Genomic DNA, 57,671 nt, shown 5'->3' with positions numbered 1-57,671 from the left:
GGTGAATTTTTGTGTTAATACGCTTCTTTCATGAATAGAATGTACAGGCAGTGAAGGCTGTCCGAATCATTCATTCGTAAGGAGGCGTTTAGAAGGTGAGTGTCTTTTTTAGTTATATCATTTTAGGGTTATCGCTTGCAGCTCCAATAGGACCTGTAAATGCAGCTCAAATAGATCGGGGTATAAAAAATGGTTTTTTGAATTCATGGCTTGTCGGCTTAGGTGCAACAGTAGCGGATGCTATTTATATGTGTTTCGTCTATTTTGGTGTCGTACAATTTATTGAAATACCGTATGTCCAATTGTTCTTATGGGTATTTGGATTCTTTCTATTAATCTATCTAGGTATGGAAAGCATTAATAGTGCTGGTCGTATGAAAACAGAGACGAGAACACTATATCGTGAATCCAAACTAAAATCATTTTCTACGGGCTTTTTTATGTCACTATTTAATCCACTATCGATTTTGTTTTGGCTTGGTATATTTGGATCAATAATAGCCAAAACCATAACAATGAATGATACGTATCATGTTATTCTGTATTGCGCAGCGATCTTTTTAGGTATTACTATTTGGGATCTAACAATGGCTGCTTTAGCAAGTTCGATGCGCCACCTTTTAACGAATCGTTTTCTTTTTGTGATAGCTATTATTTCTGGATTTAGTTTAATTGGTTTTGGTGTTTATTTCGGTTATCAAGCTCTTGATATTATAGTTTTTTAAACAAAGATGTGTCATCATCAGAATTTTTATTTTTCCATTTTTGACTCATGATAAAGGTGATGATAGCAATGACTGAAAGAAATAATAAACTAATGTAGAAGCCAGGCCTGCTCGTATGATGAAATAATGTACCGATTACTGCTGCTATAATTAATAGAAAACCTAATATTCGTTTTATTTGGTCGGAGCCTTGCAATGGAAGAATACGGCCGAAGGAAGCAAGGATAAATAACCAGTTGTACAGCAGCATCAAGCCGGCAGCAGTCGTGACAAATTCATAAATATTATCTGGCATGAAAATAGACAAGATAATGGAAACAATGATGCCACTCATCGTTAGTAAGATAGCTGGGAGCTCTACTTTATTTTTGATTTTTTTGGCAAAAAGCTTAGGCGCATCATGGTCTTCTGCCAACGTCACAAGAATTCGGATGACGGCAAAAAGTGAAGCAACCATTGTTGAAAAACCTGCTATAATAAACACGCCATTAAAAATATCCTGTACATACACAATGTTATATTGATTTAACGCTGTGACAAAAGGACTTTCATCCATTTTTATTTCATTCCATTTCACCATAATCATAGCAAAGCTTAAAGACAATAAATAAATAATGATCAATAAAACTAACATGACTTTTCCTGATTTAGGTGCGTCATTCATATCCTTTAAACGAATGGCAAGTAAGCTCATGATCTCAATGCCTCCAAATCCATAGAAGCCAAAAATCAGAGCCGGAAGTAAGCCATTCATTCCATTTGGAAATAAATTAGCTATTGTACGAGGAATCGTAACGGTTTCGTCATTACGACCAAATAATCCAAAAAGGGCTAAAATGGCTAATACAATAAACATGACAATCGCTGCAGCTTTTAATATAGCAAGTAGGTTCTCTACACGATCGAATCCCTTTGGCCCAATTAGAATAACGAATAATGCAAGCGCTGCATAAATACTTGCCAAAACCCATAAAGGTACGTTCGGAAACCAAAATTGAGTAAAAATAGATATAGCCGTTAATTGACTACCTATAATCAGCATTTCAGATGACCAATAAACCCATCCACTACTAAATCCTGCCCAACGGCCATATGCATGTTTGGCATATGAGCGAAAAGCTCCTTTTTGTGGATTGTTAATCATTAATTTAGAAAGTGCTTCGTATACACAGTATGTACCAATCGCTGCGATTATATAGGCAATTAAAACAGAAGGCCCTGCCATATTAATGGCGATACTTGACCCAAGGAAAAAACCTGTACCAATTGTACAAGCGACTCCAAGTAAAGATAATTGCCACCAGGCTAATGGTTTTTCGCTTTTAGTTGCCATCTTTTGTCCTCCTCTGTTTCACAGTTATAGTGTTTGAAGGACATTAAAGGTTTATGTATAGAAGTTAAAAATGATTGTGTAACTAAGACATGAAAACCGGTCTGCTATAGATAAAAGGTCTTAAACTAATAGGTTAAACAAAAAGCACCCCCGATAGTAGAAGCGTTGAAGATGAGGGTGCAATGGCGGATTCATTCCCAGTTTTCATTCATCCATAGTCCCTTTTTCACGACGAATAGGTAACGTACAGCATCTGAAAGAACCACCAGATTTTATGATTTCTGTAATATCAACTTCTATGACCGTATAACCACGGTCTCTAAGCTTTTGGTTCACTTGTTGATTAACAGGTAAGCTAAACAAGGTTTTTCGTCCAATCGATAATACATTTGTACCTAATGTGAATTGCTCTTGTTCTGATACTTCAATTAAGTCATAACGCTGAGAAAGAAAATCATATTCCTTTTTTGAAAAGGCGTCTGGATAACAAAGAGCCTCAGTAGGTGAAATGATATTGAAGACACAATCTAAATGTAAATACTTTTCTGTAAAGGGAACCGTAATGATTTCGTAGTTCTGCATTATTTTTTGAAGGTGATGGATCGCATTTTGATTTGTACGATTACTTATCCCCACATAAATAGTCTTACCATCAATAAGGACATCTCCACCTTCAATCATGTCACCAAGTAAATTATAATAAGAAATCTTTTGGTCATGTAACCATGATTTAAGTAAATCCTCTTCACCTTGTCGAATGTTGTGTGCCATTTCTGCTACGAACACGATATGCCCTACTGTAAATCCAATATCTCTTGTAAATACTTGTTCAGGAAAGAGGTGTACTGGTGGAAGTAATACGACTTCAATATGCTGCTTCTTTAGTTGTTTCACAAACTCTTTATGCTGTCTTAAGGCGAGTTCAATATGAATTCCTTCATCTATAAATTTCTTTTGAGTTTCATTAATGACATCGCGAATAGTCATAAATTTAGGTTCACATAGAACGACCGTATGTAAGGGGGCATACTCCGTTTGACAATACGGTAATGTAGGTCTTTTGTTAAAAATTGACATGATAATCCTCCCATTTTCTGACCTGTTTATAATATAACCGATTTTCTAAAATACATGAGACAAATTATCTGTTCATATATATAGTAAAAATACAGCTGTAAGTAAGGAGGTACTATGCAAATTTATGTGATTGAACAAGGTGATTCCCTTTGGAATATCGCACAAGCTTATGAATCGTCTGTAATGGATATTGTAGAAGCAAATCAAATTCCAGACCCTAACCAACTTGTTCTTGGTCAAGCGATTGTGATTCCGATCGTCGGTCAGTTTTATTGGGTTCAGCCTGGAGATAGCTTGTGGTCAATTAGTAATCAATTCGGACTTGATTATATGTTCTTAGCAGATGTCAATGAGCTATCCTTACAACAACCACTACAAGTTGGGATGAGGCTATATATCCCAGAATTAACGAAACGGGAAATTGAATCGAATGCTTATATTGAGCCAATTGGGGAAACCGTTAGTGAGGAGCTATTGACAAGTGCTAGAAATGTTGGACGTTTTTTAACGTATTTAGCTCCGTTTAGTTACGAAGCACGTAGGGATGGTTCTTTAGATCCACAACCTCTAGCTGGCATTCCAGAAATAGCTGAAGAGACAGGCGCATCACTAATGATGGTTATTACGAATCTCGAAGATGGTCAATTTAGTGGGGATTTAGCCGCAGATATTCTACAAAGTGAAGAAGTGCAAGATCGTTTATTAGATACAATTATAGAAGAAGCATTACGTGTAGGCTATAAAGATATTCATTTTGATTTTGAGTTTTTACCTGGAGATCAACGGGAGGCGTACAATCAATTTCTAAGAAAAGCAGCTGAAAGAGTTCGCGCAAATGACTTATTAATTTCGACTGCATTAGCACCAAAAACGAGAGCAGATCAACCTGGTCAATGGTATGAAGCCCATGATTATCGGGCTCATGGAGAAATTGTCGATTTTGTCGTTTTAATGACCTATGAATGGGGCTATTCGGGAGGACCTCCAATGGCGGTCTCGCCGATCGGTCCAGTCGAAGAGGTTGTACAATATGCATTAACTGAAATGTCATCTGATAAGATTATGCTAGGACAAAATTTATATGGTTATGATTGGACACTTCCTTTCGTACCTGGTGGAGACTATGCAGAAGCAATTAGTCCACAAGAGGCCATTCAAAGAGCACAGCGATACCAAGTAGAGATACAATATGATGAAGATGCACAGGCTCCTTTTTATTTTTATACAGATGAAGTGGGAAATGAGCATGAAGTTTGGTTCGAAGATGCTAGATCCATTCAGTCGAAATTTGATTTAATTAAACGATTACAGCTTAGAGGAATTAGTTATTGGAAGTTAGGTTTATCATTTCCGCAAAATTGGTTATTGCTAGCGGATCGTTTCCATATAGTAAAGCGTTAACGATAAGATGGATCATTTTACTTTAAATCATGGTAAAGTGATCCATCTTTTTATGATAAACTACTGATAATAGAAGGGTGGGATCGTTTGTTATGTATAAGATTAAATCTGTCAATATCGGAACAGTCAAAGTCATTTCGGACAAAAGTAAAAAAGCAATAAATTCTGGAATCATGAAAGAATCAATTGAGAATCAGGAGGTGTTTTTATTTAAGCACAACCTAGTAGGAGACGAGCAAGCAGATCTCATTAATCATGGAGGTGAAGATAAAGCTGTTTGTATATACCCCGTGGATCATTTGCCGTACTGGGAGAATAGATATGACCAATCATTTCATTATGGTGCGTTCGGTGAGAATGTTTCAATACAAGGATTGACAGAAGAGCTCGTCTATATAGGAGATCAATTTTTGTGGGGGGAAGCTGTAGTTGAGGTAAGTCAACCGAGGAGTCCATGTTTTAAAGTAGCTTTAAAGCATGGCATAAAACAATTACCATTGCATATTCAAGAAACAGGGTATTCTGGCTATTATGTCCGTGTCATCAAGGAAGGGATCGTCTCAAAAAAATCCCCATTTCAATTACAAAAAAAGGGCTCAAATTTTACGGTCTCAGAAGTTAATACAATCACTTACCGTAAGGAAATTGATGAAAATAAAGTGAATGAACTACTGAAGTGTCCGATGCTATCAATGGCTTGGAAGAAAACGTTAGTGAATAAATTAAATCGAAAGAAATAATCAGACAAAAGTCTCTACTATATCTTTGTCTAAGGTGGTAATATATACATAATTAATCAAAAATCGATAGTTTTTTATACCCATCGACAAAAGAGGGAATTAGAACTTTAGTTTATAGCTTACTATAATAGTATTATGTAAACTAAATGTTTAATTCAAGTAGGAGGAGGCAAATGACTAAAAAAATGACGCATACGTTTTGGAAAATTGATAATGAAGACCTACTTGATTTGTACGAAAAAGCTAGTAGAGTACAAGAAATTAGTCCACAATTTATTCTACTTATACAGAATGAACTTCAAAGACGTAAATTAGATCAAAAATAAGCTCATTTTATATTGGAAGTCTACAAAGCTAAAGTGTCTTTGTAGACTTCCATTAATGATTATTGGTAAATTTGGTTACCTTTTTCTTTAAACTCTTTTGCTTTTTCCTTCATACCTTTTTCAATAGCTTCTGTTGTCGTTAAATTGTTGTCATCAGCAAATTTTCGAATGTCATGTGAAATTCTCATACTACAGAACTTAGGTCCGCACATGGAACAAAAATGAGCCGTTTTAGCGCCTTCTGCTGGTAACGTTTCATCATGAAATTCAATTGCTCTTTCTGGATCAAGAGAGAGGTGAAATTGATCATGCCACCTAAACTCAAAGCGTGCTTTTGAAAGCGCATCGTCTCTTTTTTGTGCATTTGGATGCCCTTTAGCAAGGTCTGCTGCATGTGCGGCAATTTTGTATGTGATAACACCTTCCCTTACATCATTTTTATTAGGTAATCCAAGGTGTTCCTTTGGTGTGACATAACAGAGCATAGCAGTTCCAAACCAACCAATCATAGCGGCTCCAATTGCCGAAGTGATATGATCATAACCTGGTGCTATATCTGTTGTTAATGGGCCTAATGTATAGAATGGAGCTTCCTGACACGTTTCTAATTGTTTATCCATGTTCTCTTTAATAAGATGCATTGGCACATGCCCTGGCCCTTCAACCATGACTTGTACGTCGTGTTCCCAGGCGATTTTTGTTAATTCTCCTAATGTCTCAAGCTCGGCAAATTGAGCTTCATCATTTGCATCCGCAATCGAACCTGGGCGCAAGCCATCACCTAGTGAAAAAGCAATATCATATGCTTTCATAATTTCACAAATTTCTTCAAAATGTGTATAAAGAAAGTTTTCTTCGTGATGATAGAGGCACCATTGGGCCATAATAGAACCACCTCGTGAAACAATTCCAGTTACTCGATTTACGGTTAGAGGTACATAACGTAAGAGAACCCCCGCATGAATGGTGAAATAGGACACTCCCTGTTCAGCTTGTTCAATAAGTGTGTCACGATACACTTCCCACGTTAGATTTTCTGCAATCCCTTTTACTTTTTCTAACGCTTGGTATAAAGGGACTGTTCCAACAGGGACAGGAGAATTTCTTATTATCCATTCACGAGTAGTATGAATATTTTTCCCGGTTGATAGATCCATAATCGTATCTGCTCCCCAACGAGTAGCCCATGTCATTTTTTCTACTTCTTCTTCTATAGAAGAGGATACAGCGGAATTCCCGATGTTAGCATTAATTTTCACATGGAAATTCCGACCGATTATCATCGGCTCACTTTCAGGGTGATTAATATTTGCTGGGATAATGGCACGTCCTTTTGCTACTTCTTCACGAACATATTCTGGAGATAAGCCTTCCCTTATGGCGATGAATTCCATTTCGGGTGTGGTGATTCCTTTTTTTGCGTAATGAAGTTGTGTAACATTTTCTCCTTTTTTTGCTCTTAATACGCTAGTAGTCTTCTTAGGGAAAGCATTAATAATTTGATCCGTTTCTTTTAATCCGTTATCCTCAGGCTTTATCTTTCTTCCTTCGATATATTCCACATTGTTTCTTTCCAGTATCCATTGTTCTCGTATAGGTGGTAATCCCTTTTCGATATCAATCGTAACATGGTCATCTGTATAAGGTCCACTTGAATCATATACACGAAGGGGTTCATTATGCTCTTCACGATCTTCCTTAACCGTAGGAGTTAAGGAAATCTCACGCATTGGCACTTGGATGTTCTCTCTACTTCCTTGAACGTACACTTTCTTACTTCCTGGTAAATTGGATTTGATAGACATTACTTGCTCGTTTAATCGGGTACTCATCGAATCTCTCCTTTTTAAAAATAGTGTATTAGTAGAGACTGATTGCAACATACAACGAAAGAAAGCAAAAAAGCTGAGCTCATTAATAGTAATGGACCCAGCTAAATACACAAATACAATATATGTACGCATAACTAACTTCCCTACGCTGGCATGATCCAGATCAGGTCCCAAGGGTCAAGGAACTTCAGAGCGTTCCCCTCTCAGCCCAACTCATTGGACTCCCCTAGTTAAATATAAATATTTAATTACTCACATTATAACACACGAGGGTTTTATTGGAAAGTGTTTTAAATCATATAAGTTTACTTAGGTTAGTGTCGAAATGACCAGAAAAAAGTAATTTGATTATGGCATTCAGTCTATTTATTCGGTATGATAAGTAAGGAAGGAACGAGGGGGGCTGTTATGATGCAGACTAAACAAGTAAGATACATCATTTTTATTTCTATTGTTCTAGCTGCTATCCTACTGTTAGTCCTTTTTCTACGAGTGTATGGAGTGTTACAGGATACTCAAGCGAGTACAAATGTAGAACGCACAAAAGTAGTAATTATTACATCAGATGTGCTAGGTGATCAAAGTTGGGGCAGTTTAGCTTATAAAGGTAAGTTAAAGATTGAAGAACATTTTCCTGTTTCTGTGAATTTGTATGAGGATATAAATGTTATGAATGATAGAATAATAACGGAAACAATTGTACAAGCTGCTGATTGGGGCGCTGATCTTATTATTGGTCATGGAAGAGAATTTTCTGATCCGTTTGAAAATATGGCATTATGGTATGAGGATATTCATTTTGTTACGGTTCATGGAGAGGCTCATTTATCAAACCAAACGGCATATTCCTTTCACCAAGGCGAATTTGAATATTTTGCTGCATTGGCAGCATCTCTAAAAACGAAAACAAATAATATTGCTATAATTGATCCATTCGAAGTTGCAAAGCGTAATGTTGAATTTATAAACGCATTAGACTATTATTTACCAGAAGCAAACTTTTATTATGAAGCAGTTAATAGTCGTGACGATGGAGAAAAGGCAGTTGAAATCATGGAAGATTTATTGGAAGAAGGAGTCGACGTCGTTTACTCGAGAGGAAATGCTTATAATCCTGATATTATCCACATGGCAAAAAATTTAGGGTTTTATGTAATTGGCTATTTAGAGGATCAGAGTTATTTAGCACCTAATCATGTCCTAACAAATGTCATGAACGATATTCCACAAGTGTACGTGTCGATTATGAATGATTACTTTAGTGATGAAGGCTTACCAACTGGTAGCGTAATTTTGTCAAATGAGGATGGAGTAACAGGGTTGTCCCCTTTTGGAGCGATGTTTACTGAAGAAGAGCTTGAGTTCATCCATGAGGAAATGGAACGTTATAAAAGAGGGGAACTTTCTTTTTAAATTGAGGAGAGGTTGGAATGAATAAGTTGTTAAATAGTATGACATTTAGAACGAAGATCCTATCTGCCCTCCTCATCATTACACTCGTATTAAGTGGATTGTCGTTGCTTCTTGTTCAGTCGATTAAGGATGTCAATCAAGTAAGTATTGAATTAAGAGACCAGGGTGTTCCTGCTGTCATTTTATTAAGTCATTGGGAACGTGAATTATTTAACAAAGAGCAATTAATTTACGAGGCGTTGTCGACGGATAGCTGCTGTGACATTGTCGACCAATATAATGCGATTATGACTAGCGATCAATTAGAAATTAATATCGCTGATGTACCGGATTCCTTGCGTACGCTAGCTAGAGAAATGGACTTGCTTGATTTTCTTATACGGAATGAGCTACAAGGTTTTCTGAATTTCGGTGATATGGAGTCAGCAGAACGTTTTTTGGAAGAAACGTATTTAAAAGAATTACAATATATACAAGATGAAGTGGATCTGCATCAAGACATAAACTATCAAGACATACAGAATAAATCGATGGAATTTACTCATATTATTGAAACATCATTGGCTTTACTAACAGTTGTTACAATAATTGTCATTATCGCATCTATTTACATATCATATCGAATTAGTAATGGTCTAACATCACCGATGGAATTACTTATAAAAAAGGTTAATCGTATAGCATATGGTCAATATGGTTTGACATTTAAAAATACGAATAATCAAGTAGAATTAGATGAATTAACAAACTCAATAAATCAAATGTCTCTAAAGCTAAAAGAATCGTTTGAAACGATCATTAATGATAAACAATATCGTGAGCAAATTGTCAATTCATTGCCGATAGGAATGATGACAATTGATCATGAATCAAGCCAAATTTCTTTAAATAAAGCAGCTCATCGTTTATTGGGGGAGGAGGCAAGGTTCTTAGCAGACGTGTCGTCTATTCCAAATACATCGAGAAACAAGAAATTTTGGGATATATTAAAGTCAGAGAAGGTTTGTGAAAACAGAAAAGTATCATTTGAAAATGGGAAGGATCAACGTTTTTTTCTAGTTTCACAATCAATCCTTCATGACGTTGAAGGAATAATGATTGGGAGAATTTTTCATTTTAATGATATTACAGAGACAGAACAACTAGAGCAGAGAATCCATCAATCCGAAAAATTAGCTGTTATCGGTGAGATGGCTGCTGGAGCCGCGCATGAAATTAGAAATCCTTTGGCAGTGATCCATGGTTTTTTGCTACTCATGACTCAGTCTCTTAGTAATGAAGAGCAAATACAATATCGTATGCCATTGCTTATGAAGGAACTTGAACGCATTAATTTTATTATTGAAGAGATGCTATTATTAGCAAAGCCAAGTGCACCTCATTTTAAAACATGTTTTTTAGATGATGTCATTAATGAGATTATACCTTTAATGAAACAAAAGGTTGAATCTGAGGATGTTACTATTGACGTTGACTTACAGAGAGTGCCACTAGAATTAGATGCTAAGCAAATGAAGCAAGTATTTTATAATCTGATCCGTAACAGTAGTGAATCAATGAATAATCAAGGAACGATTCATATTTATTCTGAAATTATTGAGGATAAGTATTATATTTATATTGTTGATTATGGTTGTGGAATTCCTAAAGAAAATCAGCCTTATATTTTTGAGCCTTTTTCAACTTTTAAAGAAAATGGAACAGGATTGGGATTGACAATTGTGAAAAGGATTATTCAAAATCATCACGGTGATATTGAACTACAATCTAGTTCTGAAAAAGGTACGACTTTCCAAGTGCGGTTTCCAATAAAGGAAGGTTAAATAGACATGCTCTGTTTCTCCTTCGGGGCTGGGCCGATTTTTCAGGCGCCATATTGAGAAAATAGTTAAATGACATATCGTAGTAGATAAAAGGCCTTTGAGTCTCATTTCTCAAAGGCCTTTTTAGACTATTTCTCTTATTTTCTTTTTATCGTTGAAGAGTAGGGAATGTCTATCCTACCTCTCAACAAAGCGGACGGGATGGGAGGGCCGACTCCTGCAGGAGGGGGCAGGTTGAAATCCACCGGCGCAGCCGGTTCGTTCAACGCCCGCCTGCGGAAAGCGTGTCCCCCATCCTGGGAGCGAGGGCAAAGCTCCCTTTCAAGTCCGAAGTAAACGAGCACTTTTTCAGTGGCCTCCTCTATATCATCAAGGATTAATTGAAAAGTCCAACGAAATTTACAACGAATTTCTCGAAAAGGAAATCATGCCAGGAATGGAACGTGAAAGTGAAAAATAAGTCATACTTGAAGAACTTACCAAGATGGTACAGAAAGTAGAGGATGTCATTTCCGAGTATGACCAAAAAGTTTATTTGCAACACGGTGAATTTGGTCGGTTTCTTATTTTTTAAAATACTGTTGTCACAATTGCTTTTTACGTTCATTTAATAATTGAAGTTGATCAAGAAATTGTTGATTATAACCTGTAATTTTATGAATGCGAGCTTTTGCTAATGGAATGTTTGTTTGACACTTTTTCACTAGGCAAGTTACCGTTTCTTGGCCTTCAACGATTAAATACTTATTTCTTTTTTTACAGGTGGGACATGTAGCACTAATTAAGAAAATAGTCGCTGCTTTAGAAAACGCCCCTGCGGTAACATCCTTCGTCTCATATGATAACTCCTTGTATAAATAGGCATTCGTGGCTGCCCTACCCGTGCGCTTAATTAATGTATCTACTTTAAGCATAGGTTTGTCATTACGTTTTGGATTTCTTTTAACCGTAATTTTATCAAATTCATCGATTTCAAGTAATCCATATCCTATTGGAACTTCCTTTATGCTAAGAAGGTTTTCCGGAGTTAGTATATATGCGTAATGTGCAATATTGTGGTATCCGTAATCACTCAAAAGTGTCTCATCTCTAAGAAAATCTTGTCGAGTCGCTTTCACTTCAATGATTCTTACTTCTTTTCGTTTCATATTAATTCCTACTGAATCAGCAATGATTCGTTTTCGACGAATATACAATTTGACCTCATTTGCACATAGATCTGTCATTTTCTTTTTTAGCCAATATAACGACTGATGTTTTAAATGTTTATGAAGATTACTTTCCATTTTAAATCCTTTCTAGAAACGTTATCTCGACCTTTTAAATCGATCCAATGATTTCTAACATTTGCAATATTAAGTATGGTCGTTATAAAATAGAGACCAAATATGAATCTAGTTTGCTCTCTTTTTATCATAGTTTTTGAAAAAGAGCAACTTGATGGTATTTTGTAAGCGGAAACAAATTGATGACCTTTCAAAATGTCCGAAATCGATGCCTAAATTAAAAAGCCTTATAAGAGTGGATTTCTCGTATGAGGCGAGCAACGAATGAAGCCATTTCTAGTCATCAAAAGTACGGAAGAAGTTTGGTTTTTTAACTTTTTTACTCCATTTTGATCATTACTTTCTTAAAAATATGAAGTGAGGGAGATTTATTACATGGATGTTTCAGTCGTTCAAGAGCTAGCTAATAAAGTGAAATTGAATATTCAAAAGGTGATGGTTGGAAAGGATAAGAGCATTGACCAAATACTCGTTGCGATGATTGCTTCGGGTCATGTGTTATTAGAGGATGTTCCAGGTACTGGTAAAACACTACTAGCAAAATCAATGGCAAAATCGCTTTCGTGTTCATTTAATCGTATTCAATTTACTCCAGATTTACTACCGACAGATGTAACTGGTTTGAATTTTTATAGTCAAAAGGAAAGTGATTTTATTTTTAAAAAAGGGCCGATATTTTCAAATATTATACTTGCTGATGAAGTGAATCGCGCGACCCCTCGAACTCAATCTAGTTTGCTAGAATGTATGGAAGAAAAACAAGTGACGATTGATGGTGAGACAAAACAATTAAATGAGCCGTTTATGATTATTGCAACTCAAAATCCTGTTGAAAATCAAGGCACTTTTCCTTTACCTGAGGCACAATTGGATCGCTTTCTAATTAAATTAGACTTAGGTTATCCGACAAAAGAAGAAGGGATCGCTATTTTAAAACGTTTTAAGGAAAATAATCCAATTGAAACGCTCTCTTCTGTGGCGACGACTGAAGATATTATTGCCGCGCAGAGATTATTTACTTCTGTATATGTTAGTGATGATCTGCTAGAGTATATGCTTACTATTGTAGAAGAAACTCGACACCATCCAAAGATTGAATTAGGTATAAGTCCGCGTGGCAGCCAAGCGTTATTAAAGGCTGTGCAAGCATATGCAGCCATTAATGGTCGTTCTTATGTCATACCTGATGATATAAAAGAAATGTTAAAGCCCGTCGTTAGTCATAGAATGGTGTTAACACATACAGCCAAATATAAAAAACAGGACCCTGGACATGTTTTAGATGAAATTGTAGCAACATTAACTGTACCCGCAGAGTCAATTGAAACGGGAATGACTTCATCATGAGTATAGCGTGGCTTATTTTTTTAACGCTTGCATTCTTTTTTCTTCAAGGGGTCATTTATGTTAAGTGGGGATTACGGAATATTGAATATAATAGAAGGTTTAGTCAAACTACGGCTTACGTTGGTGATGAAATTGAAATGATTGATGAAATCGCCAATAAAAAGCTAATCCCTGTACCTTGGGTTCGGTTAGAATCAAAAATTAATGCTCACTTAGTATTTGGGCAAGTGGAAGGGGCTGAAAGAGGTGACATGCATCGAACTCTATTCAGTTTAATGCCTTTTCAAAAAATAAAACGAAGACAGAAAGTACTTTGTGCTAAAAGAGGTTACTATCAATTTGAAACGGTATCGATGTCAACCGGTGATGCTGTTGGCTTTGATGAAACGTTTCAAACGGTGCATTCAACTGCTTCTATTACCGTATTTCCTGAAATAGTTAATAAAGAGGATATCCCTTTACCGTCACAAAGCTGGTTAGGTGAATTGATTGTCAAACGTTGGATTATTGAAGATCCTTTTTTGGTTGCTGGTGTAAGAGAATATTCATCAGGTGATCCGATGCACACGATTAATTGGAAGGCTACAGCTAGGTCAGGATCTATGCAAGTGAATCAATATGATTATACGGCAGATCACCATCTGATGATTTATGTGAATTTCGATCAAACGGAAGATAAGTGGCACCCAATTATTCATGAAGATTTACTTGAGAAAGCTTTATCATATGCAGCCTCTATAGCACATGAATCTATTGAACTAGGTATACCTACTGGCTTTGGTTGCAACTCTTATTTAGTTTCAGATTCCAATAAGGAAAATTCGATTCGTTTGTATCCGGCTAACGGTCATAGCCATCTACTAGCTATGTTAGATCAAATGGCAAAAGCAAAAATGGATATAAGCTTTGCATTTTATGAGTTTTTAGAGGAAGATATCAACCGGCAATTAGAAAGAACAGACATATTCATCATAACGAATATTATCACTGAAAAAGTGCAGATGCACATTGATATACTTGAGGAAAATGGAAACCGTGTTGAAACACTTTTACTAAATAATGAAGAAGAATCAGGTGATCGTTATGCATCGTAATAACCATTTAAGAGTTCTATTTACCGGTGTACTTGAGTATTTAATGATCTTTCCAGTTTTTTTAGCGATCTCTATTTTCTCACTTTCTGCAGACATTCAAGCATGGTGGTTATATACATTACCAGTTGTTTTTGCAATCGGTTATTTCATTCGAATTGTACTATCGAAACAAAAGCGATTCGTTTATTTGGCGATCATACTTTCGATTAGTTTCGTTCTTCCAGTGTTATTGAATTATTTCATTTCTATTTCAATGATTGTTTGGATAGTACTTTCAATCATTTATGTGACTATTTTATATCGTGGTTTAACATTTGGAGAAAAAGACATTGATGACCTTTTCAAAGCTCATTATTTATGGGCCATTGCCTTTCCTCTTTATTTTGTCGGGTATTTCTTTTATACAAACATCGATTTACTGGTCCCCTTTACAAATACTTTTCAGTTAGCTGGCTTTGTCATATTTGTACTTACGTTATTTATTTCTAATAGTTCAATGTTAAGAAGGGCAACATATTCGAAGGAAAAAAGACCAGCCATTGGGAGATCATTACGTAATCAAAATCGATTGTTTATGTTAGTTACACTTATAACGATTGTACTTCTCGCTAATTTTGGCTTTATCCGTGAAGTGTTAATTATACTGAGAAATGGTGTAAGTAGTGTAGTCATGTTCTTTTTAACAATATTTAGTCCAGATGAATCAGACGTTGTATATGATGATCCGCAACTTTCTGAACCTGTTTTACCATCAGCCGAAACTGGAGAGCCGTCATTCATAGCCCAATTTTTTGAGCAAATTGTAATCTACGTAGGTATAATTGCTGCTGGTGTATTACTGATTGTGGCTCTTTACTTTATAAATCGAAAAATGAAATCGTTTATTAAGAATATCATTCAGTATTTGAAGAAGATGATTAAACGAATAATGCCAGGTGATGATTCTACTGATGGTGTTAATATTTATGTTGATGAGAAAGAAAACTTATTCAGCATAAAAAAATGGGTGAAAAGTAAAACTAAAAATGTTAAACATTTAGTGGCTACGATCACGGAAAGACGTGTGAAATGGGATTCATTATCAAATGTTGAAAAGGTTAGATTAATCTATCGTACTCTCTTACACGATAGAATGAAACGTGGGGACGTATACCGTAGAGAGCTTACTCCACGTCAAATGTTACATGAAGTGGAATGGCAACAGCCTACAGACGGAGAAACGATTCAAAAACTAGATCATCTCTACAATAAAGCAAGATACAGTCATGAAAAAATAGAAGAGCGTGATCTTAAACAAATAGAAAAGCTTCGAATGAAACAAAAATAGTCAATTTTTTTTGAAAATTATCATGTTCATGATAAAATGATGACGAATATATGATAGAATAATAAAATGTTAAAAAAGAGGAGTGGTAGAGATGAATAAACAACAAATAGGTGTCATTGGCCTTGCTGTTATGGGGCGAAATTTGGCACTGAACATTGAAAGCAGAGGATATTCTGTCTCTGTTTTTAACAGATCTTCTGACAAAACAGAACAAATGCTAAAGGAAGCAGAAGGTAAAAAGGTCGTTGGTACATATAGCATAGAAGAATTTGTTCAATCATTAGAAACACCTAGAAAAATCATGCTAATGGTTAAAGCTGGTTTTGCAACTGATGCTACAATTGAACAACTATTACCTCATTTAGATAAAGGTGATATTTTAATTGATGGTGGTAACACATTCTTCGAAGATACGCGCCGTCGAAATAAAGAATTGGCTGAATCGGGCATTCATTTCATTGGAACTGGAGTTTCAGGTGGGGAAGAGGGTGCATTGAAAGGTCCTTCTATTATGCCTGGTGGTCAAAAGGAAGCTTATGAACTCGTAGCACCGATTTTTGAGGCGATCTCAGCAAAAGTGGGTGACGATGCGTGTACGACATACATTGGCCCTGATGGCGCTGGACATTATGTAAAAATGGTTCATAATGGAATCGAGTATGGAGATATGCAATTAATTTGTGAATCTTATCATTTAATGAAAAATGTTTTAGGATTAAGCGCACAAGAGCTGCATGAAACATTTAATGAATGGAATGAAGGTGAGCTTGATAGTTATTTAATCGAGATTACGAAGGATATCTTCACAAAAGTAGATGATGAAACAGGTAAACCACTAGTCGATGTTATCTTAGATACGGCTGGTCAAAAAGGGACAGGAAAGTGGACTTCACAAAGTTCATTGGATTTAGGTGTCCCACTTTCAATCATTACTGAATCTGTATTTTCACGTTTTATTTCTGCCATGAAGGATGAACGTGTGAAAGCAAGTAAGATCTTAAATGGTCCTAATCAATCTTTTGATGGTGATAAGAAAGAATTTATTGAAAAAATTCGCAAAGCCCTTTATTTAAGTAAAATTGTTTCTTACGCTCAAGGTTTCGCGCAAATGAAAGTGGCTTCTGAAGAATATGATTGGAATTTAAAGCTTGGAGATATTTCAATGATTTTCCGTGGCGGATGCATTATTCGTGCGCGCTTTTTACAAAATATTAAGGAAGCCTATGACCGCGATCCGAACCTTGCCAATTTATTACTTGATCCATATTTCAAGGAAATTGTTGAAAATTATCAGGATGCAGCACGTGACGTTGTTGCAACAGCTGTTAAGTTAGGTATTCCTGTTCCTGGACTGTCCAGTGCATTAGCATACTATGATAGCTACCGATCTGCAGTCTTACCGGCTAACTTACTACAAGCTCAACGTGATTATTTTGGTGCTCATACGTATCAACGTGTTGACAAAGAAGGAGTATTCCATACAAATTGGATGGAATAACCAGTTGTAATTACATTGGCTGTTCAGAAAGGTTTTCCTTTTTGAACAGCTTTTTTAATAAGCTAAGCGATTTAATCTAAGTAGCAGTATGGTTTTAGAGAAGAGAGGAATTCTTATTGTAAAGAACTAAAGGAGTGACTTTTATTGATGAATTCTTTTCGAATTATATTAGTAGGTTGTGGGGCAATGTCACACATTTGGGTGGATTATGTTCAAAACAAAAAGGATGCAACAATCGTTGCTTTAGTAGATATAAATGAGGAAAGTGCTAGGAAAGTTGCTGAGCGTTTTCAATTAGATGTTCCTTTTTTCTATTCAGTTGCAGAGGCAGCAAGTAAAACAAATGCAAACCTCGTCTTTAATACGACAATTCCTAAAGTACATAAAGAGGTAACGTTAGAAGCTTTTCATCATCATTGTGATGTTATTTGTGAAAAACCAATGGCAACAAGTTTAGATGATGCTAAACAGCTTGTATCAGCAGCCAAAAAATATAATCGTTTTTATGCTATTATGCAAAATAGACGGTATTCGTACTCGATTCGTTCTTTACGTGAGCAGCTCTCAAATGGAATCATTGGAGATCAGCAATCGATTCATGCGGATTTTTTTCTTGCACCTCATTTCGGTGGTTTTAGAGATGCGATGGAAAGTCCACTTATTATTGATATGGCTATTCATACATTCGATCAAGCTCGGTTTATTAGTGGTTCTGACGCTGTTTCAGTCTATTGTCACGAATATAATCCAAAAGGTTCGTGGTATTCTGGTGCAGCGAATGCTTATTGTATATTTGAGATGTCTAATGGCTCAGTTTTCACATATAATGGATCATGGTGTGCGGAAGGTGCACCGACTTCATGGGATGCGAGTTGGCGTATTGTTGGTACAAAAGGTACAGCCATTTGGGGTGGCTCAGAAGAAGTTTATTATGAAACGATACAAGCTAACCAAGGGCAGCCATTTCTACACGAGTATGAAAGTAGAGAGATTGAAGTGAACACAAGTGGAAATGAGGGACATCATCGTTCTCTCGATGATATGTTTCTTGCTCTTGAAAATGGTGAGAAAGCAGAAACCGATTGTGAAGACAATGTAGAGAGTATGAAAATGGTGTTTGCTGCGATTGAAAGCGCTAAAACGGGAGAACGCGTGATCATAAAATGAAAGAAACGAGATTGTCTGTCGAGGCGACTGAAAAAGTTTGGTTATTAACTTTTTCAGTCGCCTTTGTCTGACAATCTCTTTCACTGATGAGGAATCAACGGTGCTCAATGAGTTGGTCTACATTGACGACAAATTCATTGTCTGGTTCATGTAATGAGAAAATGCGCGCAGTTGCACTCTGTTCATTGACTTGTTGAATATATATTTGTTGATCTAAATAAGTAACATGTTTCATATCGGGAGACTGTGAAATTTCCTTAGCTCGCAAAGTGTTCATAATTACTCTCCTTTGGTGATTTGACTTACTGTAGTAGTGTAGGCAGTTGAGTAAGGCAATATTCTGTTATTTAATTCCGAATAATAATGTAAATTAAATAAGCTACATAGGCTAAAGTCAAAATAAATCCTTCAGCTTTAGCAACGGTGTAGCTCGTTCTTGAGAAGATAAATAGCATGACTGTGAGTACAAGTAGAATAATTAAATCAATGATCAGTTTACTAGAGACGGTTAATGGTGTAATTAATGAGGCCAGTCCTAGTACAAAGAAAACATTAAAGATTGAACTCCCAACTACGTTGCCTAAGGCCATCTCACTATGCTTTTTCATAGCAGCCGTTATGGAGGTTACTAGCTCTGGTAGTGAAGAACCGATTGCTACAATCGTTAATCCTACAAGTGTCTCACTCATTCCAAATTGATAGGCAATCGTTGTACTTGTTTCTACGACAAAATAGCCGCCAAGAACAATTGCAGTAAGACCGAAGATCGAGAACAGAACACTTTTTTTTAGAGAGTGAGCTGGTTCATAATTTCTTGATTCAATTGAATCGTTTCGACTATTTTTGGCTGCTTCAAAAACGTAATACATAAAAATAGTGAAAAATAAAAGTAAAATGACCCCATCACTTCGAGAAATCAAATAATAAGTATTTTGATTGGTTGAATCAAGTAATAGTACGAGTAAAACGACAGCTGATAAAAAAGCAAAAGGAATCTCTTTACGGATTGTCACAGACTCTACTTTCAATGGGAAAATAAAAGCGGTTAGTCCGACGACTAAAGATAAATTTAATAAATTACTTCCGACAATGTTTCCAACTGTCACATCAGAATTACCTTCTAAGGCAGCGATAATACTGACAGTGGCTTCAGGAGCCCCCGTCCCAAAAGCAACAATCGTTAAGCCGATTATAAGCGGAGAGATATTTAAGGAATGCGCTATAGAAGCAGAACCTTCTACAAACCAATCTGCCCCTTTTATTAACAAAAGAAAACCTAGAATTAATAAGAGATAAGTCAAATCGATTCACCTCACTATAATTTCACGTACCGTAATAATTTTTCATCTACATATTAATATCGTCTGAGGAGAATAGAGAAATGGTCAGTTGTCCGCCGTAAATGAAGCTTCGTATTAAAACCGGTTGATTATAATTATTTTGAAAAGTGAAATCTGGGCCATACCAACTAACTGTAGCGTCTCGACCAGGAGGTACATAAGGAACCCTTTTACTATGGCTGTAGCGTTCGACAATTTTCAAATGAGCATAATCAACTGCATTGTACAAAGTCGATGAGACTTGACAAATTCCACCACCTACACCTTCAGAAAGTTCACCGCGTATGATGATTGGCGCCGGTAAGTAACCTCGTTCAATCGTTCTTTTTCCAACGACATGATTAAATGAAAATGTTTCACCCGGAAAAACAACAAAATTATTAATGGAAGCTGCTGCCAATTTAATATTATGAGATCGCTTTTTGTTGCGTTTATTAAAATAAGTACTGAACGAGCTAATATGATTCGTTTTAATATGTGCAAGTAACTCAGTGTCAACTTTCGGATAAGTTGCGATGATAGGTGCATCGATTTTACTGCTTCCATGTTCGTAGAAATATTTTACAATTAATTGATTCATGGAAAACCGATTTAAGCGATAGCCATTTTCTTCAGCAATCATACCACCATTTTCAGCAATTGTCGCATTTTGGGCCGGCTTTTGCACAACCGTTTCTATCGTGCGTATTATTTCATGTAATTGATCATGATTAATCATTTGTGTTCCTAGAAATGGGTGCTGTAATGCTTGATGATCAATTGAATATATTAACTCGTTTTCATGATAGATCATTAAAGGTTCTTCGACAGGTGTAGGTAGAAGTGCAAGAAATAAGAACAATGAAAGCATAATGTATTTTAACCTCCTACTGTTAGTATGAGTCAATTCTTGCTTTTCTATTGAAGGAAGTTTTGATTTTTTGTTCCTGTTTGCTTAGGCTTTTTTGGGGAATGGTAAAACTAAAGATGTTGTTAAAGGGGGAGATGAACTTGAAGGATGGGTATAACAAGCGGATTGAATTGCACGGCTTTAATAATCTAACGAAAACGTTAAGCTTTAATATGTACGATATTTGCTATACAGAGACGAAGGCAGAAAAAGAATCGTATATCAATTATATTAATGAACAGTATAATGCTGATCGACTTCAGCATATATTAACAAATGTAACCGAAATAATTGGAGCGCATGTCTTAAATGTATCCAAGCAAGATTACGTCCCACAGGGTGCTAGTGTGACAATTCTTGTTTCAGAAGGTCCCGTTGTAGAAATTCCCATACATTCTACAGATGATAAAGTCCCTCTACCTGATTCGGTTGTGATGCAATTAGATAAGAGCCATATAACGGTTCATACGTATCCAGAATATCACCCATACGAAGGGATTAGTACATTTAGAGCTGATATTGACGTTTCAACTTGTGGGGAAATATCTCCACTAAAGGCATTACCATATTTAATTCATTCATTTGAAACGGATATCATGTCCATTGATTACCGTGTACGCGGTTTTACAAGAGATGTAAACGGAAATAAATTATTTATCGATCATGATATTGATTCGATTCAAGATTATATACCTGATCATGTGAAGGATGAGTATGACATGATGGATGTAAACTTACATCATGATCATATTTATTACACCAAGTGTCGCCTTAAGCAATTTCGATTAGAAGATTATCTGTTTACACCTCGACATCAGCTATCAAATATGGATAAGAGTCAGATCACGAAGAAAGTTAAGAATGAAATGGATGAAATTTTTTATGGTCATGTAACTAAAAATGAATAGATTGAAATGCTAGTTCATACGTATTTTTAAAAGAATGCGTTTATTTATGTCTTAAGCAAGCAGGCTGAGGAAGAGGAGAATGTACAGTGAAATCTAGTTATATTATTCGTTTACTTTTGCTAATCATTTTACTCATATTAAGCTGGTATTTAATTTCTGTCTTATTTACTTTAACTTTTCCATTTCTTATAGCTGTGCTTTTAGCCTTTTTGATGAATCCACTCGTGTCCTTTTTTGAAAAGCGAATGAGGCTACCAAGAACCGTATCTGTTATGGTAGCCATTTTTTTTATATTTGGAGTAATTGGATCAATACTGACACTTATTAGTTGGTTAGTCATTGATGGAGTTCGTTACTTATCACATTATTTACCTCCTTATATTGAAAAGGCATCAATTTCCTTGCAATTTTACATAAACAATCAAATCTTGCCACTGTGGCACTCTAGTATTGGTTTTATTGAACGTTTAAATGCTCCACAACGCTCTTTTTTGGAGAATGGAATTGAGCAGCTTGGAGAGCAGTTGGCGATAGTATTAAGCTCAGTAGGTCAGTCTATTGCCAATGGCTTATCTTATATTGTATCTGCATTACCGATCACGTTTACGGCAATGATGGTTACATTGTTAGCATTATATTTTATTAGTCGTGATTGGAATGTTTATATGTCTCAAATCAAAACGACCGCATCAACAGATTTCTTAAAACGAAGCCAATCTATTTTTAAGGCATTACAACATAAAGTAATTGGCTATGTATATGCACAGTGTATCCTTATTTCCATAACAGCACTTATTTACTTTTTAGGGTTTGTTATAATTGGTGTAGAACATCCGTTAACGATAGCTCTTATCATTGGGCTAATTGATTTTATTCCTTATGTAGGAACAGGTATCATTTTAATTCCTTGGGCGATTTATTCACTAGTTATTGGAGATGTTTTGTTTGCAATAGGTTTATTTATACTGTTTGGGATTGCCATGCTCGTACGACAATTAATTGAACCAAAAGTACTTTCCTCCAATATGGGACTACATCCTTTATTAATGCTCATGTTTTTATTTATTGGCTTTCAATTATTCGGAATGGTTGGATTAGCACTTGGACCGATGCTATTAGTTGTAGTTGTAACGTTATACCAAGAAAATGTATGGCATGATCTTTGGCAGTATGTTATGAGTGAAAGCAAGATGTAGTGCTCTCACTCATGTACACCATTAAGACGGATTATGTTGGCTTTCTTCATAAGCAATTAACCGAACTTCTTTATTCGCTTCTTTGTTTAAACGAGTTTCTAGCGCTTTTATCTCATCAATTAGATGGTGATCGAGTCTTGCAGCAGTGTATCGATCTTCGGGAATGTCTTCATACATATTCGTCTTCGGCTCCTTTTTATACATTGTGATTAGTGATAGTTTCCGCAAGTATTGTTACAATTATGTTAGAACGAAATGGTAAGTTTAAGACATGCAAAAGAGTGGTACGAGAATACTGTACTGACTTACATGAAAATAATGGAGGTTTTTTAATGGCAAAACAGACAAGTGAAATCGTGAAACAATCGTTAGACGTGCTAATGGAAGACAAAAGTTTTTTACCCGAGCTAACAGGAGAATCTAGAGCTAAGGCATTTGCTTCTTTAGTGGCTATTTTATCGACACCGAATCAAGTACATAAGTCCTTTTTACGGATCTCATTAGAAAATGGACATGTCGTTCGTATTCCATCCTTTCGAGTTCAGCACAATAATGCATTAGGACCGTATAAAGGAGGTATTCGATTTCATGAAACGGTACAAGAGGACGAGGTTATTAATTTAGCCGCTTTAATGACATTAAAAAATGCACTTCATGATGTACCTTTTGGAGGTGGAAAAGGTGGAGTCATCGTCAATCCGCGGGAACAATCGATAAAGGAACTACATCTAATTTGTAAGAAATATGTGCAATATTTTAGTGATAGTCTTGGACCAGATAAGGACATTCCTGCACCGGATGTCGGAACAAGTGAAAGAGAAATGGATTGGATGATGGCAGAATACAAAAGCATTAGACCTGGACAAGCGTATTTTGGAAGCTTCACCGGGAAAAGTATTGAAAATGGTGGTTCTTTAGGGAGAAGGGAAGCGACCGGAAAAGGGGTTTATTTTTCATTACGATATATGTTACATCAATTTTTGAATGATCATAAATCATTGTTAACGAGTACGAATAACAGGTTTGCTAAAACGGTGTTAGCTTTTGAAAATAAACCATTACAAATAGCGATTCAAGGCTTTGGAAATGTTGGTTCAGTAGCAGCACTCGAAGCCTATCATTGTTCGTATTTACAAAATAAAGTAGTAAGCGTGAGTGATCGAAATGTCATGCTATATAATTCAGAAGGACTAGATATTCCAACATTAGTCAAATATACGATGGCTCACAATGGTGATTTACCAATAAACGAAGCAGAATTAAATGAGCACGGGATTAAAGCAACGATTCATTCTAACTATGAGATTCTGTCCTTAAATGTAGATGTATTAATTTTGGCAGCGCTTGAAGATCAAATTCATAGTGAAAACGTAAATGATGTGAAAGCTCAAATCATTGTCGAAGGAGCAAATGCTCCTGTAACAGCAGAAGCTGATGAGATCATTAATCAGCAAGGGAAAATAATCATTCCAGATATTTTAGCTAATGCAGGTGGAGTTATTGTCTCATATTTTGAATGGCTACAAGGGAGAGAGACACAATTTCATACAGAAGATGAGATTATTCATATGCTCTATAATAAGATGAAAACAACGATGGAAATGATTCTACCAAGGTTCTTTGGAGATCCGTTCCCACTCAGACAAAATTGTTATATCCATTCTGTTATGAGGCTTTCAACTGTATTATTTAAGCAAGGAAAGTTATATTAAGAAGCTGCTATCGTTTGCACTCATTTCAGGGTTGAAAGGCTACAGATTTTCTTTATAGAGAAACGATTTACAATCTTCTTCGCCTCATGCCATCCACAATCTAAGCTAGAACTGCTTATCGCGAAATAGATAAGCGGTTTTAGCTATGAGCATTTCTTTAATCGTTTTCTTTTACGTGAAAAATACCATTGTAAAGTTATAGGAACTACAGTGATAATGAGTAAGATTCGGATCATTTGCAAAGAGCTAACGATGGCTGGATCCGCACCAACAGAAGAAGCGGTTAATGCCATTTCAATAAGTCCGCCTGGGGCAAGACTCAATATAGCTGTAGCATAATCCATTGAAGTAAGAAATGCTAATATCGTACCTAATCCAAATGAAATAGAAATGATGATCAGTGTCGTAATGAGAAAATGAATACAGTAAGCACCGCCTTTTTGTAAATCTTTGATGGATATTGATATGCCTAATCCGATTCCAACTGATAATTGAGCAAGCACGACGAACAAAGAGGGAACAGTCGGTAAATCAATGATTGACATGTTAAGAAATGCTGTCAAAAGCATCGGGATTAGAACGATTCCTGCTGGGATTTTCTCTTTTAGGAGAAATCCAATAGTAATTGGTATGATGAACCAAAGTAGTGATAATTCAATATGTAAAAATGATTCATTTGTTTGAGAAACGAATTCACGATCTGGATTTGATGTGTGAAATAAAATAATAATAACAGATGGTACCGTGAAAAGAACCGTAACAAGTCGGATTGTTTGGAAGATCAGAACAAATGAAGAATTAGCTTTCAAATCTTCACTTGCAATGACCATCTCAGTCAACCCTCCAGGGATCGTACTTAAAACACTCGTTACTTGATCGATTTGAATTGATTTTGAAATAAGAGTTCCGATCATTATACATATTATAATGAGAATAATAGTAAGTAATACATATGGAATGAAGAATGGAAAAATCATTTGAACAGAAGATAATGTAAAATAAAGACCAAAATAAATGCCCAAAATCGTTAGCCCACTATTTTTTAGGTAATCGGGCCAAATCATATCTCTTTTACTTATCGTTTTCCAGATCACAACAAAAAGTAATGGACCTAAGACCCATGGTAGTGGTAGTGATATAGACATAGCAATTACTCCACCTAAAAGACTAATGAATAGAACTTCACTAATGCGTAAAACATTCATAACAGCATCACTCCAACTTTTACAAGCTACTAATACTATTTTCATAAAATATAACACCATTTGTCGAACTACTGACTATTTTCATATTTTCTTATTTTAAATCGTAATTGCTTCACTTTCAATGTATAATAAGAATGGTTGAAAATCGTAAGGTTGAGGGAGGATGTATAACAGATGGGATGGGCTTTACTTCTCATTTTTATAGTAGCTATTATTTTGCTTTGTTGGTCGCTCTTTTCTAAGGAACAATCAACAGAGAAGAAACAAATGGAACAATTTTCGGTTTCCGTTATGCAAGAGGTTGATCATTTGCAACAGCAAATAAGAGATTTAGAACTTGATCAGGATATTATTGCGCAAGAGGCAAATATACCGTCGAAAACATCTCAAGAACGTAAAGTACTGCGTGAATTATTAGACCTTCATAGAAGAGGATATTCTATGGAAGGAATTGCTCATGAAAAAGGGTTATCAGAAAATGAGGTTATTTTGCTATTAACTCCATATATTGAAGCTAAGCAAGAAAGGAGACAAGCAGCAAATGACGGTTAAGACGGTCAGAGCATTTGCTTCAGGCCTCCTAATGGCAGGCGCTATCTGTGGAATCGCCTATGCTGTTGATACAGGCTCCGCAGAAGAGTTAGAAAATGAGGCTACTGATGAAAATGTACACTCAGACTCTAATGATGAACAAATTAATGATCAATTGTCTGAAGATGATTATTCGTTAGAGGATATGACATCTGAATTGATAAATGAAGGTTACATTGTCAGATCAGAAGATGAATGGCAAACGATTCTTGATGAATTAGATGAAAGTCATGAGGAAGAGTTAAATGAATTACGTGATAGGATTAGTGAGTTAGAAGATCACGATGAAAATAGTGATGGAGCGTCTGTTATATATCGAACGATATTAACGGTTACACCTGGTATGACGAGTATTGATGTAGGACAAGCTCTTGAGAGAGCTAATATTATTGACCGGGCGATGGATTTCTTTGATGAAGTAGAAGATCAAGGATTGGCAAATAGCTTGAAACCTGGAACGTATGAAGTAGATAGTGAAATGTCATTGTCTGAAGTGATTAGTGAAATTTTTTAATAGGAACGTCATTTCTTATTAAAAAAAGGATGAACCTAGCGAGAAGCTAAGTTCATCCTTTTTTAGTGTGCTCTATTTACTATATGTTGGGGAGTTGGACTGCTTGAATTGAAATTTTGGAAGTTGCCAGTCAAAATGGACGGACAATAGTCGTAATACGACAATGAGGCAAAGTAAAATATATAAACTCATACCGGTTGGGAATATATTCAAACCGATTAATAATCCAGCTAACATTGCCCATAGAGCATAAATTTCCTTTCTAAAAATCATCGGCTGACGCTTTGCTAGTAAATCACGGACGACACCACCACCACAACCCGTTAATGCGGCGGCTGTAATAACAGCAATAAGAGGTAGTTGTGCTTCTTTAGCAAACATAGCTCCTTGAATCGCAAATGCGGCAAGCCCAAAAGCATCCACTGTATGTCCCCATTTATGCCAATGCTTCATAAAAATACTAGGAAAAATAAATAAAAGGGTGATAGAAATAAAAGCAACGATAAACAGCGTCCCTTGTTCCCATAAGGCAGATACAGGGACACCGATCAGTAAATTTCGAATGGCACCTCCACCGAAGGCACAACAAAAGCCTAAAGCAAAAACACCTAATAAATCATAATCACATTCTTTATCTAGTGCGACCATGGCTCCACTTAAAGCAAAGGCGATCGTTCCGATAATATTTAATACATCCCACACCACAGCGCAGCACACTCCTTACCTTTCACAGATGTCTAACAAACATTATAAAGCAAAAACACTGAAAATAGTGAACTTTTTCGTAAATTTCATCTAATTTGTTCGGATATACTCGTGTGAATGGAGGAAATGTTATAATAAGCAATAGAATTTGAAGAAATGAGGAGTTTTTATGGTGTTCTTATCTAAGAAAATGGAGCAGTTTCAAACAAGTATTTTTACTGAATTATCCGTATATAAAGCAAAGAAAAAAAAGGAAGGTAGAAGTCTAATTGATTTAAGCATTGGAAGTCCAGATTTACCTCCTCCATCTTTTATTGTTGAGGAATTAGTGTCTCAAGTACAAGATGTGAGTCAATATAAGTATGCATTAGATGGAATAACGGAATTGCATGAAGCGATTCACTCTTATTATATTCGTCATTATGATGTAGAAGTGCATGCACAACATGAAATATTAAGCTTAATGGGATCACAGGATGGACTTGTTCACCTTCCGAGCGTATTGGCAAATGAAGGAGAAGTTATTTTAGTTCCCAATCCTGGTTATACAGCTTATGCAGCAGGTATTAGCCTAGCAGGAGCTATTCCTTATTCAATGCCCCTTAGCGAAGAAAATCAATTTTTACCTAATTTAGAGGCTATTCCAAGCGATATTAGAGAAAAAGCGAAATTAATGATTATTAACGTACCTGGAAATCCAATCCCCAACATGGCTGATACAGACTACTTTGAGAAGCTCATTCATTTTGCAAAAAAGCATGACATTTTCATTTTGCATGACTTTGCTTACTCCGAGCTTTATTATGAGAAAAAGCCAATAAGTTTGTTGGCGATAGAGGGGGCAAAAGAGGTTGCTATTGAATTTAACTCCTTATCTAAAAGCTTTAATATGGCTGGTTGCCGAATTGGGTACGTTGTGGGTAACGCTACTGTCATACAGGCATTAAAACGGTTAAAATCGAACCTTGATTTCGGAGTGTTTATTCCTATTCAGAAAGCTGCAGCTCGTGCTTTAAATGATCGCTCAAGCTTTAGTGGGAATTTAAGAGACGTTTACAGAAAAAGAAGAAATACGTTAGTATCTGGTTTACATTCAATAGGGTGGCATGTAGATCAACCTCAAGCTTCGATGTTTGTTTGGGCAAAAATACCATTCGATATTAGCTCCTTAGAACTTGCATACCGATTTATTGATGAAACAGGGGTTGTCATGATACCAGGGATAGCATTTGGTTCAGAAGGTGAGGGTTATATGAGAATGGCTTTTGTACAGGACGAGGTAGTGTTACAAACCGCTGTCAACCAATTAAAAACAAGTTCTTTTTTTAATAATCGTTGAGTTGATCGAGACTGGGGCAAAAGTGTTTGAATAAATGAGAAACCGAGCAAATAAAACGATTTTCAGTTGAGCACTTTCTTTTATATCCCAGCCTCTTTCTATATGTCTTAATTTTATGATGTCGCAGGTTCTATCGCCATTGCAGGTCCAAAAAATTCATAACGTACCTCACTTTGATGTAATCCTAATTCATTTAAATAAGAAATCATTAGTTTCATGAAAGGGACAGGGCCACAAATATAGAAAATCCCTTGATCTGTAATCATTTCTGTTAAATGTTCCTTCTTAATAAATCCTTTAAAATCATAATCCTCATGTAAACGATCAGCCTTTTGCGGTTCGCTAAAAAACGTTATACTCTTGCCATTTTTTAACGTAGTCATGAGTTGTTTAATTTCCTCTTGGAAAGCACGAGTCTTACCATCTTTTGCAGCGTGGATAAATGTAAGATTTCGATTAGGGTTATGCAAAGCAACATATTTAGCCATACTTAACAGGGGAGTAATACCAACACCACCACTTAGAAAATAAATGGGATTCTCATTTGCTTCACTAAGTGTGAATTCACCTGCAGGAGCTGTTAATTCTAATTCGTGCCCAACGTTAATTTGATCGTGAAGATAATTCGAGACTTTTCCTTCTGGTTGGTGTTCGTTTTCTCGCTTTACAGATATACGCAAGTACGGTTTCCCAGGTACATCTGATAAACTATATTGTCGATTGGATAAATAATTCTCCCCAGGTAGTTGTACACGAATTGTAACGTATTGACCCGGTTTAAAGTGTGGGATAGCACCCTGGTCTACTGGCTGTAAGTAAAACGAAGTAATACATTTACTTTCTACTTGTTTACGTATCACTTTAAATGCTCTGTAGCCATCCCATCCACCTATTTGCTGAGCCGCTTCTTCATACATTTCATTTTCCACATCAATAAATACTTGAGCAATAACGCCATATGCTTCTTCCCATGCGTCTAATATGTCTTCAGTAGCGGCATCACCTAATACTTCTTTAATAGCTTTTAATAAATATTTACCTACTATAGGATAATGTTCAGCTTTTATTTGTAAACTTCGGTGCTTATGAGCGATTTGTTTTACTTTTGGCAATAATACTTCCAACTGATCGATATTTTGTGCTGCAGCATAGACAGTGTTGGCCAAAGCGGTTTGTTGTCGTCCTTTTTTTTGATTTGCATGATTGAAAATATGTAATAGCTCTGGGTGTTCATTAAACATAGATTCATAAAAATGACTTGTAATATCAACTCCTTTATTTGCTAAAATCGGCGCAGTAGATTTAATAATTTTAATCGTTTTTGTCGATAACATGATAAACCTCCATTAAACATATATTTTAAATACATCTTTAATTGTAAAAGGGAATAATATTAAAAGCAATATTTATTATACATGTTTAAAAAGTGTTCACATTTCGAGTGTTGTTATTATAAATTTAAAATGATCTATGTTATGATAATTTCACTTACAAAAAACATTGTAGTATATAAGGGGCTTACTATGAGATTAACGAATTATACAGATTACTCATTACGAGTACTCATTTATTTGGCATTAAAAGATAAAGAGGAGCTTTCTAATATAAAAGAGATTGCTGATTTCTATCAAATATCTAAAAATCATTTAATGAAAGTCACATATGAACTAGGGAAGTGGGGAATAATTGAAACGATTAGAGGGAGAAACGGTGGAATCAGATTATCAATTGATCCGGAAGAAGTGAATATCGGGAAAGTTGTGCGAAAAACAGAGGATGATTTTCATTTAGTGGAATGTTTCGATGCTTCTCGAAATGATTGTATCATTTCACCGGTATGTGGTTTGAAGCATGTTTTAAATGAAGCGTTGGTAGCCTATTTAAACGTGTTAGATCAGTATACATTGAAGGATATTTTACAAAATAAACAAATGTTATCGCAATACCTATCATCGAATTCTTCAGAAAAAAAACAACAGGAGGGTTAAGCTCCCGTTGTTTTAGAAGCGACTTTCATGGAATGCTTTTTTAGTTTATTTTAAAGTGGGGGGCAAGTATATCTTTTAAAATGTGAGCACTTTTATGAAAAGCAATGGATTCTTCCTCATTTAAATCAAGCTCAACGATTTCCCTAATTCCTTCGCGGTTAATAATAGTAGGAACACCAATATAGACATCCTTTTCATTGTATTGTCCATCAAGGTGGGCAGATACAGTCAGAATGGCATTTTCGTTGTTTAAAATCGCTTTCGTAATACGAACTAATGCCATAGCAATGCCATAATAGGTAGCGCCTTTTCCTCTAATAATGTGATAAGCAGCATCTCTAACATTCTCAAATAACTGCAGTAAATCCTCGATATTGTACTGTTCGTGACGTTTAATCATCTTCATAATAGGGACTCCACCAATATCAGCGAGACTGTAGACAGGCAGTTCACTATCACCATGCTCGCCAATAATATAAGCATGTACATTTGTAGGTGCAACATTAAAATATTCACCAAGCATAAAGCGGAGCCGAGCCGTATCAAGTGTTGTCCCAGAACCAATAACACGCTCTTTAGGTAAGCCGCTAAACTTCCAAGTGGCATAAGTTAAAATGTCAACAGGGTTTGTTGCTACTAAGAAAATACCATCAAATCCACTATCCATCACTTGTTCAACAATGCTTTTGAATATATTTACATTTTTCTCGACAAGATCTAGTCTTGTTTCTCCAGGCTTTTGGTTAGCTCCAGCACATATGACAACGATGTCTACGTTATAACAATCCTCATATGTTCCGAATCGCACATGTGTAGGCTGAGGTGCGAAGACTTTTCCATGATTAAGATCCATGACATCACCGATTGCCTTTTCTTCATTTAAATCAATTAATATAAGCTCATCAACTATGCCTTGATTAATAAGTGAAAATGCATAACTAGACCCTACAAACCCTGTTCCAATTAGAGCAACTCGATTTAGTTTAATGTATGCCATTTCATCACATCCTTCATTCATTGTGAACGTACTATATATGGAGTATATCACTTTTCCAATGATTTAAGTTAAGTTTGCTCAATATTTCACAAACTATCCACATCTTTTAAAAAAAAGACAAATAGATTAATGAGTGGTAAAATAGTAGCATGATTTAATACACATATACCAGTCGCAAAGGAGAATAGAGATGAATCGTGTACAAGAGATGATCAATCGTGATTTCAAAGTGAAGAACAAAATGATGCTTATTATTTTTTCCATTAGTATTTTAGCAGGTGCTATTTTATCCTTTGTGCAAGGAGAAACGGGAAAAGGAATCTATTATTTAAGTCAAGCGCTCTTATTATTAATAGCCTTTCTCGTCGTTTCATACATATTTAAAAAAGCAGCTGTTTTTCCATATAGCTTTATACTCATTGTTGCTGGATATACGATATCATATTCGCTTTTTTGGGGTGGGGGATTTGGAATTATATTCATCGCTTTTTTCTATTTACTATTTTCTGCTTTCCACTATCGTCATCGGATTTTTATCTTTGGATTAGTTCTAGGTTTTGCGATGATTCTTATTGAATTTTCAATAGGGGAATCTCAACATGAAATATATGCTTCTTTACAACCTTTTGTCCTATTAATTTATATACTAATGGGATTAGTACTCTATGGAATGATTCGAATTAATCATCAACAATCTTTGACATTACAAGAAATGCTTACGAAGGAAGAAGAGGCCAGCCGTAAAGAATCATCTCAAAAAGAGTTGCTCGTAACGGATCTAAAGGATATTACGAGCAATGTTAAGGAGGCTAATGAGAAGCTGAGAACAAATAATGAATCACAAAGTGAAATGGCTACAGCTATTAACCAAATTGCTGTAGGGAGTCAAACGCAAAGCGAACAAGTTATTGGAATATCAATGAATGCGCAGGAAATATTGACAATGATGAATCAATTAAATGAAAAATCGACGGAATTAAAAGGTGAAACGAATTCAACAGCAGACCAAGCGAACGAAGGTCAAAAGCTAATTCTTGGATTACAATCTTCAATGAATGAGTTACAAACGTTTGTTGGTCAGTTAAATCAGACCTTTCAAATATTAACTGAGAAAATTGAGGAAACGACAACTTTTACGAGCGATATTCGCGAAATAACTGAGCAGACTAATTTACTAGCTTTAAATGCTTCCATTGAAGCAGCTAGAGCGGGAGAAGCTGGAAAAGGCTTCTCGGTTGTTGCGAATGAAATTAAGAAATTAGCTCATATTACACATCAGACAACGGAGAAAATTACTAGTAATTTACATGAGGTGAATGATCAAAATCGATTAACGGTTGATAAGCTATCGCTGAGTAGTAGTCAGTTTGAGACGATTTTACAGTCAACACATACTGTGAAAAATAACTTTGATGGTATTACGAGTACGATTCAACAATTAGTACAGCAGTTTGATGAGTTTGATACGTTATCGGATACAGTAAAAGAACAATCAACAAACGTGGATTCTTCAACACGTTCATTAGCTAAAATTATATATGAAACGTCAGCTAGTTTAGAGGAGCTAACAGCAACAATCGAAACATTAAAGCAAGATAATGAGGAGATTGCGTCATTAATTACTGCGACAACAGAACGTGCTCAAGACATTATTGAGAAGCAACAATAAGCGATAATAGCTAGCCTTAAAGAGAAGAACTTTAAGGCTAGCTTTTTTATCCTTGTAAATCGGTGTTGGCCATCGGTTGATTATCGTGTTGTGATGAAATAATGATGTGTCCTTTCCTTAAGAAATAGAAAGCGATGATGAAAGTAAATGCTGCACAATAGAATAAACTGGAGTGTCCAATTAAATCCATGAAAAGACCTAGCAAACCTGGTGCAATAATAGAAGAGGCCATAGAAAATAAGTAGTATAACCCAGTAAAAAAGCCGATGCGATGGACACCTCCTAAGTCAGCAACTAATGGGTATGCTTGAACATTAATGAAAGCCCAGGCAATTCCACTTAAAAATAGGACAGCTTGGAGTATGAGTATTAATGAATGACTACTATTATCGCTAACAAACAGAGGAAGTAATGGAATAAGAATAAAGAGTAAAGGTAACGCAATAAGTCCAATAAACATCGTAGGGGCTTTTCCTAGTTTAGAGCCGAGAATACCGGCCGGGATAGCAAACAATACAAATGAGAGACTAAAAAATCCAAGTGTCATTCCTGCAACATTTTCATCTAGCTGTAAATATTCGACAGCATAAACAGTGAATTGTGCTTCCATACCTGAATAACCAATAAAGTAAAGAAAAATGGCAATGAGAATGAGAAGCTGACCACGATATTGTTTTTCTTTTAATTTGAGTAAAGAATGTGTAAAGGATAATGAAGCTTGTGTTTCTTCTAAGCTATCGTTTGAACGGTTAGAGTAAGCTGGTTTTCGATCGACAATATAATAAAGTAGGATAAATGATAAAATTAGAAAAATACCGGCAACAATAAATGGGAAGGCTCGATTTATGACAAATAAGTTAGATAGTACAAACAATGCAATAATGGCTCCGATTCCTCCCATCAGATTGATAACACCATTAGCAGTGGACCGTTTGGAAGGGTGGGTATGATCGGGCATAAGGGCAATTACAGGTGCTCTATATATCGTCATTGCTAATAAAAAAATAATATCAATGATAAGTAATAGCCAAAGTGTGACGGTAGCGCTGTATGGGATGAGAATGAAAAAGATTGCTGCGACAGGCATTCCTACTATGATAAACGGTAATCTATTCCCAAGTGGAGATTGTAGCCGATCTGACCAAGAACCAATTAAAGGGATTAATAAGACAGCAAGCAAATTATCTAGTCCCATAATGGCCCCGCGAATCGCTCTTGATTCAATGAAATTACCTAAAATTAACGGCATATAAGCATTGTAGAAAGTCCAAATCATCGTTAGGGCAAAAAAACCACTACCGATAGCAGCAATTTTTTTATAGGAAAAGGTAGGAGCACTCTGAGTATTCATTACGTTCTCTCCTCAAATTCACTCATTTTAGAATGTTCGTCATACTTTTGTCGAATCAATAAAGCTTGATCAACGTGATCGGTAATAACGGCTGGGCATTGATAAAAGATAAGTCGCTTTAAATCCTCTTCCTCATTTACCGTGAAAGGTCTAACGGCTATTTGTTCTGTAGCAGCTTGATCTATTATTGGCTTTTGAGCAACAGGGTAAAAGCAATGTAACCCACGTGCTCCGACTGTTCGTGCATAATCCCATGGCTTATATAAGCCCTCCATAAACAAAATGGCGGTTTCAATATTAGGATTTAATTCCGCAATTTTTGCGAGGCTATAATGGTTAAATGATGATAGAATGATTTGATCTTCTAATTCATATGTAGTAATCATTTCAAGGATAATTTCCTCAAGCCCTTCATATGAAATCATGCCATTTTTTAATTCAATATTGGTTATCAAATCCGTTTGCTTTACCCACTGGAAGTATTCGTCCAACGAAGGGATTAAACATTTCTGTTCGTGATTATTTTTGATGGTTCCAGCGTCCCATTTCCTTAGCTCATTAAAGGTGAAATCCTTTACAAAACCAGCTCCATCTGTTGTTCGATTAATGGTTTCATCATGAATAATGACTGGAATGCGGTCTTTTGTTAATTGTACGTCTAACTCAATTCCGTCGGCTCCACTATCATAAGCTGCTTGAAATGCAACCATCGTATTTTCTGGATATCTTGCAGAAAAACCTCTATGTGCAAAAATCATTGTTCTATGCTTCAACTCATTTCACTCTCCTTCATTGTTGACTCTATATTCTTTCGGGAAAAGTGGAAATAATCCTGCCGCTCATTTATGTTTTACAAAACGTTTAACTTCTTTACAATAGGTAGCATTGCTTTGTATTAAATTCTATTTGCTCGGCAATGTTTAATTTAGTGTCGTGTACCTGTTGTTCTATACTATGGACAACATTCTTTAACATAAGAGGCGTCGTTTCTTGATTTTGAAATGAATCGTTGTATTGCCACGGACCATCTGTTTCAATAAGTAATTGAGTAAGTGGGACGTTTTGGAGCAGGGGCTGGTCCCGTTTACGGTAGCATAACTCTGGTGTGACGGAAATATAATACTGGGCATTCAAGATGTTAGTTAATACATCTTGAGGTCCTTTGAACCAATGAAAATGAGCTTGTTTAATTTTATGTTTCTTTAATAGAGAAAGTACGATTGCAGCTTTATCGTGAACGGCATGTAAGGAAACAGGAAGTTCATATTGATAAGCATATAATAACAATTCATCTAGTAATTCTGTGAAAAAGGGGAGTTTGTCAACTTGCTGGGGCTCATAATGGGGTAGACCAATTTCACCAATTGCAGTAATTCTTGATCGTTCTTCTTTGAGAAGCTGTTTAAATTCTATTAAATCATGGTTTGTTGGATAAGAAAACTCTGGATGAAACCCAATACAAGCATTGACAAAATACGGGAAACGAAGCTGTAATTCAAGGGTTTTATAGGAAGAATGGAGATCTGTAGATACTGCTATTACTTGCTTTACTCCTGCTTGCTGCCATTGATCTATTTTTTCGGGTAAAGTTAAATAATCATATTGATCTAAATGTATATGTGCATCAATCATGTTCATGTCTCCTTTATATTATATTTCACATGCATGAGGATGAGACATAACGAAAGTGTTTGGCTGAGAAACTGAACAATGTATGAACGTAACGAGTAAAGAGTATATACGTAGACTTAAGAAGCAAAGCTAAGAACCCACAGTGCATAGCATTAGGCCAACCAGCTTTCCGTTTTAAGAAAGGTTTGTTTGCAGCTATGCAGTTGTTCGGATTCTCATTGATTAAAACCTTTTTGTCCCAGCCTCTGTATTTAATGTGAAATGATAAACTGTTCTTTCTATTTATTTAATTCGTCTTGAAGATGATGAATCCCAATTGTTCGTTCAACGTCTAAAATAAATCCAATTCCTTTGCCAGGTTGATTAATTTGTACATCCTCTTCAATTTGTGCTAGTACTTGTTTCGTTTTCTCTTTTGAAATTAATGTTAGTATAATCTCTTTTTCAGGTTCAATGGATAAATTTAACAACTTGGCTCTTTCATGTATACCTGTTCCACGTCCAGAAATAATTGTACCCCCTTCAGCGCCTGCTTTCTTTGTTGCATTGACGACTTTTTCAGAGTCACCTTTATTGACGATTGTGACAATTAACTCAAAATGCATAGCTTCTTTTGACATTGGTTGCTCATTCTCCTTCTCGTCTACAATGTTTTGAACATGGCATAAACCTAGAATAGATTTAATGTGTAAGACGATTCCTAAGCCTTTTCCCGGTTTGTCGATGGAATAGTCTACATTTATTTGCTCAATGACGTTGTGAACCATTTTTGAGGGGACAGCTGTTAAAATAATATTTTTTTCGGGCTCAATAGGTATACCAAGAAAATGCTTTTTCTCATGTATCCCTACACCACGACCTAAAAGAATCGTTCCCCCATCAGCACCTGCTTTTTTCGTCGACTTGACAATATGCTTGGCGTCACCTTTTTTTACAATTGTTATAATAAGTGAATAGTTTAAGTTAAGATCCATTTTAATTAGATTCAGCTCGCTTTCTTTCAAAAATTAAACCTAATATAAGAACAGATAAAATAGGAGCCAATGCCACTAGTGCAATCATACCAAACCCATCCATTAATGGGTCGCGCCCTTCAATAACTGAAGCGATGCCTACGGCAATCGCTAGTATAAATGTGACGGTCATCGGACCTGTTGCGACTCCACCAGAATCAAAAGCAATCGCAATAAACGTATTTGACGAGAAGAACATTAAAATCATGACAAGTAGATAACCTGGTATAATGACATACCATAAGGGAAAGCCGCTTAAAATACGAAACATTGATAAAGCGATTGAGCATGCAACACCAATGGACAACGTGTACAACATCATTCTCTCTGAAATATAGCCACTAGATACTTTTTCTACTTGATTATTAAGGATCCTCACAGCAGGTTCAGCAAAAGTTGCTACAAATCCTAATAAGAAACCAACGGGGATCACAACCCAATTGTAGCTGAGTTCGCCTAACTTTTCCCCCATAAGCTCACCAGCGGGAAAGAAACCAACATGTACTCCTTGCAAAAACAACGTAAGTCCCGTAAATGATAATACGATTCCAATAAATATACGAAACAACTTTTTTTTATTTAGTTTTAAAAAGATAAACTGAAAAACTAAAAAGAAAATAAGTAGTGGAATCAGGGCAAACGTTACTTCAAAAATGGTTTCTTCAAAGCCTGCGAATATTCGAGACATCATCCGTAAATCACCCCTAAAATCAATACAGCAATGATTGGACCAATCGATGCAAGAGCGACTAATCCAAAGCTATCACTTGATGAAGTTTTACCACGAATGACAGAAGCTACCCCCACGCCTAAAGCTAAAATAAAAGGTACAGCCATCGGTCCTGTCGTAACACCACCTGCATCAAATGATATCGGAATAAAAGATTCAGGTGTAAATGCAGCTAGAACAAAAACAACTGCATAACCGCCTAGTAATAACCATTTTAAAGGGATATTGTATACCATTCGTAATAAGGACAAGGCAGCGAAAATGCCTAGGCCAATTGCTACAGAATAGATAAGCACCATTTGTGAGATGTCTCCACCAGATACGTCATCAATTTGACTTGATAATACACGAACATCTGGTTCAGCAACGGTAACTACAAACCCTAGTAAAAAGCCGAAAAATAGAATTAAGCTGATTTTTTTGGTTTTTGGTAAAGTAGATCCGATCATTTCTCCTATAGGGAGCAATCCAATATGTACACCGAGTAAAAACAGAAAAAGACCTAAACTTACCATGAATACACTTATTAAAAATTGAATAAAAACATCTGCGGGCAACCAAATGATCGTGTACTGTAAAATGATGATGACAAACGTTATTGGTAATATGGCAAAAATAACTTCTTTAGCTTGATCCTTTATATCGTTCATTTCATTCTCCTTTCATTTATTCAGCTTTATTCTAATCTCATGTGGAACCTGTGTTTTTCTTACTTATAGAAAGGAGAAAACACATTCATTCTATTCCCGTATGTTGAGTAGTTAAACCTTTATGATGCAGCCTTTCATTACACATTGCCTTTCATATAAAATAAACAAGATTCACTATGATAAACCAATCAAACATGATAAAATAAAAACAAACAAAAATAAACAAAGGTTAGTGTGGGGTGACTAAATGCTTGTAGCAGAAAGACACGAAAAGATAACAGCACTTGTAAACGAACGTGGTAGTATTCGAGTAACAGAGCTCAGTCAACTGTTCAATGTCACAGAAGAAACGATTCGACGTGACTTGGAACGGCTAGAAAATGAAGGGAAGCTAAGAAGAAGTCACGGTGGAGCAATTAGTATGAAGACAAATCAAATAGAAGCTCCTTATTTTGAGCGTGAAATTCGAAATGTAAAAGAGAAAACAAATGTTGCCAAGGCTGCACTTGAATATGTCAATGAGCATGATCGAATTATTTTAGATGCAAGTACGACTGCTTGGTATATGGCAAAGCTCTTGCCTAATATGGCTTTAACGGTAGTAACAAATTCTCTTAAGGTAACTATGGAATTAGCACAACATGATAAAGTAACGGTAATTTCTCTTGGCGGTACGTTACTGCCTCGCTCGTTATCATTTGTAGGTCCAGTATCAACTGATTCTCTTGAACATTATCATGTCAACAAAGCATTTCTTTCCTGTCAAGGTATTCACCATGATAGAGGAATTAGTGATTCAAATGAACTTCAAGCTATTGTTAAGAAAAAAATGATGGAAATTTCTGATGAAACATTTTTGCTCGCTGATTATTCGAAATTCGGTGTTCAAGCATTTGCACGCATCGGTTCGTTAGAAAGTGTTCAAATGATCATTACAGATCACAATACATCGGATGACCAGCTTACACGATTTAAAGATTTGCCATTGTCAATTATAAAATCATAGTTTCAGCTTGTTCGAAAAAGAGAGCGATCCTTTTTAGTGTATGTAGCAAAGATTAGCACCATAACTTAGTGAAGTATGGTAAAATAAGTTCGATTTGATTGAAGGACTTATTGTAAAGGGTGAAACGATGACGATTAAATTTGATTTACATACTCATCACGAACGTTGTGGACATGCAATCGGTACAATTGAAGATTATATTAGACAAGCGATTCAATTAAACTTAGATTATATTGGTATCTCGGATCATACTCCGCATTTCTACAGTGAGGAGGATCATCTCTATCCAGGGATTACGATGAAGAAAAGTGAATTTAAAAGTTATGTGGAGGAAGTATTACAGCTTAAAGAGAAGTATGCAAGTAGGATCCATGTGCTTTTAGGGATTGAAAGTGATTTCTTCATTGATCATATGATTCATTACCATAAGCAATTCGAATTGTATCCATTTGATTATATTATTGGCTCTGTCCATTTTATTCACGACATAAATATTTTTCAACGTGGTCGATTTGATTCATTAACTCAATCAGAACGAGTTCAAGTGAAAGAAAGCTATTATGAACAAATTGCTTTATCAGCTAAAAGTGGATTTTTTCAAATATTAGGGCATATTGATGCGATGAAAGGATATTATCCTCCATTTTCAGACTTAAAAACGGAGGTTGTTGACAAAACGTTAAAAATAATAGGAGAAGAACAGGTCGCAATTGAAATAAATACATCTGGTAAAACAAAGGATGTTGGGGGATGGTATCCAGCAAATGAAATTCTAGAACGAGCATTATTTTACAGTGTTCCAGTTACTTTTGGTTCAGATGCTCATACACCTGAGCGAATAGCGGATGATTTTGACCTAGTCAGGAAAAGGTTAAAAGAAATCGGTTATAAGGAATGGACTTATTTTATTAATAAAAAGGCAGTGAATGTTTCTTTGTAAAGGATGAATAATAGCTCTGTTTTTGAGCTACTATTTAATGGGTTTACATAATATTATTATAGTAATTTTTATTAAAGTTCGTTTTTATAAAACTGTCATGTTACAATGTGGAGAACTTAATGTTTCTAAAGGAGTCACATATGCTATTTCCTGTTTTGCTTTCATTTGTCGTTTGTGTCGTTGCACTTGTCATCACTTTAAAATTAACAGCAGCTAATGATGAAGAATATGATAGTAAAAAAAGTATGAAACATATGTCATGGATTTACTTTCTTGTGTTTCCTATTATTCTAGTCGTTGTTTTACTTTTATGGTGGATTGCGGAGTTAATGAGTTAGTTGAATAAATCATTTGGCTAATAATCGATAGTGTGGTATCATTTACTAGAAATTGAATAGTACTCGGGGAGCTATGAGGTTGGCTGAGAGGATGTCCCGTTGAAGACATCGACCCTTTAACCTGATCTGGGTAATTCCAGCGGAGGGATGTATGACTAATTTGTATACGTGTATTAAATGAACGTCTACATGCCTCCATGCATGTAGACGTTTTTTGCTGCTTGGAAGTCCAATCGGGGAAGAGGAAGATCAATTCTACGGAAAGGTGTTGTTGTAGTTTTATATAGTAAGAGGGGGTATTCATGAAAGATTTGAAGGGTGCGACAAAAGCTGGATTACCAGCCATTGTCACTGTCGTTATGTTTGTACTCATATGGGAGCTTATCGTTCGGGTCACCGACATAGAACCTTATATTCTACCAGCTCCATCTGAGATTTTTCTGGCATTTGGTGAGTCGTGGACATTATTGCCAGAACATATTTGGATTACTGCTATTGAAGCATTACTTGGTTTTAGTTTGGGGATTATCGTTGCATTGGTCATTGCTTTATCACTTGATGCATCAGCAATATTACGAAAGAGTGTGTATCCATTGCTTCTCTTTTCCCAAACGATTCCGATTATAGCGATTGCACCTTTACTCATTATTTGGTTTGGATATGGCATTCTACCAAAGGTGTTAGTCGTCGCTTTAGTAACATTTTTTCCTGTAGTTGTGAACATGATCGAAGGCTTGCAATCGAGTGATCGGGATATGATGAGGTTATTACAATCAATGGGTAGCTCACGTTGGCAAACAATGCGTTATGTTCGATTTCCACATGCACTCCCATACTTATTTACTGGTTTGAAAATTGGTGCAACCTACAGTGTGTTAGCTGCAGTAATCTCTGAGTGGGTCGGAGCAAGCAAAGGTCTAGGTATTTATTTAGTTCGAGCTCAAAATTCTTTTGCAACCGATAAAGTGTTTGTTTCGATTGTGATTATATCATTATTAAGTTGTTTCCTATTTTTAATCATCGTCCTTATTAGTAGATGGACGATGCCTTGGAAATATAAGCATATGAAAAAAGGAAGTGGACAAAGTTGAAAAAAGGTTTATCAATCATCATCATGAGTGTTATGACTAGCTTTGCTTTAATAGGATGTGGTTCAGAGGATGTGAGCAATGACGATTCGACTGAACTAAATGAAGCAGATAATGAACAATTGGGAGAATCAACAGATGAAAAAGATGAACAAATGGGAGAGACAATAGAGGAAAAAAATGAACGACTAGAAGCGACAATTGTACTGGACTGGGTTCCTAACACGAACCATACTGGTATTTATGTGGCTAAAGCAAATGGGTATTTCGAGGAAGAAGGCTTAGACATTACAATCATCGAACCAGCGTTAGAAGGAGCGGATCAAATCGTCGCTTCTGGTCAAGCTCACTTTGGAATAAGTTCACAGGATAATGTAACGGTAGCCCGCTCAAGTGATATTCCGGTTATCTCATTAGCTGCGATTATTCAAGAGCATACGTCGGGATTTGCTTCACCAGTTGAAAAAGATATCACTTCTCCTTCTGATTTTGAAGGAAAGACGTATGGTGGCTGGGGATCTCCACAGGAAGATGTGATGATATCAGAAGTAATGAGTACAGTAGATGCTGATTCTTCAACAGTTGAAAATGTCACGGTGGGAACGTCTGACTTCTTCGTTAATACATCAAGGGAAATTGATTTTCAATGGATTTTCTATGGGTGGACAGGTGTTGAGGCAGAGGTACGTGGTGAAGATATAAACATGATTTATTTAACGGATATCGATCCAGTTTTTTCATATTATTCTCCAGTTATTATTAGTAGTGATTCTGTTGTTGAAGAACAGCCGGAGCTTGTTGAGAAATTTATGCATGCCATCAGTCGTGGGTATGAATTTGCCATTGATCATGTCGATGAAGCGGCAGACATCTTAATCGAGGCAACTCCCGAAACAGATGCTGAGTTAATACGTGCTTCTCAGGAGTGGTTAAGTGAACGTTACCAAGGAGAGGCGGAGAAGTGGGGGTATCAAAGCACAGATGTTTGGAGTACTTATACCGAATGGATGCTAGATAATGAATTGATTGAAGTAGATGTACCAATTGAAGAAGCGATGACGAATCAGTTTCTTCCTTAGAAAAGGAGATATGATGCATTTACAATTATCGAATATTCACTATACATTCTCTGATCAAACTAACGTCATTAATGATTTGCATCTCTATATTGAAAAAGGGGAATTTGTCTCCCTTATTGGACCTAGTGGATGTGGAAAAAGTACATTATTCAATTTAATATCTGGTTTAGAGATACCAAGCGCTGGTGAAATTCTTCTTAATGGCCATTCGATTGTCGGTCAACGGAATCATGCAAGTTATATGATGCAAAAAGATTTACTTTTACCGTGGAAAACAGTATTAGAAAATGCTCTATTAGGAGCAGAAATTAGTAAGCAGAATATAGCAGAATCTAAGAAAAAGGCGTTTGAACTCTTACCTTTATTCGGACTTGATGGCTATGAGCATTATTATCCGCATGTTCTTTCAGGTGGAATGAAACAACGCGCTGCCCTATTAAGGACATTTCTCCATCAAAAAGAACTTTTGTTGTTAGATGAGCCTTTCGGAGCGCTTGACGCATTAACAAGAGAACACATGCATGAATGGCTTCTATCAATTTGGAGCAAATTACGACGTTCAGTATTGTTTATTACACATAGTATTGATGAAGCTATTTTTTTATCAGATAGAATCTGTGTCATGGCTCCAAAACCTACAAACGTATTAGTTGAATATAGCGTAAAGCTACCAAGACCAAGAACGAAAGAAATGATCGTAACAGAAGAGTATTTATCGTTAAAAAAACAATTAATGCAATCTTTACAAAAAGAGGAATGGAAGGGATGACTTTTAATGAAATTTTCGGAACATTTAAGAAAGCAGGTTGATTCAATTTGGAATGCAAGCTTTGAACATCCATTTGTAAAAGGGGTAGCTGATGGTTCTTTATCTCTTGAAGCGTTCAAGCATTATGTGAAACAAGATTCATATTATTTATCAAAATTTGCACAGGTTCAATCGATTGGTGCTGCTAAAGCAATGGACTTCTACACAACGAGTCGAATGGCGTTTCATGCCAAGTCGACCTTTGATGCTGAGCATATGCTACATGAAGGATTTGCGAAGGAGCTGGGGTTATCAGAAGAAGGGCACATAATTGTTGAAAACCCTGCACCTACGGCAGTTGCCTATACGAATCACCTATTTGCATCGGCTTATAAAGGAACACTGGGAGATGTGATTGCTGCTATTTTACCGTGTTATTGGCTTTATTGGGAAATCGGTGAGAAATTTAAGGGAGCTAAACCGGGGGTAGCCATTTATCAAAAATGGATTGATACGTATGGTGATGAGTGGTTTGGAGATCTTGTTCAAGAGCAAATTAACCGCTTAGATGATTGGGCGAGTAAAGCTTCTGAGGATGAGAAGAAAAGAATGGAGGACATTTTTGTTACGAGTAGTAAGTATGAATATATGTTCTGGGAGATGGCCTATACATTAGAAGAGTGGCCAGTTTAATTATATTCCATGTGCATTGAAGTCCACCTTTTTATAAGGCGGACTTCTCCTTTGTTTAAAAATGATGAAACGTGAAAAATAAAGCATTTAGCAGTAAAACCAACTTGACTTATAGGAATAGTGAAGCTATCATTATAGTAATCATTTTTTAATTATACCCGAAATAATGAATGATTTTTATGTCAAAACTAGTCCTATTACATAAAATCAAGTAAGATTAGTTTATATTTAATTGTGAGGTGGAATTTGTTGCAACTTCATGTTTTGAACAGTCCGTTTAATGAAGCACAGGTAGAGCAATTAAATAAGCTCTTACCAACATTAACAGAATCACAGAAAATTTGGTTAACAGGATATTTAGCAGCTACACAAGCTGCTTCAGTAACTGGAAATCAATCTAGTGGAAATACTACAGCTACTAATGTTACACCAGTCGTGGAACAAGTGATTTCTAAGGATGTAACGATCTTATTTGGATCACAAACCGGCAATGCGCAAGGTCTTGCTGAACAAGCAGGAAAGATGTTAGATACAAAAGGTTTTAACTGTACGGTTCTTTCTATGAGTGACTTTAAACCAAAAAATTTAAAAAAGGTTGAAAACCTACTCATTCTTGTGAGTACTCATGGTGAGGGTGATCCACCGGATAATGCATTAACGTTTCATGAGTTTCTTCATGGGAAGCGCGCACCTAAATTAGACTCACTTCGCTACTCAGTCTTATCACTTGGCGATAGCTCATATGAATTTTTCTGTCAAACAGGCAAGGAATTCGATCAACGATTAGAAGAGCTGGGAGGTACACGTTTACATCCTCGTGTAGACTGTGACTTAGACTTTGATGAGCCTGCGGCAGAATGGATTGAAGGCGTTCTTAATGGATTAAATGAAGGAGTAACACAGTCAACAGAAGTGTTAGCAGAAACAGCGACAGCTTCATCTGTTGAAAGTGAATTCTCACGAACCAATCCGTTTCAAGCAGAAGTGTTAGAAAATTTAAATTTGAACGGTCGTGGTTCAAATAAAGAGACGCGCCATCTTGAATTATCATTAGAAGGTTCAGGTCTTACATATGAACCGGGTGATGCGTTAGGGATTTATCCTGAAAACGATCCAGAGTTAGTTCATTTACTTTTGAACGAGTTAAACTGGGATTCAGAAGAAATAGTGACAGTTAACAAACAAGGTGATGTCCTGTCATTAAAAGAAGCACTTACGAAGCATTTCGAAATTACTGTTTTGACTAAGCCTTTATTAGAGCAAGCATTAAAGCTATCTAATCATGATGCTTTACGTGAACTACTCTCTGCTGGAAAAGAAGCGGAATTAAAGGAGTATATAAACGGACGTGATGTATTAGATTTAGTTCAAGATTTTGGACCTTGGGGTGTATCCGCTCAGGAGTTTATTTCAATTCTCCGGAAAATGCCTGGTCGCTTGTATTCGATCGCAAGTAGTTATACGGCAAATGAAGAAGAAGTGCATTTAACAATTGGAACTGTGCGTTACGAGTCTCATGGTCGTAATCGCAAAGGTGTTTGCTCTACTCTTTGTGCTGAACGTCTAGAATCAGGTGATACGATTCCGGTCTATATTCAAAAGAATCCTAACTTCAAACTTCCTGATCATTCAGATACACCGATTATTATGGTTGGTCCAGGAACAGGAATTGCACCATTTAGAGCATTCATGCAGGAGCGTGAAGAAACAGAAGCTGAAGGGAAGTCTTGGCTCTTCTTTGGTGATCAACATTTCATGACAGATTTCTTATATCAAACGGAATGGCAACAATGGTTAAAGGATGGAGTCTTAACGAAGATGGATGTTGCTTTTTCGCGTGATTCTGATGAAAAGGTGTATGTCCAGCATCGTATGCGTGAACAAGGTAAGGAGCTATACTCATGGATTCAAGAAGGTGCTGTTATTTACATTTGTGGTGATGAGAAGCATATGGCACATGATGTTCACGAAACGTTGATCACTATTATTGAACATGAAGGACAGATGAACCGTGAACAAGCAGAACAATACCTTTCAGAAATGCAGCAACAAAAACGTTACCAACGAGATGTTTATTGATTTAAGAATGGAAGGAGTAATGCAACATGGCTAATCAAAAGTTAACAGCACCTGAAGGTTCACCTAGTGATGTTGAACGAATAAAAGAAGAAAGTAATTACCTACGTGGATCATTAGAGGAATCGATGCTAGATCAAATCACTTCAGGAATTCCTGATGATGATAATCGTCTTATGAAGTTTCATGGAAGTTATCTTCAAGATGACCGTGATTTACGTAATGAAAGGCAAAAACAAAAACTAGAACCAGCTTATCAATTTATGCTTAGAGTTCGTACACCTGGTGGAGTATCGACACCTGAACAATGGCTCGTAATGGATGAATTAGCACAAAAGTATGGAAATAGCACGTTGAAGCTAACGACTCGTCAAGCATTTCAAATGCATGGAATTTTAAAGTGGAACATGAAGAAAACGATTCAAGAGATTCATGCTTCGATGCTTGATACGATTGCAGCCTGTGGCGATGTAAACCGTAATGTGATGTGTAATCCAAACCCATATCAATCTGCTGTTCATGCTGAAGTATTCGAATGGTCTAAAAAGCTAAGTGATGATTTATTGCCACGTACAAAAGCCTATCATGAGCTTTGGTTAGATGAGGAGAAAGTAGCAAGTACACCTGAGGTTGAGGAAGTTGAACCCATGTACGGTCCATTATACTTACCGCGAAAATTTAAAATTGGTATCGCCGTTCCACCATCTAATGATATTGATGTTTTCTCTCAAGATATTGGTTATATTGCGATTATTGAAAACAACAAACTCGTTGGATTTAATGTAGCCATTGGTGGCGGTATGGGTATGACACATGGTGACACGGCCACTTATCCTCAGCTTGGAAAGGTTATTGGCTTTTGTAAGCCAGAGCAAATGGTAGATGTCGCTGAGAAAATTATTACGATACAGCGCGATTACGGTAACCGTTCTGTTCGTAAAAATGCTCGGTTTAAGTATACGGTTGATCGTTTAGGATTAGAGAATGTCGTCGAAGAGCTAGAAAACCGTCTCGGTTGGAAGCTTGAGGACGCGCGCGACTTTCATTTTGACCATAATGGTGATCGTTATGGTTGGGAAAAAGGTGTGCAACGTAGATGGCACTACACCTTATTTGTACAAGGTGGTCGTATAGTTGATACGGATGATTATAAGCTTATGACAGCATTAAGAGAGATTGCTGAAATCCACACAGGTGATTTCAGGTTAACAGCTAATCAAAATCTTGTCATTGCTAATGTCACGAGTCAGAAGAAAAAGCAAATTACTGAAATTATTGAAAAGTATCGTTTAACGGATGGTTCTCCTTATTCAGCATTACGCCGTAGTTCACTTGCCTGTGTATCGTTACCAACCTGTGGCCTTGCAATGGCTGAAGCGGAGCGCTATTTACCAACACTTATTGATAAAGTGGATGTGATTGTAGATGAGGCTGGTTTACGTGATAAGGAAATTACGATTAGAATGACTGGCTGCCCTAACAGCTGTGCCAGGCCAACACTTGCTGAAATTGGGTTCATCGGAAAAGCACCAGGTAAATACAATATGTATATAGGTGCGGCCCATGACGGGAGTCGCTTAAGTAAACTATATCGTGAAAATATTGGTGAAGAAGACATTTTATCTGAATTGAAGAAACTGCTTACACGATATGCGAAAGAGAGAGAAGATGGCGAGCATTTTGGTGATTTCGTTGTTCGTACAGGTGTGATTAAAGCAACAACAGACGGAACGAATTTCCATGAATAACTGTATTTGATAAAGGTGCTTGATAAGGTTACATTTAACCTTATCAAGCACCTTTTTTCAGGTTGAAAATAGTAATTGTAGCAACTAAAGACGACGCTCTAAAAAAATTTTATTAATTTTTTTAGATTAAATGAACGATTATATATCTCCAAACGTCACAATAATGTCCACATAATAAGGAGGCTTTAAATGGAGGAAGATGATTGGATACTCATTGAACGTGCAATGCAAGGAGAAGAAGAGGCCTTTTCGATGTTATATAAACGTTATTATTCATTTTTGTTTAATTATTTACTTAAATTAACATTAGATGAGCAAATTAGTGCTGATATAAGTCAGGATACGATGTTAAAAGCGTATTTACGTTTACATACATTTCGTGGAGATAGTAAATTTTCGACTTGGCTTATTTCAATTGCCTCACGTGTGTACGTTGACAAAAAGAGGAAGGAAAAGCGTGATATCAATTTAATGAAACAAATGAAGGTGATCCTGTCGAGGCAATTAAAGTGGAAAAGTGATCAACTACAAATGGAATGGAGTGATTACTTTGCGGAGTTCAACCAACTAGAAACATCGATTAAAATGCCAATATTGTTGCATTATTATTATGGCTATACGTATGAAGAAATTGGCGAAATGTTAAAAGTAAAAGCTGGTACTGTTAAGTCTAGGGTCCATTATGGCATTAAAAACGTGCGAAAGGAGATGAATAGAATTGAGTGAACAGGATAAAGATCATCGCCAGTTGGTACAGTCGTTAAAGGCAGATTGGGAGAAGCTTAATCAAATTGGAGATGAATGGGTCGATGCAGCCTATTTAGAACGACAGATACAGCAAGCTCAAAAAGAAAAACAACGTGCAATGAAGAAAGAGTTTTATTTATTTCTTGTTTCTTCCGTATTCATCATGATAGCTACAATAGCCGTTATTCTCCAGTCCTTTCATGCATTTGTAATCATACAATGTGTAACATTAGTAGGTGCACCTCTTATTCTTTTCTTACTAAACAAAAGAAAAAAGAAGGTGACTTCATGATTGAGAACACTCAATGGGATATAAGGATCATCATGTTGTTAGCTGTCACTTTACTCGTTCAAAGCATCTTTCTTTTTAGAGATGCTCAAAAAAGAGGGAGCTACAAATGGTTTTGGGGTATTTGGGGGTTACTTCAATTTCCTATGCCGACGTTGTTTTATTTTCTATTTGTTAGATGGCCACAATACCGAAAACAAAATAAGAGGAGTGTATAAAGATGAATACGATTGATTCAGATTTGTTAATGCTACTAGTGCCGATTTTTGTTCTACAAGGGATTTTATTCATAATTGCAATGATTAGTTTAATACGTCAAGAAGGTACCAACGGTCCTAAATGGATGTGGGCTTTGCTTATATTATGCATGAATCCTATTGGAGCAATATTGTATTTTATTCTCGGTCGAAAAAACAACTAAGGAGTGAGTAGATGATTATTGAAGTAAAGAAGCTCTCAAAGAAATATAAAGAACAAACTGCTGTTCATCCATTAACCTTCTCAATTAATAAAGGCTCTTGTGTGGCTGTGCTCGGTCCGAATGGAGCTGGTAAAACGACGACATTGCAAATGCTTGCAGGATTATTAACACCGACGTCAGGTAGGATAAATTTCTCTCATTTATCTAAAGGAGACATGCGTTCAGAAATTGGATTCTTACCTCAGCATCCTTCTTTCTTTAACTGGATGACTGCTAGTGAGTTTTTACAATTGTCAGGGCAATTAGCGCATATTCGCAAAAATGAACTTCATGCTAAGATCGATGAAGTGTTAAACTTTGTTGGTTTGACATCTGCTAAAAAAAAGAAAATTGCAGGGTTTTCAGGAGGGATGAGACAGAGGCTTGGATTAGCTCAAGCAATCATTCATGAACCAAAATTATTAATTTTAGATGAACCTGTTTCAGCACTAGATCCACAAGGCCGTCGCGATGTTTTACAGTTAATTCAATCATTAAAAGGGAAAATGACGATTCTTTTTTCTACACATATTCTCCATGATGCTGAACAGGTTTGTGATGATATTTTCATATTAAAAGAAGGACAGTTAAAGTGGCAAGGTAAATTAGATGATTTGCAGGAAGAGCAGCATTCAATCAATCTTAAACTTACAGTAGAAAGGAATGTAGCGCAACACCTAGATCATTTAAGCACCATCAACGATTATCGAATTGTAGATGACACAACAGCTTTCATTCATATTCAACACCAAACAGAAGGGACTCAGATCCTATCAGCTCTTTTGAAAAATGGGGCAGTTGTTACGCACTATGAATTAGTGAAGGAATCGTTAGAAGACGCATATTTAAAGGTGATGGAACTATGAGAACATTTTGGATATTGTTTAAAAAAGAAATGGTTGAAAGCATGAAAAACGGAAAATGGATATGGCTACCTATTACATTGATTATCCTTGGAATTTCACAACCGATCACGACTTATTTTATGCCACAAATTCTTGAAATGGCAGGAAATCTACCAGAAGGCACTGTTATTGAACTTCCAACACCTACAGGCGAAGAAGTATTAAGCGGTGTATTATCGCAATATAGCACGATTGGAACCCTTCTATTTATTTTAGCGTCGATGGGAATGATCGCTCATGAACGAAGAAGTGGTGCGTTAACATTGATTATGGCTAGACCTGTTTATTCAATTCAATATATTATGAGTAAGTTTGCCGCTCATGCGTTTCTACTAATTGTTTCTCTCTTTTTCGGTTATGCTCTGAGTTGGTATTATACGAGTCTATTATTTTCAACCATCACGTTTCAAGCAATGATTTCTAGTATGATTATGTATAGTATATGGATACTTTTAGTGATTGCCGCTACGACATTTGTGAGTACAGTATTGAAACATGCTGGGGGAATTGCCGGTGTTAGTGTTATTCTATTAGGCACAATTAGTATATTAACTACATTGCTTCCGAAATATATGGCATGGAGCCCTGGAAATATAAGCAATGAAGCGATGTTACTTATAAATGAAACGTCTTCGTCCAGTTTATGGTTAGTTAGTCTTAGTAGTGTGATGTTGATTGCGATCCTGTTGATTGCCGCTATCGTCACATTTAATCGATTAGAAAGCTATCACCAAGCTGATTTTTAAAAGATAAGCATATCTTTTTATTATTTCTCCAACATTAGATAAAATAGAAATAACTTTTTAAAAGGAGTGATTAGATGTCTTATGAGATTGCGATTATTGGTGCAGGTCCCGCTGGTGCAAGCGCGGCTCTGTTTGCAGCGAAGGCCGGTAAGAAAACATTATTGTTAGATCATGGTAAAAGTATGACAGCGAGAGCATGGGTGGAGAATCATTATGGAGTAGATGGTATTGAAGGTCCTAAACTTCTAGAATTAGGAAAGGAGCAAGCAACAAAATTTGGTGCTGACTTGAAGGAAGAGGAAGTTCTATCAATTTCTGAACAGGCTGATGAATATGTGCTTGAAACGGCAAATGGTACATACTTAACAAAGCATGTGATTCTAGCAACGGGAGCTATTGCGCAATTAGCTGAAAAGAGTGGAATTACCACAAAAGAGGGATCTGAGCCTCGTATTAAAAACGTTGTCGATGTTGATTCTTCAGGTAGAACGAATAAAGAACGTCTTTGGGCTGCTGGAACTGTTGCGGATCAAAGTGTACACACCATTATTACAGCTGGTGATGGTGCGAAGGTAGCGATTAACGTCATTAGTGAACTAAATGGTGAGCGTTATGTAGACCATGATGTATTAAAAGCATAATAGATTGATTTTGAGTAGAGTCCACTATGGATTCTACTCTTTTTTTATTCCACTGCACGAAAGGTGGACAAGACAAAACAGGATGACAATATAGATTGTATAAATTGTAAATTAATTAATGTTTTGTATATATTTTGTATAGAATCTGTTAATTCAATTATTTAGTGATATTTTCTATGTTTTAATACAAGTGAGGAGGCGATTACATGAATCAAGTTGAGTTAATAAATATTTCAAAATCATATGACAAACAATCTCATGTTTTAAAAGAAATTTATTTATCGATTAAAAAGGGTGAGTTTTTTGTCTTAGTTGGCCCATCCGGCTCTGGAAAAAGTACGTTACTTCGAATGATAGCTGGTTTGGAAGATATTACGGATGGAAAGCTTTTAATAAACAATAAAGTCGTCAATCATTTACCTCCAAAAGATCGTCATTTATCAATGGTATTTCAAAATTATGCATTATATCCTCATTTAACGGTCGAACAAAACATATTGTTCGGGCTCCATGCAAAAAAAGTACATAAACAAGAACAAAAGCGCCGCCTACATGAAACGGCTGAAATGATGGGATTAACGGAACTCTTAAAACGAAAACCGAAAGAATTGTCAGGTGGTCAACGACAACGGGTAGCATTGGCTCGCTCCGTTGTGAGTGAAGCTCCTCTTTGTTTAATGGATGAGCCTTTGTCTAATCTAGATGCAAAGTTACGATCTCATATGAGAATGGAAATTCGACGTTTACAAAAAAAACTAGGGTTAACGATGATATATGTCACTCATGATCAAGTAGAAGCGATGACAATGGGAGATCGAATTATGGTATTGAATGATGGTCATATTCAGCAGCTAGGTGAGCCGATCACACTATACAATGAACCTGCCAATACGTTCGTTGCCTCATTTATTGGTTCTCCTAAGATGAACATGGGTAGAGCGTTATTTGATGAAAGTGGTGCCAATTTGCTAGTTGAAGGAGAGCTGAAGATTCCTACTAATTCAATAAATATGACTAGCTTATCGAGGGACAGAGAATACATGATCGGAATTCGTGCAGAGCATATTGCTCATAGTAATCATGAGCAAATCACTCATTTAATTGAAGTCATAAATGTTGAACAATTAGGGAATGAAACCTTACTCTCTTTTGAAATTGGACAAGAGGTATGGACAGCCAAATGGCTTGGACAATGGCGAATTGGAATGGGAGATAAGGTTCCAATCCAGCTATCAATCGATTCATTATGCTTTTTTGATAAAAAAACAGGTCAGCTCGTCAAAGCAGCGACGGTTGGTGGTACAAAAGAGGTCGTAGCAATATGAATGAAGTGATCGTAAATCAAGATTCAATCATTGGTGATGCATCCATTGAAAAAGCAAAACGAAAAAGTAAGTGGCTGCAGTTTTTTAAAGGTATGCTATTTCTATTTCCTTCTATTGTATTATTCGGAATGTTTTTATTTTATCCACTAGGGAGAACGATCTATTTAAGCTTTTTTTTAACAGATAATAGCGGAAGTCCGACTGTATTTGTTGGGCTTGATAACTTTATAGCTATTTTCACTTCTCCTATATTTCAGAAAAGCTTGATGTCTACTTTCCTGTTCGTCTTATATATCGTTCCGGGTACAGTGCTTTTAGGGTTATTTTTAGCAATTATTGCGAACGAAAAACTAAAAGGGATTGGGATTTTCCGAACCATTTTTTCGTCAACCATGGGAATATCAGTTGCAGCAGCATCTGTTTTTTGGTTGTTTCTCTTTCATCCTACCATTGGTTGGCTTAATCAAATGATAAGTGTAGTTGGTATTGAGGCAATTGGTTGGTTAACAGACCCTCAATGGGCACTCATGTCCGTTTCGATTTCAACGATTTGGATGAATGTTGGCTTTACGTTTTTAATTCTACTAGGTGGCTTACAATCAATTGATTCGTATTTATATGAAAGTGCGAACATTGATGGTGCAAGCTATTTTTATAAGCTGCGACGCATTACGCTGCCCATGCTATCACCAACTTTGTTTTTCGTTGTAACGGTTACACTGATTAACGCCTTTCAAACTTTCGGCCAAATTGATTTATTAACTCGAGGCGGACCGCAAAATGAAACGAATTTAATTGTTTATTCCATATATCAAAATGCGTTTATGAATTATCAATATGGTATGGCAAGCGCACAAGCTTTCATTTTATTTGCAATTATTCTAATTCTGACATTTGTTCAATTTAAACTAGGTGAAAGGAAGGTTCATTATCAATGAGAATGCCCACATCTCAAAAAGTCATCCTCTACATTTTACTAATTATTTCAGCCTTTCTTATTTTTGCACCTGCTTTAATGGCTTTTAGTATGAGCTTTATGTCAGGACAAGATATTATGACAGGTAAAATCATTCCTACATCGATTACGTTTGATAATTACATTCACGTCTTTCAACGGTTTCCACTTATGAATTATTTAATTAATAGCTTTGTTGTTTCGATTTTGATTATGATCGGTCAGCTTACTTTGGCTAGCTTAGCTGCATATGCTTTTACGTTTCTTCATTTCAAAGGAAGAGATGTACTATTTTTTATATTCATTGCGACAATGATGGTTCCCTTTGAAGCTTCCATTATTCCTAATTTTCATACGATTCGTGATCTAGGCTTCATAGACTCCTATATGGGCTTGACGCTACCATTTTTTGCGATGGCCTTTGGAACGTTTCTATTACGACAAAACTTTAAGCAAATTCCAATTGAATTAAAAGAAGCTAGTGAAATTGTCGGTATGGGTGATTTTAAATTTTTTATTAAAATCGTTCTGCCTGTTGCGCGCACAAGCTTGTTAACGTTATCCGTTTATAGTTTCTTATCTTCTTGGAATATGTACTTATGGCCATTATTAGCAACGACAAATGATTCTGTCCGAACCGTACAAATTGGTTTAAAACAGCTACAGTCGCAAGAGCAATTAAATGAATGGGGCATTATTATGGCTGGAGCAATCATTGTTGTATTACCGACATTAATTTTACTATTTCTTGGACAAAAAAAATTGCAAAGAGGGTTAGCAGAAGGGGCACTTAAATAAGGCATTCTTGAATAACCAATGAGTTATTCATTGATGATAAATAAAAAAAATGATAATGAGGAGTGGAGAAATAATGATGAAAAAAGGATTTATTTTTATCGTATTGCTTGCTTTCATGCTAGTTACAGTCGCGTGTAACAACAATGAAGTGACTGGAGAAGAAGGAAATGAACCGGATAATTCTACAGATGAGGTAGAAAATGCAGATCAAGATCAAGGAACTAATGATGAAGAGCAAAGCACTGATGGACCTGTTACAGTAACGTTTTGGCATGCAATGGGTGGGGCATTACAAGAAGCACTTGATGGATTAGTTGATATGTATAATGAGTCTCAAGATGATGTGGTTGTTGAAGCAGAATACCAGGGCTCTTATGATGAAGCATTAACAAAATTTCATAGTGTTGCAGGAACAGACAGTGCTCCAACGATGATTCAGGTTTTTGAAATTGGTACAATGTCGATGGTACATAGTGGACATATCACCCCGATTCAAGAGTTAGTTGATGCAGATGGTTATGATATGAGTAGCCTTGAAGACAATATTATTAATTACTATAAAATAGACGATCAATTTTATTCGATGCCATTTAACTCTTCAACACCTGTTATGTATTATAACAAGGATGCCTTTGAAGCGGCTGGACTTGACCCTGATTCACCACCTGAAACATATGAAGAAATAGAAGAGGCTTCACGTCAAATTGTCGAATCCAATCCAGATATGAAGGGCTTTGCTTTACAGGCTTATGGCTGGTTATATGAACAGTTACTAGCGAATCAAGGTGCCTTGCTTATGAACAATGATAACGGAAGAAACGGTACACCGACAGAGGTTGGCTTTACTGATGCAGAGGGGAATTCGGTCTTTGAATGGGTGGAACGTATGATAGAAGACGATACCTTCGCTAACTATGGAACAAATAGTGATAATATGGTTTCTGGATTTATGTCAGGTGATGTTGCGATGTTTTTACAGTCATCTGCAAGTGTGAAAAGTGTCGTAGAAAATGCTCCGTTTGAAGTAGGCGTCGCATTTTTACCTTACCCTGAAAATACTGAAAGAAATGGCGTTGTTATTGGCGGGGCGAGCCTTTGGATGGTAGATGGTAAACCAGAAGCTGAGCAAATGGCAGCTTGGGATTTTATGAAATTTCTACAAACACCAGAAGTTCAAGCACAATGGCATGTTGGAACGGGATATTTTGCCATTAACCCAGCAGCTTATGACGAAGAGGTTGTCCTAGAGGCATATGAAACAATGCCACAATTAAAAGTAACTGTCGATCAGCTACAAGCGACAACGTCTAATTATGCTACTCAAGGAGCTATTATGGATATGATTCCGGAAGCACGTCGGATTACAGAAACGGCGCTAGAAACTGTTTATAACGGTGGAGCAGTCGATGATGCATACCAATCAGTTGTAGATCAAATCAATGCAGCGATTGAACAAGCGAATAGAGCGCGAGGAGAATAAAGAAAATTAAACGTGTATCACAAGATTGATTCAAGAGGATTCTTATTTTTGAGGGTATGTATGAGTACCTCAAGTAATTTTACTTGGATACATGTTTTCTTTTTAAGAACAAGGGAATAGGTTAACGTAGTATCATCATCTAATATCCGGCGTCATATCAAGTATCAGAATAACGAGGGCTCCCCTAAAAATGTAAGGGGAACCTTCGTTAATTTATTAGTAAAAGAATGGAAAGAATAAGCGGCTGATTCCAAAAAACGGGAAGCGGAAACGTCTAAAACGATGAAATCTCCTTGGGAAACCGAACCCATGGCCGAAACCACCGTACCCAAAGCCAAATTGCCTCTCATAACCTACGTTTCCTTCCATATCTCCATAAGGCATAAGTAATGTTACTCCGTCTGGATCTACTTGATCAATAATCCCATCATACATTTGCCCATCTGTTGTTTGGATTTGAACGAAATACAAATTGTATTGATTACAAGTATCATACATCTGTTTCTTATGTGCTTCTTGGTCCATTCCGTGATAATGTTGTGGCTGGTGAGTAGGTTGATGTCCATATTGGTGATCATGTTGCATTTATATCAGTCCTCTCAATTAATATTCATCCATAACATATGTACTAAATGGGCAGGTGTTCCGATTATTTTATTTGTATGACGAATTGTAATATTAAGTGCGACACCTAAAAAGAAAAACAAAAAGCCCATGAATCTTCGTGTAAAATGAAGTTACCACACAACCCTTACACGGAGGTTTATCATGAGCTATTCCCATCTTACCAC

Annotated in this window: 58 protein-coding genes and 2 riboswitches; of the genes, 39 read left to right on the top strand and 19 right to left on the bottom strand. The window is 36.3% G+C overall.

What is annotated here, in order from left to right; translation table 11 throughout:
- The first annotated feature begins 95 nt into the window (after positions 1-95).
- The gene (locus MW695_RS17330) at positions 96-725 is read left to right on the top strand and encodes a LysE family transporter (protein WP_247106712.1); all 630 of its coding nucleotides are present in this window, start codon (positions 96-98) and stop codon (positions 723-725) included.
- On the opposite strand, the gene MW695_RS17325 is transcribed toward MW695_RS17330, so the two are convergent.
- The gene (locus tag MW695_RS17325) at positions 712-2,058 is read right to left on the bottom strand and encodes an amino acid permease (protein WP_247106711.1); all 1,347 of its coding nucleotides are present in this window, start codon (positions 2,056-2,058) and stop codon (positions 712-714) included. The genes MW695_RS17330 and MW695_RS17325 overlap by 14 nt on opposite strands.
- Before the next feature lie 204 nt (positions 2,059-2,262).
- Positions 2,263-3,135 (bottom strand): dimethylarginine dimethylaminohydrolase family protein, encoded by an 873-nt coding sequence (locus MW695_RS17320; RefSeq protein ID WP_247106710.1) that lies wholly within the window; start codon positions 3,133-3,135, stop codon positions 2,263-2,265.
- A 114-nt stretch (positions 3,136-3,249) separates the two neighbouring features.
- Between MW695_RS17320 and MW695_RS17315 the strand changes: the two genes are divergently transcribed.
- The 3 genes from MW695_RS17315 to sda all read left to right on the top strand — a co-directional run bounded on the left by MW695_RS17315 (position 3,250) and on the right by sda (position 5,602).
- The gene (locus MW695_RS17315) at positions 3,250-4,536 is read left to right on the top strand and encodes a glycoside hydrolase family 18 protein (protein ID WP_247106709.1); all 1,287 of its coding nucleotides are present in this window, start codon (positions 3,250-3,252) and stop codon (positions 4,534-4,536) included.
- A 92-nt stretch (positions 4,537-4,628) separates the two neighbouring features.
- The gene (locus MW695_RS17310) at positions 4,629-5,276 is read left to right on the top strand and encodes an MOSC domain-containing protein (RefSeq protein WP_247106708.1); all 648 of its coding nucleotides are present in this window, start codon (positions 4,629-4,631) and stop codon (positions 5,274-5,276) included.
- 173 nt (positions 5,277-5,449) lie between these two features.
- Positions 5,450-5,602 (top strand): sporulation histidine kinase inhibitor Sda, encoded by a 153-nt coding sequence (gene sda / locus MW695_RS17305; protein WP_247106707.1) that lies wholly within the window; start codon positions 5,450-5,452, stop codon positions 5,600-5,602.
- 59 nt (positions 5,603-5,661) lie between these two features.
- On the opposite strand, the gene thiC is transcribed toward sda, so the two are convergent.
- Positions 5,662-7,434: a phosphomethylpyrimidine synthase ThiC gene (gene thiC, locus MW695_RS17300; protein WP_247106706.1), complete on the bottom strand. Its 1,773-nt coding sequence runs from the start codon at positions 7,432-7,434 to the stop codon at positions 5,662-5,664.
- A 123-nt stretch (positions 7,435-7,557) separates the two neighbouring features.
- Positions 7,558-7,672, bottom strand: a riboswitch (TPP riboswitch).
- A 173-nt stretch (positions 7,673-7,845) separates the two neighbouring features.
- On the opposite strand from thiC, the gene MW695_RS17295 reads away from it, so the two are divergent.
- A complete protein-coding gene (locus MW695_RS17295; protein ID WP_247106705.1) occupies positions 7,846-8,847 on the top strand; it encodes a BMP family ABC transporter substrate-binding protein in 1,002 nt (333 codons plus the stop codon).
- A 17-nt stretch (positions 8,848-8,864) separates the two neighbouring features.
- Positions 8,865-10,670, top strand: coding sequence for a sensor histidine kinase (locus MW695_RS17290; protein ID WP_247106704.1), 1,806 nt, complete (start codon positions 8,865-8,867; stop codon positions 10,668-10,670).
- A gap of 584 nt (positions 10,671-11,254) precedes the next feature.
- Here MW695_RS17290 and MW695_RS17285 read toward each other — a convergent pair.
- A complete protein-coding gene (locus MW695_RS17285; protein ID WP_247106703.1) occupies positions 11,255-11,956 on the bottom strand; it encodes a hypothetical protein in 702 nt (233 codons plus the stop codon).
- Positions 11,957-12,331: 375 nt separating this feature from the next.
- Here MW695_RS17285 and MW695_RS17280 point away from each other — a divergent pair, with 375 nt between their 5' ends.
- From MW695_RS17280 to MW695_RS17260, 5 genes are all read left to right on the top strand, one after another.
- Positions 12,332-13,303, top strand: a complete 972-nt coding sequence (locus MW695_RS17280; RefSeq protein ID WP_247106702.1) for an AAA family ATPase — start codon at positions 12,332-12,334, stop codon at positions 13,301-13,303.
- Entirely contained in the window at positions 13,300-14,397 is a 1,098-nt protein-coding gene (locus tag MW695_RS17275) for a DUF58 domain-containing protein (RefSeq protein WP_247106701.1), read from the top strand. The genes MW695_RS17280 and MW695_RS17275 overlap by 4 nt, the downstream gene beginning before the upstream one ends.
- Complete coding sequence (locus tag MW695_RS17270; protein WP_247106700.1) at positions 14,363-15,724, top strand: DUF4129 domain-containing protein; 1,362 nt, start codon at positions 14,363-14,365, stop codon at positions 15,722-15,724. The genes MW695_RS17275 and MW695_RS17270 overlap by 35 nt, the downstream gene beginning before the upstream one ends.
- Positions 15,725-15,815: 91 nt before the next feature.
- The gene (gene gndA, locus MW695_RS17265) at positions 15,816-17,222 is read left to right on the top strand and encodes an NADP-dependent phosphogluconate dehydrogenase (protein WP_247106699.1); all 1,407 of its coding nucleotides are present in this window, start codon (positions 15,816-15,818) and stop codon (positions 17,220-17,222) included.
- 147 nt (positions 17,223-17,369) lie between these two features.
- Complete coding sequence (locus tag MW695_RS17260) at positions 17,370-18,389, top strand: Gfo/Idh/MocA family protein (protein WP_247106773.1); 1,020 nt, start codon at positions 17,370-17,372, stop codon at positions 18,387-18,389.
- Positions 18,390-18,483: 94 nt separating this feature from the next.
- Here the strand turns inward: MW695_RS17260 and MW695_RS17255 are convergent, their stop codons facing one another.
- The 3 genes from MW695_RS17255 to MW695_RS17245 form a co-directional block, all read right to left on the bottom strand.
- Positions 18,484-18,666: an H-type small acid-soluble spore protein gene (locus MW695_RS17255; RefSeq protein ID WP_247106698.1), complete on the bottom strand. Its 183-nt coding sequence runs from the start codon at positions 18,664-18,666 to the stop codon at positions 18,484-18,486.
- 70 nt (positions 18,667-18,736) lie between these two features.
- Positions 18,737-19,690 (bottom strand): calcium/sodium antiporter, encoded by a 954-nt coding sequence (locus MW695_RS17250; RefSeq protein WP_247106697.1) that lies wholly within the window; start codon positions 19,688-19,690, stop codon positions 18,737-18,739.
- A gap of 46 nt (positions 19,691-19,736) precedes the next feature.
- Positions 19,737-20,579, bottom strand: a complete 843-nt coding sequence (locus MW695_RS17245) for a VanW family protein (RefSeq protein ID WP_247106696.1) — start codon at positions 20,577-20,579, stop codon at positions 19,737-19,739.
- A gap of 140 nt (positions 20,580-20,719) precedes the next feature.
- Here MW695_RS17245 and speD point away from each other — a divergent pair, with 140 nt between their 5' ends.
- Positions 20,720-21,526: an adenosylmethionine decarboxylase gene (gene speD, locus MW695_RS17240; RefSeq protein ID WP_247106695.1), complete on the top strand. Its 807-nt coding sequence runs from the start codon at positions 20,720-20,722 to the stop codon at positions 21,524-21,526.
- Between the two features lie 86 nt (positions 21,527-21,612).
- Entirely contained in the window at positions 21,613-22,722 is a 1,110-nt protein-coding gene (ytvI, locus tag MW695_RS17235) for a sporulation integral membrane protein YtvI (protein ID WP_247106694.1), read from the top strand.
- Between the two features lie 21 nt (positions 22,723-22,743).
- On the opposite strand, the gene MW695_RS17230 is transcribed toward ytvI, so the two are convergent.
- Complete coding sequence (locus tag MW695_RS17230) at positions 22,744-22,926, bottom strand: hypothetical protein (protein WP_247106693.1); 183 nt, start codon at positions 22,924-22,926, stop codon at positions 22,744-22,746.
- Between the two features lie 128 nt (positions 22,927-23,054).
- Between MW695_RS17230 and MW695_RS17225 the strand changes: the two genes are divergently transcribed.
- Positions 23,055-24,434 carry a Glu/Leu/Phe/Val family dehydrogenase gene (locus tag MW695_RS17225; RefSeq protein WP_247106692.1) on the top strand — a complete coding sequence of 460 codons (1,380 nt, stop codon included), beginning with the start codon at positions 23,055-23,057 and terminating at the stop codon, positions 24,432-24,434.
- Between the two features lie 143 nt (positions 24,435-24,577).
- Here MW695_RS17225 and MW695_RS17220 read toward each other — a convergent pair whose 3' ends face one another.
- Positions 24,578-25,684: an AbrB family transcriptional regulator gene (locus MW695_RS17220; protein WP_247106691.1), complete on the bottom strand. Its 1,107-nt coding sequence runs from the start codon at positions 25,682-25,684 to the stop codon at positions 24,578-24,580.
- Positions 25,685-25,813: 129 nt separating this feature from the next.
- Between MW695_RS17220 and MW695_RS17215 the strand changes: the two genes are divergently transcribed.
- Together MW695_RS17215 and MW695_RS17210 are read left to right on the top strand one after the other, a co-directional pair.
- Positions 25,814-26,191 (top strand): hypothetical protein, encoded by a 378-nt coding sequence (locus tag MW695_RS17215; protein ID WP_247106690.1) that lies wholly within the window; start codon positions 25,814-25,816, stop codon positions 26,189-26,191.
- Complete coding sequence (locus tag MW695_RS17210) at positions 26,181-26,744, top strand: endolytic transglycosylase MltG (RefSeq protein ID WP_247106689.1); 564 nt, start codon at positions 26,181-26,183, stop codon at positions 26,742-26,744. The genes MW695_RS17215 and MW695_RS17210 overlap by 11 nt, the downstream gene beginning before the upstream one ends.
- 72 nt (positions 26,745-26,816) lie before the next feature.
- Here the strand turns inward: MW695_RS17210 and MW695_RS17205 are convergent, their stop codons facing one another.
- The gene (locus MW695_RS17205; protein WP_247106688.1) at positions 26,817-27,449 is read right to left on the bottom strand and encodes a trimeric intracellular cation channel family protein; all 633 of its coding nucleotides are present in this window, start codon (positions 27,447-27,449) and stop codon (positions 26,817-26,819) included.
- Positions 27,450-27,618: 169 nt separating this feature from the next.
- Here MW695_RS17205 and MW695_RS17200 point away from each other — a divergent pair, with 169 nt between their 5' ends.
- On the top strand, positions 27,619-28,788 hold the full coding sequence (locus tag MW695_RS17200; RefSeq protein WP_247106687.1) for an LL-diaminopimelate aminotransferase: 1,170 nt from the start codon (positions 27,619-27,621) through the stop codon (positions 28,786-28,788).
- 113 nt (positions 28,789-28,901) lie between these two features.
- Here MW695_RS17200 and hmpA read toward each other — a convergent pair whose 3' ends face one another.
- Positions 28,902-30,122: an NO-inducible flavohemoprotein gene (hmpA, locus tag MW695_RS17195; protein WP_247106686.1), complete on the bottom strand. Its 1,221-nt coding sequence runs from the start codon at positions 30,120-30,122 to the stop codon at positions 28,902-28,904.
- A gap of 189 nt (positions 30,123-30,311) precedes the next feature.
- Between hmpA and MW695_RS17190 the strand changes: the two genes are divergently transcribed.
- Positions 30,312-30,776, top strand: a complete 465-nt coding sequence (locus MW695_RS17190) for an RrF2 family transcriptional regulator (protein WP_247106685.1) — start codon at positions 30,312-30,314, stop codon at positions 30,774-30,776.
- A 40-nt stretch (positions 30,777-30,816) separates the two neighbouring features.
- Here the strand turns inward: MW695_RS17190 and MW695_RS17185 are convergent, their stop codons facing one another.
- Positions 30,817-31,773 (bottom strand): L-lactate dehydrogenase, encoded by a 957-nt coding sequence (locus MW695_RS17185; RefSeq protein WP_247106684.1) that lies wholly within the window; start codon positions 31,771-31,773, stop codon positions 30,817-30,819.
- A 190-nt stretch (positions 31,774-31,963) separates the two neighbouring features.
- On the opposite strand from MW695_RS17185, the gene MW695_RS17180 reads away from it, so the two are divergent.
- Positions 31,964-33,442: a methyl-accepting chemotaxis protein gene (locus MW695_RS17180; protein ID WP_247106683.1), complete on the top strand. Its 1,479-nt coding sequence runs from the start codon at positions 31,964-31,966 to the stop codon at positions 33,440-33,442.
- Between the two features lie 46 nt (positions 33,443-33,488).
- Here MW695_RS17180 and MW695_RS17175 read toward each other — a convergent pair whose 3' ends face one another.
- The 6 genes from MW695_RS17175 to MW695_RS17150 form a co-directional block, all read right to left on the bottom strand.
- On the bottom strand, positions 33,489-34,793 hold the full coding sequence (locus MW695_RS17175; RefSeq protein WP_247106682.1) for an MFS transporter: 1,305 nt from the start codon (positions 34,791-34,793) through the stop codon (positions 33,489-33,491).
- Positions 34,793-35,566 (bottom strand): glycerophosphodiester phosphodiesterase, encoded by a 774-nt coding sequence (locus MW695_RS17170; RefSeq protein ID WP_247106681.1) that lies wholly within the window; start codon positions 35,564-35,566, stop codon positions 34,793-34,795. The genes MW695_RS17175 and MW695_RS17170 overlap by 1 nt, the downstream gene beginning before the upstream one ends.
- A 97-nt stretch (positions 35,567-35,663) precedes the next feature.
- Positions 35,664-36,425, bottom strand: a complete 762-nt coding sequence (locus MW695_RS17165; protein ID WP_247106680.1) for a TatD family hydrolase — start codon at positions 36,423-36,425, stop codon at positions 35,664-35,666.
- Between the two features lie 278 nt (positions 36,426-36,703).
- Positions 36,704-37,399 carry a P-II family nitrogen regulator gene (locus tag MW695_RS17160; protein WP_247106679.1) on the bottom strand — a complete coding sequence of 232 codons (696 nt, stop codon included), beginning with the start codon at positions 37,397-37,399 and terminating at the stop codon, positions 36,704-36,706.
- A 1-nt stretch (position 37,400) separates the two neighbouring features.
- Positions 37,401-38,129, bottom strand: coding sequence for a DUF1538 domain-containing protein (locus tag MW695_RS17155; RefSeq protein ID WP_247106678.1), 729 nt, complete (start codon positions 38,127-38,129; stop codon positions 37,401-37,403).
- A complete protein-coding gene (locus MW695_RS17150; protein WP_247106677.1) occupies positions 38,126-38,818 on the bottom strand; it encodes a DUF1538 domain-containing protein in 693 nt (230 codons plus the stop codon). Before MW695_RS17150 ends, MW695_RS17155 begins: the two co-directional genes overlap by 4 nt.
- Positions 38,819-39,065: 247 nt before the next feature.
- On the opposite strand from MW695_RS17150, the gene MW695_RS17145 reads away from it, so the two are divergent.
- The 20 genes from MW695_RS17145 to MW695_RS17050 all read left to right on the top strand — a co-directional run bounded on the left by MW695_RS17145 (position 39,066) and on the right by MW695_RS17050 (position 56,880).
- Positions 39,066-39,824 carry a DeoR/GlpR family DNA-binding transcription regulator gene (locus tag MW695_RS17145; RefSeq protein ID WP_247106676.1) on the top strand — a complete coding sequence of 253 codons (759 nt, stop codon included), beginning with the start codon at positions 39,066-39,068 and terminating at the stop codon, positions 39,822-39,824.
- Positions 39,825-39,957: 133 nt separating this feature from the next.
- Complete coding sequence (locus MW695_RS17140; protein ID WP_247106772.1) at positions 39,958-40,764, top strand: histidinol-phosphatase; 807 nt, start codon at positions 39,958-39,960, stop codon at positions 40,762-40,764.
- Positions 40,765-40,904: 140 nt separating this feature from the next.
- The gene (locus MW695_RS17135) at positions 40,905-41,102 is read left to right on the top strand and encodes a BshB3 potential contributor to bacillithiol synthesis (RefSeq protein WP_247106675.1); all 198 of its coding nucleotides are present in this window, start codon (positions 40,905-40,907) and stop codon (positions 41,100-41,102) included.
- Positions 41,103-41,156: 54 nt separating this feature from the next.
- Positions 41,157-41,267: riboswitch (TPP riboswitch) on the top strand.
- 137 nt (positions 41,268-41,404) lie between these two features.
- Positions 41,405-42,193: an ABC transporter permease gene (locus MW695_RS17130; protein ID WP_247106674.1), complete on the top strand. Its 789-nt coding sequence runs from the start codon at positions 41,405-41,407 to the stop codon at positions 42,191-42,193.
- Complete coding sequence (locus tag MW695_RS17125) at positions 42,190-43,269, top strand: ABC transporter substrate-binding protein (protein WP_247106673.1); 1,080 nt, start codon at positions 42,190-42,192, stop codon at positions 43,267-43,269. The genes MW695_RS17130 and MW695_RS17125 overlap by 4 nt, the downstream gene beginning before the upstream one ends.
- 13 nt (positions 43,270-43,282) lie before the next feature.
- A complete protein-coding gene (locus MW695_RS17120) occupies positions 43,283-44,038 on the top strand; it encodes an ABC transporter ATP-binding protein (protein WP_247106672.1) in 756 nt (251 codons plus the stop codon).
- A gap of 6 nt (positions 44,039-44,044) precedes the next feature.
- Positions 44,045-44,710: a thiaminase II gene (gene tenA / locus MW695_RS17115; protein WP_247106671.1), complete on the top strand. Its 666-nt coding sequence runs from the start codon at positions 44,045-44,047 to the stop codon at positions 44,708-44,710.
- 249 nt (positions 44,711-44,959) lie between these two features.
- On the top strand, positions 44,960-46,789 hold the full coding sequence (locus MW695_RS17110; RefSeq protein WP_247106670.1) for an assimilatory sulfite reductase (NADPH) flavoprotein subunit: 1,830 nt from the start codon (positions 44,960-44,962) through the stop codon (positions 46,787-46,789).
- A gap of 26 nt (positions 46,790-46,815) precedes the next feature.
- Positions 46,816-48,534: an assimilatory sulfite reductase (NADPH) hemoprotein subunit gene (cysI, locus tag MW695_RS17105; RefSeq protein ID WP_247106669.1), complete on the top strand. Its 1,719-nt coding sequence runs from the start codon at positions 46,816-46,818 to the stop codon at positions 48,532-48,534.
- Between the two features lie 189 nt (positions 48,535-48,723).
- Positions 48,724-49,260: an RNA polymerase sigma factor SigY gene (sigY, locus tag MW695_RS17100; protein WP_247106668.1), complete on the top strand. Its 537-nt coding sequence runs from the start codon at positions 48,724-48,726 to the stop codon at positions 49,258-49,260.
- Positions 49,253-49,573: a DUF5345 family protein gene (locus MW695_RS17095; RefSeq protein WP_247106667.1), complete on the top strand. Its 321-nt coding sequence runs from the start codon at positions 49,253-49,255 to the stop codon at positions 49,571-49,573. The genes sigY and MW695_RS17095 overlap by 8 nt, the downstream gene beginning before the upstream one ends.
- Positions 49,570-49,788, top strand: a complete 219-nt coding sequence (locus MW695_RS17090; protein WP_247106666.1) for a transcriptional regulator — start codon at positions 49,570-49,572, stop codon at positions 49,786-49,788. The genes MW695_RS17095 and MW695_RS17090 overlap by 4 nt, the downstream gene beginning before the upstream one ends.
- Positions 49,789-49,790: 2 nt before the next feature.
- Positions 49,791-49,991: a PLD nuclease N-terminal domain-containing protein gene (locus MW695_RS17085; RefSeq protein ID WP_247106665.1), complete on the top strand. Its 201-nt coding sequence runs from the start codon at positions 49,791-49,793 to the stop codon at positions 49,989-49,991.
- 11 nt (positions 49,992-50,002) lie between these two features.
- Complete coding sequence (locus MW695_RS17080; RefSeq protein ID WP_247106664.1) at positions 50,003-50,896, top strand: ABC transporter ATP-binding protein; 894 nt, start codon at positions 50,003-50,005, stop codon at positions 50,894-50,896.
- Complete coding sequence (locus tag MW695_RS17075) at positions 50,893-51,681, top strand: ABC transporter permease (protein WP_247106663.1); 789 nt, start codon at positions 50,893-50,895, stop codon at positions 51,679-51,681. Before MW695_RS17080 ends, MW695_RS17075 begins: the two co-directional genes overlap by 4 nt.
- A 74-nt stretch (positions 51,682-51,755) precedes the next feature.
- Entirely contained in the window at positions 51,756-52,322 is a 567-nt protein-coding gene (locus MW695_RS17070) for an FAD-dependent oxidoreductase (protein WP_247106662.1), read from the top strand.
- Between the two features lie 206 nt (positions 52,323-52,528).
- Positions 52,529-53,647, top strand: a complete 1,119-nt coding sequence (locus MW695_RS17065; protein WP_247106661.1) for an ABC transporter ATP-binding protein — start codon at positions 52,529-52,531, stop codon at positions 53,645-53,647.
- Complete coding sequence (locus MW695_RS17060) at positions 53,644-54,585, top strand: carbohydrate ABC transporter permease (protein ID WP_247106660.1); 942 nt, start codon at positions 53,644-53,646, stop codon at positions 54,583-54,585. The genes MW695_RS17065 and MW695_RS17060 overlap by 4 nt, the downstream gene beginning before the upstream one ends.
- Before the next feature lie 2 nt (positions 54,586-54,587).
- A complete protein-coding gene (locus tag MW695_RS17055; RefSeq protein ID WP_483299869.1) occupies positions 54,588-55,400 on the top strand; it encodes a carbohydrate ABC transporter permease in 813 nt (270 codons plus the stop codon).
- 76 nt (positions 55,401-55,476) lie between these two features.
- Positions 55,477-56,880, top strand: a complete 1,404-nt coding sequence (locus tag MW695_RS17050) for an ABC transporter substrate-binding protein (protein ID WP_247106771.1) — start codon at positions 55,477-55,479, stop codon at positions 56,878-56,880.
- 216 nt (positions 56,881-57,096) lie between these two features.
- Here the strand turns inward: MW695_RS17050 and MW695_RS17045 are convergent, their stop codons facing one another.
- A complete protein-coding gene (locus MW695_RS17045; RefSeq protein WP_247106658.1) occupies positions 57,097-57,465 on the bottom strand; it encodes a hypothetical protein in 369 nt (122 codons plus the stop codon).
- Positions 57,466-57,671 lie beyond the last annotated feature (206 nt).

It is taken from the genome of Halalkalibacter sp. APA_J-10(15) (genome assembly GCF_023017105.1).
In the GTDB taxonomy this organism is placed as follows: Bacteria; Bacillota; Bacilli; order Bacillales; family Bacillaceae_D; genus Halalkalibacter.
The sequence above is the reverse complement of the archived record's forward strand: the minus strand, read 5'-3'. Positions and strand labels throughout refer to the sequence as shown.

What these genes read in the sequence shown, in the direction of transcription:
- MW695_RS17325 (WP_247106711.1), bottom strand. Translation starts at nt 2,058, where the DNA reads ATGGCAACTAAAAGCGAAAAACCATTAGCCTGGTGGCAATTATCTTTA.
- MW695_RS17320 (WP_247106710.1), bottom strand. Translation starts at nt 3,135, where the DNA reads ATGTCAATTTTTAACAAAAGACCTACATTACCGTATTGTCAAACGGAG.
- MW695_RS17315 (WP_247106709.1), top strand. Translation starts at nt 3,250, where the DNA reads ATGCAAATTTATGTGATTGAACAAGGTGATTCCCTTTGGAATATCGCA.
- MW695_RS17310 (WP_247106708.1), top strand. Translation starts at nt 4,629, where the DNA reads ATGTATAAGATTAAATCTGTCAATATCGGAACAGTCAAAGTCATTTCG.
- sda (WP_247106707.1), top strand. Translation starts at nt 5,450, where the DNA reads ATGACTAAAAAAATGACGCATACGTTTTGGAAAATTGATAATGAAGAC.
- thiC (WP_247106706.1), bottom strand. Translation starts at nt 7,434, where the DNA reads ATGAGTACCCGATTAAACGAGCAAGTAATGTCTATCAAATCCAATTTA.
- MW695_RS17295 (WP_247106705.1), top strand. Translation starts at nt 7,846, where the DNA reads ATGCAGACTAAACAAGTAAGATACATCATTTTTATTTCTATTGTTCTA.
- MW695_RS17290 (WP_247106704.1), top strand. Translation starts at nt 8,865, where the DNA reads ATGAATAAGTTGTTAAATAGTATGACATTTAGAACGAAGATCCTATCT.
- MW695_RS17285 (WP_247106703.1), bottom strand. Translation starts at nt 11,956, where the DNA reads ATGGAAAGTAATCTTCATAAACATTTAAAACATCAGTCGTTATATTGG.
- MW695_RS17280 (WP_247106702.1), top strand. Translation starts at nt 12,332, where the DNA reads ATGGATGTTTCAGTCGTTCAAGAGCTAGCTAATAAAGTGAAATTGAAT.
- MW695_RS17275 (WP_247106701.1), top strand. Translation starts at nt 13,300, where the DNA reads ATGAGTATAGCGTGGCTTATTTTTTTAACGCTTGCATTCTTTTTTCTT.
- MW695_RS17270 (WP_247106700.1), top strand. Translation starts at nt 14,363, where the DNA reads ATGAAGAAGAATCAGGTGATCGTTATGCATCGTAATAACCATTTAAGA.
- gndA (WP_247106699.1), top strand. Translation starts at nt 15,816, where the DNA reads ATGAATAAACAACAAATAGGTGTCATTGGCCTTGCTGTTATGGGGCGA.
- MW695_RS17260 (WP_247106773.1), top strand. Translation starts at nt 17,370, where the DNA reads ATGAATTCTTTTCGAATTATATTAGTAGGTTGTGGGGCAATGTCACAC.
- MW695_RS17255 (WP_247106698.1), bottom strand. Translation starts at nt 18,666, where the DNA reads ATGAACACTTTGCGAGCTAAGGAAATTTCACAGTCTCCCGATATGAAA.
- MW695_RS17245 (WP_247106696.1), bottom strand. Translation starts at nt 20,579, where the DNA reads ATGCTTTCATTGTTCTTATTTCTTGCACTTCTACCTACACCTGTCGAA.
- MW695_RS17230 (WP_247106693.1), bottom strand. Translation starts at nt 22,926, where the DNA reads ATGTATAAAAAGGAGCCGAAGACGAATATGTATGAAGACATTCCCGAA.
- MW695_RS17225 (WP_247106692.1), top strand. Translation starts at nt 23,055, where the DNA reads ATGGCAAAACAGACAAGTGAAATCGTGAAACAATCGTTAGACGTGCTA.
- MW695_RS17220 (WP_247106691.1), bottom strand. Translation starts at nt 25,684, where the DNA reads ATGAAAATAGTATTAGTAGCTTGTAAAAGTTGGAGTGATGCTGTTATG.
- MW695_RS17215 (WP_247106690.1), top strand. Translation starts at nt 25,814, where the DNA reads ATGGGATGGGCTTTACTTCTCATTTTTATAGTAGCTATTATTTTGCTT.
- MW695_RS17210 (WP_247106689.1), top strand. Translation starts at nt 26,181, where the DNA reads ATGACGGTTAAGACGGTCAGAGCATTTGCTTCAGGCCTCCTAATGGCA.
- MW695_RS17200 (WP_247106687.1), top strand. Translation starts at nt 27,619, where the DNA reads ATGGTGTTCTTATCTAAGAAAATGGAGCAGTTTCAAACAAGTATTTTT.
- hmpA (WP_247106686.1), bottom strand. Translation starts at nt 30,122, where the DNA reads ATGTTATCGACAAAAACGATTAAAATTATTAAATCTACTGCGCCGATT.
- MW695_RS17190 (WP_247106685.1), top strand. Translation starts at nt 30,312, where the DNA reads ATGAGATTAACGAATTATACAGATTACTCATTACGAGTACTCATTTAT.
- MW695_RS17185 (WP_247106684.1), bottom strand. Translation starts at nt 31,773, where the DNA reads ATGGCATACATTAAACTAAATCGAGTTGCTCTAATTGGAACAGGGTTT.
- MW695_RS17180 (WP_247106683.1), top strand. Translation starts at nt 31,964, where the DNA reads ATGAATCGTGTACAAGAGATGATCAATCGTGATTTCAAAGTGAAGAAC.
- MW695_RS17175 (WP_247106682.1), bottom strand. Translation starts at nt 34,793, where the DNA reads ATGAATACTCAGAGTGCTCCTACCTTTTCCTATAAAAAAATTGCTGCT.
- MW695_RS17165 (WP_247106680.1), bottom strand. Translation starts at nt 36,425, where the DNA reads ATGATTGATGCACATATACATTTAGATCAATATGATTATTTAACTTTA.
- MW695_RS17160 (WP_247106679.1), bottom strand. Translation starts at nt 37,399, where the DNA reads ATGGATCTTAACTTAAACTATTCACTTATTATAACAATTGTAAAAAAA.
- MW695_RS17155 (WP_247106678.1), bottom strand. Translation starts at nt 38,129, where the DNA reads ATGATGTCTCGAATATTCGCAGGCTTTGAAGAAACCATTTTTGAAGTA.
- MW695_RS17150 (WP_247106677.1), bottom strand. Translation starts at nt 38,818, where the DNA reads ATGAACGATATAAAGGATCAAGCTAAAGAAGTTATTTTTGCCATATTA.
- MW695_RS17145 (WP_247106676.1), top strand. Translation starts at nt 39,066, where the DNA reads ATGCTTGTAGCAGAAAGACACGAAAAGATAACAGCACTTGTAAACGAA.
- MW695_RS17135 (WP_247106675.1), top strand. Translation starts at nt 40,905, where the DNA reads ATGCTATTTCCTGTTTTGCTTTCATTTGTCGTTTGTGTCGTTGCACTT.
- MW695_RS17130 (WP_247106674.1), top strand. Translation starts at nt 41,405, where the DNA reads ATGAAAGATTTGAAGGGTGCGACAAAAGCTGGATTACCAGCCATTGTC.
- MW695_RS17120 (WP_247106672.1), top strand. Translation starts at nt 43,283, where the DNA reads ATGCATTTACAATTATCGAATATTCACTATACATTCTCTGATCAAACT.
- tenA (WP_247106671.1), top strand. Translation starts at nt 44,045, where the DNA reads ATGAAATTTTCGGAACATTTAAGAAAGCAGGTTGATTCAATTTGGAAT.
- cysI (WP_247106669.1), top strand. Translation starts at nt 46,816, where the DNA reads ATGGCTAATCAAAAGTTAACAGCACCTGAAGGTTCACCTAGTGATGTT.
- sigY (WP_247106668.1), top strand. Translation starts at nt 48,724, where the DNA reads ATGGAGGAAGATGATTGGATACTCATTGAACGTGCAATGCAAGGAGAA.
- MW695_RS17090 (WP_247106666.1), top strand. Translation starts at nt 49,570, where the DNA reads ATGATTGAGAACACTCAATGGGATATAAGGATCATCATGTTGTTAGCT.
- MW695_RS17085 (WP_247106665.1), top strand. Translation starts at nt 49,791, where the DNA reads ATGAATACGATTGATTCAGATTTGTTAATGCTACTAGTGCCGATTTTT.
- MW695_RS17080 (WP_247106664.1), top strand. Translation starts at nt 50,003, where the DNA reads ATGATTATTGAAGTAAAGAAGCTCTCAAAGAAATATAAAGAACAAACT.
- MW695_RS17075 (WP_247106663.1), top strand. Translation starts at nt 50,893, where the DNA reads ATGAGAACATTTTGGATATTGTTTAAAAAAGAAATGGTTGAAAGCATG.
- MW695_RS17070 (WP_247106662.1), top strand. Translation starts at nt 51,756, where the DNA reads ATGTCTTATGAGATTGCGATTATTGGTGCAGGTCCCGCTGGTGCAAGC.
- MW695_RS17065 (WP_247106661.1), top strand. Translation starts at nt 52,529, where the DNA reads ATGAATCAAGTTGAGTTAATAAATATTTCAAAATCATATGACAAACAA.
- MW695_RS17060 (WP_247106660.1), top strand. Translation starts at nt 53,644, where the DNA reads ATGAATGAAGTGATCGTAAATCAAGATTCAATCATTGGTGATGCATCC.
- MW695_RS17055 (WP_483299869.1), top strand. Translation starts at nt 54,588, where the DNA reads ATGCCCACATCTCAAAAAGTCATCCTCTACATTTTACTAATTATTTCA.
- MW695_RS17050 (WP_247106771.1), top strand. Translation starts at nt 55,477, where the DNA reads ATGAAAAAAGGATTTATTTTTATCGTATTGCTTGCTTTCATGCTAGTT.
- MW695_RS17045 (WP_247106658.1), bottom strand. Translation starts at nt 57,465, where the DNA reads ATGCAACATGATCACCAATATGGACATCAACCTACTCACCAGCCACAA.